The following is a 57,671-nucleotide window of genomic DNA, read 5'->3' on the forward strand; positions in this document are numbered from 1 at the left end:
GAAGACCAGGGCCTTTATGGGCTCCGGGCCCACTCACGAACCGCCAGTGATTTACCGGGGAAGTGCCAACGATCACAATGCCGTGCGATCGCTGTCGTGGCAAGAGGCAAAGGCTTTCCTAGCTTCCATGTCGTTCGAGGGCAACCGATTTGAGGAGTTGCGGCGCATCATCGACGCTGAGGGCGGCGCGATCGGCAACCCTTCTGTTGAGTGACAAGACCGAACGCTGCCAGCTTGTGCCATGCGCGACCTGCAGGCTTCGGAGTAGCCTAGCCATCATGAAGGCCAACGAAATCACAGCCCTGGTTGTTGAGAATGCATCGCGGTTTGGCGATCGCAACCCACAGCAAGTGAAGTACTTGACCTCTCGGTTCAGAGACGTCGAAGAAACAGCGGTCGCCCACGGCCTGCTGCGCGTGTTCACCGAAGGGGCTGGCCCGCCGGAAGGTTCCGCAGCGCAAGAGCTTGCGGGTCAACTGCTCGAGGCGCTGTGCCCGAAGTCGTCACTTGAGCTCAGCGAAATCCTGTCAGCCGCCCTCAGTCGCTACGAACTGAGCGTCGAACAGTTTCCGCTTTACCTGGCATTGACCTTTGGCAAGTGGCAGATGCTTGCCGAGCTCGACCGACTCGAAAACGCGATGCAGTTGGAGGCTGAGTATCGAGCCATACAAACTATGAAGTTCTGGCTGCGTGGGTGACAGCTTTGTACCTTCAGGTTTTTGAGTAGACGATTTCCGCTTGGGGATAGGACGGCCACCCGACGTCGCGCCGTTGACCGTGCATTCAATGTAGGCATCGAGAAACCGCCCCGGAGTACCGCCTTCGTGGTTAGGGGCCTCGCGTATTCACGGGATTCCAAGGATCGAAATCACTGCAGCCTGGTGAAGCTGGGTGCTCAAGCCGCCGCGATCCACTCGGCCACAACCTGGGGATCAAGCATGTAGTTTTGAATGCCGAGACGGGCGGCGGTGGCAAGCAATCGCGCGTGCAGATCCGCCGCCGCGCAGGCGGCCAACTGCGCCCGGGTGGCGATGCCGCTTTCGGCGAGCAGGTGCGCGTCGTCGCCGAGCACGCCGGGGACACGCAGCAGTCCTGCCTGTTGCACCCACCACTGCGCCTGGGCCGGAGGCTGCCCAACGAGCGCGGCGATCCTCGCGACGTCGGACTCGCTCCCAAGCGCCCTCAGCAACGCGCCGGTGTCGCGGATACCAGCCGCGTGCAGGGCGGTCTCCGCTGCGGCGTCCAGGGCCACGATTTCGCGCAGCGGATACGCAGAAGCGCGCAGCCGACCCTGCCAGGCGAGCAACGAAGTCGCGAAGATCGCATTGTTGAGACTGTGGCCGTCGAAAGCGTCCTGCGTGCGCTGCGAATACCAAGCCCGCATCCGCGCAGACTTGCCCAGGTCGCGTCCCGCATTGCGCCGATCGTCCGCGGCCTGGGCAGCGAACTCCAGGACGTCCTCAGGTGGCTCGAGCGCAGTATCGGCGGAGGATCTGACCAGGCCGGCCAGACTCGCCGCCATCCTTGCCCTCGGAGTCGGCGGTTCGCCAAGTCCAAACTGGTCGCAGAGCGTGCGGATGATCGAGGTGTGATCGACTCCCGTCACAAACACGCCGCACGGGCCCTCAACCTGTTTTCCGTCGGTTGGCCGGAAGACCGGGCCGGCCACACGCGGATTGATGAGAATGGCCGGCACGCGCACGCCGTAGCGGTCGTAGTTGAAATTGGATACCGGCGAAGTGAAGGGGCTGACCGCGGGCCCGGGCGGCATGTGGTCGTACGTGCCACCGTGCTCGTCGTAAGTGACGATCAGGAGCGTGCGGTCAAAGACGTCCGGGTACCGAGTGAGCGTCTTGTAGACGTCGGCGAGAAACTTTTCACCATCGCGCACGTCGATGGGTGGCTGGAAGTTCGGTCCATTGAGATCCAGCGGGTCGGGGAGCGAGCCGCCCGGGTGATTGCTATTGGCGGTGTACTCGACACTGGTATAGGCCGGTTCAATGAAACTGTAGGTGGGTAACAGCCCATTGCGAATGTCGTATTCGAAATTGGTTTCTTCGCTGAAATGCTCGTGGTAGCGGAACACGTTGCCGCCGTAACGGTGAAGCGGGCACCAGTGCTGATAGACGTAGTCGCACATCGCCGACAGCGGAGCATCGTGGTAGTACACCTTCCAATTGAGTTTCGGATCGCCACCGGAGAAATCGCTGCAGGGCCCTGATTTGCCGGCTGGGTTGGCGTCGTCGAGCAATTGGAAGATCGTGGTGTCCGTCACCGGAGCCACAAAATCCCCACGGACGATCGCGCTGAAACTCAATCCCGACGTGTAGTCGCCATTGTTGACCCTTGATGTCCTCAGCGCCGGGCGCGGCGACGACGATTTCGGTAGCAGTGAGGGAGTACCGGTATGGGTGAAGACTCGATTGCAAATCGTCTGCACTGGCGCGGCCGCATGCCAGACATCACACACCGCATAACGCGAGCCCAGCGCGAAGCTCACCGGCAAGGTCTGCCGGCTGAAGTACTGCATGATGTTGCGCGGCACCGGTGGCCCACTGGGGTAGCCGGGGAACTCGGGAGCGGCCGGCTGGCTGGCATAGCTGGTTGCGAAGCCAGACATGGTCGCTTTCTGACAAGGCAGTGGCGATTTGGTCCCAAACAGTTGCACATTCATGTCGGTGAACAACTCGCCTGGGTCCGGATTGGGAATGGCGCCGGTTCCGGGACCGCATTCGGCCTGCCACACCGTCCAGGTGCCTACGGGTAATGGGGCTGTGGTGCTGTTGGATTCTGTCCCGGTGAGTCCGAAGAAGTTCGGCCCGGCCGGATGCAATCCGCCAAACAGGTTGTCGAAGGAGCGGTTCTCGAGCATCAACACCACGACGTGGTCGATGTCTGGCAGCGGCTGGCTCATGGGCAATCCTCCGATCCCGCCGGGCGCGGGCAATGCATGGGCTGACCATGACTCTATCGCTGATCGCAGCAGACGGAACGCTCCGGATTCAATTGGATCCTCAGGGCTGAGTACGTGAGTCGTCAGCGCTTTCGCGGCCCGCCATCCTGTCCGCCGCCCTCAGTCGCTACGAACTGAGCGTAGAGCAGTTCCCGCTTTACCTGGCATCGACCTTTGGCAAGTGCCAGGTGCTTGCCGAGCTTGACCGACTCGAAGACACGATGCAGTTGGAGACTGAGTGTCGAGCCATAAGAAATATGAAGTTCTGGCTGCGTGGGTGACAGCGGAGCAAGGGACCGGTCACTCGCGCGGCTTTCGTGATGCCGTACGGGAAAGTCACCCAAGCGCTGCCTGTGGACGGCCGATTCCTGTGAAAGTGGTCGGCGTGGTCCAAGTCATAGAGCGGCAGGCGGCAGCCTCCGACATTGGCGCGTGAGCTTTGGACGTCAGCAATCAGCCTGAAACGCCCGCCTGCCGTAAACGGCGGCTACACAGCGGATGCGGGCATGTTTTGGCTCAAGCATGACAATATGAGCCCAACCCATTTCGCTTGATGTCATGGACTTGCCTGCAGCCGACGACCAGGAAGCAATCTTTCGCTTCGCAATGACGTTCAATGCCTACGAGATGTTCGGGTCGTTTGAAGCAGCAGCCGCAGTGGCGCGCGCAGCGAATCGTTCCACGCTCGAGGAGGCTCGAGCGGAGCTTTTCTTCAAGGCGCGTGCTGCCCGTCATTTGGGCTCGGACGGGCACGTTGTTGCCTATCAGGAACTGTTGCCGGTTCTGAAGGCCTACATGAGCGAGTCGCACTAGAGTAGGGCTGAGCCCCCGAGGAAAGGCCGCCAGCCTAAAGCGGCCGCCTGCCATGAACGGCGGCTCTGCAGCGGGAGCGGACATTAGGTTTTGCGACTCGTCGGGCAGGCGCCGCCGCTCACCAATGGCAGCTATACGGCGCGGTTCAACCAAGGCGATCCCGGCGTGTCCATAACTGGAGCCGCAAGGCAACACAGGGCTCACTTAGAACGTGCGGCTCGACTGCTCGACTTTTTGGCCACCTTCGTAGTACTCAAGCTGACAGATCCTCTTGAAGCGGTCAAGTTCAACGAACACACCTAAAACGTAGCCGCAGACATGCTCTGGAAGCGCCACGCCATCAGCGCTCCAGATGTCGTCATAGCTGCCCTTGGTCAAGGCGCGAAGTCGTTCTCGGTCTTTGTACTTGTCCGCAGGTGGCGTATCTCGCTTCTTCACCTCGATGGCGATTAGGTTGTCTTGCCTGATGATCTGGCCGCGGCTGTGAAGAAGGAGATCGCAATTGATGGCAATCACTCGCATGGCGCCGTCGAGAATTGTTTTGACCTTGCCATCCTGCTTTCGGTTGTACTCGGTGTCGGCGTAGTAATCGACAAGCCCGTGGGCATTTGCCGCATGCTGTAAGCAGATTGCCATGCGACCACAGTTGCTGCGTTCGTTGACGCCTTCCAGGACCTCCTGAACTTCATGCTCGAAGAACGTCTCAAGAGTCTGATCGAAGACCCGACGCACCAAGGTGGGAGTGATTGACATAAGAACCTCAAAAATCTTGATGACGTAGGTGGGGTATAGGGCTTAATGGCGCCGGCATCGTGCCAACCCGTGCCGAAAGCAAGCAGACTTCCTCCGAGAGTTTCGAGGACACCGACTCTCCGAGCCGAACTGAATTGTGCAAGGCCCCCACCTGCAGGCAGCCACTAACGACGGAAGTACTCCGGCCATTCTGTATAGCCGGCGATCCGCGCGATCCTGCATCCGGGAGATTGATCTCGGATGTTTACCTCTCGGGAAGACCCCATGCGAGCGTCACTGCGCCGACCCGCAGAATGCTCGAAAAACGGGAGGGTCGGATGGACGCATTTGAGGCGATAAACCAGCAACCGGCGGGCGCGACGTTCTTCAGGGCGGATCTGCATGTGCATTGCTATGGCGGCTCTCACGACGTAAAAGACATTTCTATGACGCCTGAGGCCGTCGTCGCAATGGCCATACAAGAGCACCTTGCGATCATTGCGATCGCAGACCACAACGAGATCTCAAGTGTCGAGCGAGCGCTCAAGGCATCAGAGGGCACCCCCGTCCTCGTCATCCCCGCGATTGAGCTGTCGACGGCCCAAGGTCATTTGCTTTGCTACCTCCCCTCGCTTAAGGCATTGCGCCAACTGCATGGTCAATTGTCCATTGTTGACAGTGGCCTTCCAACCTCCCGGTGTCAGCAGTCTATGTTGGAGTGTCTGAATCTGGTCGCTCGCCTCGGCGGATTCGGCATCCTTGCCCATGTCGACGGACCTTCCGGCTTTGACGTAGTAGTGCCGGGCGCTTCGCCTCATAAGGCCGACGTGATCTGTCACGGTGCTTTGCTTGGGATGGAGTTGAGATCCGCTGCATCGACGGTCTCGTTCGCCGCTGGAGATCCCGAATCCAGTAGATCGGAACTTGGCGAGGAACGCATCCGCCGACTCGGTCTCGCATCGAAACAATGCCTAGCGCGGGTCTTGAACTCGGATGCTCACAGCCTCACGGCGCTGGGACGAAACGCAGAGAACTTGCAGCGAGTAACCCGGTACAAGATGGACGAGCCGGGTTTCGATGCATTGCGGATCGCCCTGGAAGATGCGGACGCACGTGTGCGCATTGAGGATCTGGTTCCGGCGAGCATCCCCTACGTCGTCGGCCTAACAATTAATGGAGGATTTCTGGCGGGACAGTGCATCCAGTTCAGTCCGAACTTGAATTGCATCATCGGCGGTCGCGGCACTGGAAAGTCGACGACGTTCGAGGCCGTACGTTGTCTGATTGACGACGGCGAAGGGCGCAATGAGGTGGTCGACTCGGACGTATGGCCTGAGGAACTGCACCTGCTCTGGCGCGACAAGGCCGGGCAGGAGCAGATGCTTTTTCGATTGAAGGAGGGGGACATGGAGAACCTAAGTTCACCTGACACCGGTCCCACGAGCTTTGACGTCGATTGTTTCGGCCAAGGCGAGGCTGCCAAGATCAGCGCGCAAGCGAAGGCGAACCCATTAGCCCTGCTGCACTACCTGGATAGGTTCATCGAGATCGAAGAGGCTCTCGCCGATGAACTCGAGGTCAGGGAAGAACTCCTGACTTTGCAATCCAGCATCGAGGAGGCGGAACAAAAAGTTCAGCTCATCCCCCAGCACGAACGGCTGCTCGCCACGACCAAACAACAGCTGGTGGCATTGCAGAAGCCTGAGGTAAAGGAGCTGATCGAGCTCCAACGTCAACTGGCGACTGAGAAGGGGGTGCGCTCCCAGCTGACGGAGCTGCTTGCAACAGCCAAGAGAGAGTCAGCCACGCTGCCGTCCCGGGTTGCCGTGAAGGGAATCAGGGAACTGGCCGATCCACAGCAGCTTGCCGTCGGCGGCGATCAGTTTCGAGCGATCTTGGATGGCGTCTCCGTGCTCGAAGTCGCTGTTTCCAATGCGGAGAGCGGCATTAGCAAAGGCCTTCTGAAGTTTGAGCAGATAGTGGCCGGTGAGATGGCTCAATGGAAGGTTAAAGAGACTGAAGCGCAGCGGAGAATTGATGCCAAGCGGCGTGAGTTGGAGGCTCTGAAAGTAACCTTTGACATGTCTTATATCGCCAAGCTTGCCAAGGATGAAGCGACGCATGAGCAGTCCGTCAAAGCCCTCAAAACCTGGGTTCCTCATCTGGCTAGCCTGAAGAAAAAGCGTAAAGAGACTTTGTCCGAACGCTGGCAGGCCCGCACTCGTGTTTCGTCTCTTCGGGACGGCTTTGCCCGCTTGGCCACAAAGACCCTGAAGGAAGCGCTGTCAGACTTGAATGTGAGCCTCAAATACACATCAAGCGCGTATTCACCGGAAGCTGCGGACCTCATCATCGACGCCATGGGTTGGCGCACAAATCAGCAGCAGCGTGCGACCTGGTTGGTAAATACCTTAACCGTACCTGCGTTGCTGGCTGCAATCGCTAAAGGAGATACGAGTCCAATCACCTCCTTGAAGACAGACGAGGAGGTGCAGATCTTCAAACTAGATGAAGCGCAACTCATACTCGAGCGACTTGCGGTACCCAAGGTCTTGTTTGCGCTCGAACGCGTAGCCCTCCACGATCTTCCACGGCTTCAAGTGACCAAGCGCCTGATCAACGCAGATGGCGAAGAGCGATTCGCGCGCAAGGAATTTTCAAAACTGTCGCTCGGCCAACAACAGTCTGTCCTTCTCGCGCTAATGCTGTCCGCCGACACCGATCGCCCCCTCATCATTGACCAGCCCGAAGACAACCTCGACGGCGAATTCATCTACTCGACACTGGTTCCCGTCCTGAGGCGGGCGAAAGAACGCCGCCAAGTCATCATCGTGACCCACAACGCCAACGTGGCAGTGCTGGGCGATGCGGAGCAAATCGTTGTCATGAAAGCGGCCAACGAACGCGGGGAGATCGTAGCTCGTGGATCGATTGACGATGAGGCAACGCGTAAGGCTGCCTGTGCGATTTTGGAGGGAGCCCGAGAGGCGTTTCTGCGACGGGCCAAGATCTACGGGATCAAGGCGCATTGAGAGTCAACGCCGCCGCCCGCCCTACTCAAGGCAAACTTGCGGGAACCGCTGCAAATCGAGGCGCTCGAGACACAGGTCGGCATGAGTGCGTCCCGGTTCCATCACCATTTCCGGCGACTGACCTCGATGAGCCCACTCCAGTTCCAAAAGTGGCTGCGGCTCACGGAAGCGCGACGGCTGATGCTAATCCAGGGTCCCGATGCGTCGACAGCGGCCTGCGATGTCGGCAACGAAAGCCCGTCTCAATTCAGCTGGGAATATGCCGGCAGTTTGGTGCGTCACCGCGCCGTGACATGACGGGTCTGCTGCGGCAGGCTGCGGTGCCGGCGGGGTAGGGAACCGCCGATTTATCCGTGGCGGAAAATGTTGGGCCAACTCGCCGCCGGCTGTGATTCTGCAGGCCAGCTGCGACAGCCCGAGGTACGCGGGCAAGAAGGGCCTACCCAAGCCGCAAACGCAGGCACAGCGGTCCACCTGGCGCGGACAGTCAAATGTCTGGTGACCGCCACCGCGGTCGGTCAGGCTGCCCGCCGCGAATGACTCTGACCAGCCTGAAACGGCCGCGGAAGTGGACATCCTTCCACCTCGGTATGCTCTGCAGCCGAACGAGAGGAGGAAACCATGCAGAAGCGGCTTGTCGTGTTCGACCTTGACGAGACGCTCGTCCACGCGCGAGAAGAGCCGCTGGCTGTAAAGCCGTTGGCGCGAGTTGGGTTGTACTGGGTCTATCTGCGCCCTCACGCGCATCGCTTGCTGTCATTCGCGGCGAGCAACTTCGACGTCGGTTTCTGGTCGTCCTCCAGCGCCGCATACGTGGCCCAGGTTCTTGCGGCCCTGCTACCCGCCGATTTCGACGTGAAATTCGTTTGGGCAGCGGAGCGCTGTGTGCAACGCCCGAACCCAGCCTCGGGCGGATATGCCTATATCAAGGATCTTCGGAAGCTGCGGCGCTTCGGATATCTCGCGGACGAAATCATCATGGTTGACGACAGTCCAGAAAAGGTGGCCCGCCAACCGCGGTCCCATCTGCTGGTTGCGCCGTTCTTCGGTGACCCAAAAGACGTCGAACTACTTGCCGTCGAGAGGACACTGGCGTTCCTTTGCGGCAACGCCTCCGGCGACGGCTCACAAGAGGATGCGCTTTCAGCCTAAAGCCCCTTTTCGACCACAGCCCCAACGGCCATTCCGCTCGACGACGCCGTTGAGCGCATAGATTACCTCGGCGTCCTTCTCCTAAAGCGGCGGCACCTTGTAGTACGCCGCCCGCGACAAGCCTGCGGCCCTGCAGGCTCGCGTGATCGACAGGCGGTGCTCGGTCACCATGACCTCGACCACCTGCCTCTTCGCGGACGGCATCGAAGTTTTTTTCAGCACGTCCTTGATGGCCGCGTTTTCAAGCGGCAGGTCAGCGTACATGCGCTTGAGCCGCGCATTCTCTGCCTTCAGCGTAGGCGTTCCCGTAAGTCATATTGACGCCGGGGATGCGGGCTCAAATCTTGAAGTCCCGCACTCCGCCTTGGAAGACCCATCGAGGAGGCCATGTATTGATGGTGCCCTTGTCTCGAACCCATTCATACGTTTGATCGCCAACGAGGACTGTCTCGAGGTGCACTCTCGCAGCCATCCCATCGACGCGAGCCAAGAAGCTCTCGAACTTGGATAGCCACTCCGCCCACTCGAATTCGACTTCCTTATACGACGCCGCGAAGTGCATAAGCCGGTACATGTAGTCGATCGTAACCTGCTCGCTGCTGGTCATCGCAAACATGCTCCGCACCAGGAAAGGCCAACCGTCGTGCTCCGGTAGCTCTGCGAGCGCGGAACGATTGAGGTCATCGGAATTGATGTCGCCGCGTTGCCCCTTGAAGCAATCGATGACGCCGTATACGTTGCTCTGATGTCCCATGTTTTCCGTCCTCCCGTTCAGCTCTGCTGCTAGAAACCTTGTCCGCCGACTTTTTGGTCGGCATCAGTATGCCGGCATCGTCCTTTGACCTGCCCCCGTCCTGCCATGAACGGCGGCTCTGCAGCGGAAGGGGAAGTTAGGATGCTGGCGGCATTTGACGAGACATCTTTGTGGAAATCTTTCAGACGCTCATGACTGTCGACGAAGCGTTGCAGGTTTCGGGACGTGGCTGCCTTCTATTTCCAATGCTGCGCAACCCGGAGGGTTCGAACCTCCGTGTGGGCGCCGCCGTGGAGCTTTTGCGACCGGACGGAAGCATCTTTAGCTCCGTGATTCATGGGCTTGAAGCTGTCCACAACCGGCGAGAGGATGCACCAGAGATTCGGTTCTTGATTGCATTGCCCAGAACGGTCCATAAGTCCGACGTCCCCAAAGGAACGCTGGTTCGTGTTCTTCTTCAGAATGGCATCGACGGGCCCGTCGGTGCCGTTGATGGCTAGTCCATATGCGAGGACCGCTCCCAGCCTGAAGCCGAGGCGGCATCGCAGCGGAAGCGGCCGGTGTGAGGCCCAATTGCGCTGCAGCGGTCATCGAATATCCTGGCCACATGAAACTTGTCTGTCCAGAATGCCATGGAGCGCTTCAGTTCAACGATGCTGGAGGACTATTTGAAGCGCGCTGCACGAGCTGCGAATGGAAGGCCGAAGGGACGGCTAGTTACGCCTGGGGAGAGATGCCCCGAGCGGAACGGATGCCTGTCATGTCAGCCAAAGCCGCTGCGCCGGTGGCCGCCGCAACGTTGAAGTGCATGCGGGACTTGTTCATCGAAGCGCGGAACCTGCCCCTCAGCCAGCTTGCCGCCCAGCTATGTTCGGCGGAGGGCCTGCTCGTCGGACCTCTGGCCGTCTATCGGATGAATGAGGTCGAGGCGCGGTTGAAGCCGACGGGCGTCCGACTTGAACGCGTTCCGCATGAGGACGATGTCCCCTAACAGCCTTAATCGGAGGTGCGCTGCGACATCGCACTCTGAGCTTGCACATTGAGCGTCATGAAACCACCATCTTCCGTCCGCATAGGTCTGCTTATCGTGACGTTCTGTGTCGTCGTCTTTGCGATTTTCGGCGTGCTAGAAATCAGTTCAAGAGGCCTCGACGGCAACGACAACGGGAAGCTCATCGCCAGCTTTGCTTGTTTCGGACTCCTGTTCGGTGCGGTTCTCGCATTTGATCCATTGCCCGGGGAGAGGCATCCCGGCCGGCCGCTCTGGCGAATCGGATTGGGCGCACTTTCTGGAATTGGCCTCGGCCTTCTTTGGCAGTGGCCGGGCGAAGGCCTTGCGCTCACCAGCCTTGTAGGAGGTGCACTCGGCTATGCGGGTACGACGTGGGCCAAGCACATCTGACGCGCCACTCTTTGCCCTGACGTGCGCCGCATCATTTGGAAAGGACCTTCGCATGGACAAGGTGGATGATGTCATCCACGGTGCGAGTCCGTTCCGCCTCTTGTTTGGAGATTCTGATGTCGAAGCGCCTCTCTAGCCCTTCGACGATCGCGACATCGGTCTCCGGTTCGGCATCCAAGAGGAAGTTCAAGTTTCCCGAAAAGTCGTCTGTCGGTATCACGCGTGAGACGTCTTCATGAAGCGCCTCAGCCAGAACACCTCGCACACCTTTCACGATATCGATGGGAATGCCCGACCCTTGGTAGTAGGTTTCAAAAAACTCTTCATCGGAAAGATGCGCTCTTCCCTTGAATGCGATCTCGACCTTCCTGGCCACTCGGCGACTTTCCGAGTGCAGCCAGAGCACGACGACCAATACGATCATTGCAAGTCCGAGCGCTGTTTTCATGCCGTGGAACGTTTGTGCTCAGCGGGCAGCGAGGCCATCCGCATACGCTTCAAGTCCGCCAGTACGCGTTCGACATGCACGCACATCGCGTTTGAGCCCCAGTAGGGACTGATTGCCTGCAGAACGATGAGCCACTCCCGAAGGAATGTTTCGCTGGAACTCAGTGATGAGCGGCTTGTGTTCCATTGACGTTGAAAACTGCGGGCTCTCTCGCTGAGACCCTGAAACTCGCTTTGGCAGCGACCGCAGAAGCTCGGAATCCACCAAACGTACTTCTTCTCGACTTCGTAAGCGATCTTCTGCCGTTCGGGGGTGAGGACAAACGACGACTCGCACCTCCTGCACTTGCAGGCAATGCCTTCGTATTCGGTAGCGCCTTCGTCGTACTGTCCGCCAGAGCGCTGGCTAGGCAGAGACCACGCGGTTCGGTCAATTGGAACAGTCATGGATCGATGCGGCGTGGATGCCTTCGGTTTGACAGGAGAGTGGGCATAGGCACCGTAGTCTCGAGGCCACAACCGGGTCAACCGTTAGGGGCGGTCGTGCTACGCACGATGCCGCTGGTCGCGGCCAGGTTTCATTGGAACGATGGATCGGTCGCCACGCTGTTCGTCCTGGGCAGGATTCAAGCTCGAAGTTCATTGTCGCATCTCTCCTGTCGTGGCGGGAAGCTCTCAACAACGCCGATGCAACGCACCCCAAGCCCCAATGAAAAGGGGGAAGACCGCCGAAGCGTCTTCCCCCTCTATGAGCTGCCATCACGGGCAGCGTGTCGCGAACTCCGACCGTCTTACTTCGCCGCAGTGAACCGCAGCACCACCGACCGCACCTGCGTCACCTTGAACCCGGTCGCAGCCTTGAGCGCGCTCAGCGCGTAGGCGCTCAGCGTGTCACGGCTCATCCCGGCCAGGCTGTCCGGCACCAGGGCCACCAGCGTGCCGTCTTCCATCAGCGTCAGTTGCATGACGGCGCGCTCGCCGCCGTCCAGCGGCAGCACGGCTTGCGTACGGACGCTGACCGAGCCCTTGAGCGTCGGCTGTCCGGCTTGCTGACCGTCCTGGCGTTGCAGCGACAGGCTGCTGCCCTGGTCCACCACGCGGTACTGGCCCTCGAAGCTTAGGCTGGATTCACCCCCGGCCACGAAGATGGGCAGCACCGTTTCGCTGGCGGTGGAAGCGCCGCCGGTAGCGGCCTTGCCGTTGCCGTTGCCGTTGCCTCTGCTGTTGCTGCTCGTGCTCGAAGCGCTAGAGGAACTTCCAGCGCCATCGGCAGAGCCAGTGTTGCCGTTGCCAGCGCCACTGCTCGTGACTAGCTGGCAGACCTTGGTGGACTTAGCGTGGAGGCGAGAATATGACCTCCGTGGGAAACCCTCGAGCGGCAGCGATCACGCTATCGCGCATGTCGACGGGATTGCGCACCATGTGGGTCGGGTCGTAGATGAGGAAGATAAGTGACTCGCAATGTGAATGGCTAGGAAATTGCGCCAAGTCGAGCAAAAGCTGTTTGCCCAGCTCGCGGTCGGTCAAAGAGTCGCGCATCATTTTCGCCTCAACACCGGTCCGCTCGTTCACGAGCAGGAAGTCCACGCGTGAGGATGAACCGGCCAAGCTAGGCGTGGTCTCTTCCGGCCTGACGTTGTCGAAGTGAGTCCTCAGCAGGGCGCAAAGGGCTTGCTGAACATCGTATTCGTCGTTGATCGTCCAAGGGTTGTGACCGGCTCTCGGCTTTGCCTGGAGTTCGTTGGCGTAAACATGAAACCGTGCGAGCAAGTGCTTCAGCGCCCCTCGGGCCGCAGGCGTATCGGCGGTTTCAGTCTCTTCTGGGAAGAAGTAGCCGCGCAGGACTGCGGCCTCGTACTCCGTTTGGACGGGGTCCCGGCTCGACTTCACGCCCCAGATCAACAGCCCAATCAGAACGATTTCAACTCCGACGAAGGCGACCAGTGTTCCAATCGCAGGCTGTACACGGATACGCGTGCTATAGCGGTAACGCGGAATTCCGTCCGGCGACGCCTCATACTGCGGCTCAAGGGTGTAATCCACGTGAAGCACGATGCCGAATTGCGTTGGGTCTATTGCCACCAGGTTCGCATTGGGCCGTGGGTGTCTCAGTGGGGCTTCGTTGTAGGCCTGCAAGGTATCGAACTGCAGCGCCACGTTCTGCTTAAAACTATCAGACGACAAGAACTGGACGAAAGCCGGGTTCGTCATGTCGTCCTGCATAAAGGCAGGCGAGATTTTGTTGAAGTACAGAACCGCCAAGGAAACGATGTTTGCGAATAGCAGGAAGAGCGACACGCTCCGAAATCTGCGTGCCTTCAGGATCAGTTTTGCCAGTTCAGTGTTCTGCATTTGAGCGGTGTCTTCACGCGAGATGAGGGCATACGCCTAGGTGGCGTCCCTCTCGTAGGTGGTGGGGCGCAAAGGACGGGATCGAGAGTTATGAGCTCAGGTCAGACGATCGGTGCCGCCGTGTTCCCAGTCTTTCGCACTTGCGTACCCGCCCTGCCCCGTTTTTCTTGAATAAATGGCGTTGACTTTAAACGCCACTGGCAGAGATCTTCTCGCCTGTTCAAAATCGATGGTGGCGTAGCTGGTCGCAAGTGGCGGCTGCGCTGCACTCCTCGGCTGCGCGTAACACTGTTGCAGGACGGCGCCCGCATGCCCAATGAAACAAGGGGAAGACCGCCGAAGCGTCTTCCCCTGCTGATGAACTGCCCTCACGGGCAGCGTGTCGCGAAATCCAACCGTCTTACTTGGCCGGAGTGAACCGCAGCACCACCGACCGCACCTGCGTCACCTTGGACCCGGTCGCCGCCTTGAGCGCGCTCAGCGCGTAGGCGCTCAGCGTGTCACGGCTCATCCCGGCCAAGCTGTCCGGCACCAGGGCCACCAGCGTGCCGTCTTCCATCAACGTCAGCTGCATGACGGCGCGCTCGCCGCCGTCCAGCGGCAGCACGGCTTGCGTACGGACGCTCACCGAGCCCTTGAGCGTCGGCTGTCCGGCTTGCTGACCGTCCTGGCGTTGCAGGGACAGGCTGCTGCCCTGGTCCACCACGCGGTATTGGCCCTGGAAGCTCAGGCTGGATTCACCCTCGGCCACGAAGATGGGCAGCACCGTTTCGCTGGCGGTGGAACCGCCGCCGGTAGCGGCCTTGCCGTTGCCGCTGCCGTTGCCGTTGCTACTGGTGCTCGAAGCGCCAGAGGAACTTCCAGCGCCATCGGCAGAGCCAATGTTGCCGTTGCCAGCGCCACTGCTGCTACCGTTTCCAGCGCTATTGCCGTTGCCATTGCCAGCACCGTTGGCGCCGCCGCCATTGCCGGTGTTGCCGCCGTTGCCGCCATTAGCGCCACTACCGGCGCCATTGGACGCGTCCCCGGCGACCAAACCGCCACCATTGCCGCTCACGGTGCTCACACTCACGCCATCGGCGGTACGGAACTCGCCTTCGGTGCTCAGCTGAACCGTGGAGGCAGTCCCGACGCCACCTTGGCCAGCGCCGTCACCTTGACCCGCAGCGCTGCCGTCACCGTTGCCGGTGGTGCCGGACGACGTGTTGCCGGCGCCCTTGTTGGTGCCGCTGCCGTTGCTGCCGTTGCTGCCATTGCCGCCGTTGTCGCCGCTGCCGCTGCCGCTGGAAGAACCAGCCGAAGCATCGCCGCCAGTGCCAGTGCCCGCGCCGTTCCCAGCACCACTGCCACCACCCGTCCCCGATCCCGTACCACCTCCGGCGAACAGCTCATTCGTCCCCGCCGTCCCCGGCAGCAAAGTCGCACCGGTCCCACCCTGGCCACCGCCGCCGCCGTTACCGGTCGACCCGGTCCCGTCGCTGCCCTTGGTGCCATTGCTGGTATCCACCTTCGCCACCAGCCCGTCCAGCGCACCCGTGGCCGGGTTCGCATTGATCGCGCCCACCGACGACGTCTGCGTCTTGTCCAGCTGATAGTTGCCAGCGTCCGAGCCATTCAGGCCCAGGCCCACGGTGACCGTCTTGGACACGCCCACGGCCGCGTTGTCGTAACTGCCCTTCAGCACGGTCCCGACCTTGTCGCCCGCGACCACGCCCGACAGCTCACCGCCGCTGACCAGCGCCACGGTGCTGCCGTCATACAGCTTGGTCGTCACGGTGACCGGCCCGGCCGAGATCACCTTGGCGGTGACCGTGCCGGTGCTGGTGACAGCGCCCGACGGCAGCATGTAGTTGCCAGCGTCCGCGCCGCTCAGTTGCAGGTCCAGATTCACCGTCTTGCCGGTGCCGGCATTCTTGTTGGCGAAGCTGGCACTGCCGTTGGCGGCCAGTTCATCCCCGGCGACGACGTTGGACAGCGTCACCGAATTCAAGGTGGCTGCCGTGCTGCCGTCGTAGACCTTGGTGGCCACATCGGCCGACACCCCCACCGCGCGTGGCGTGATGCTGGCCGTCGCCGACGTGTCGAACGCATAGTTGCCGGCGTCGGTGCCGTTCAGCACGACCCCGTTGACCGTCACCGCCTTGCCGCTGCCGACGTTCTTGTCGGAGAAGCTGGCGCTGCCCACTGCCCCCACGCCCACGGTGTCCCCAGCCACCACACCGCTGAGGCTGATGGTGCCCACGGTGGCTTTGGTCGTGCCGTCGTAGACCTTGTCCTGCACGCTGCCCGCAGCCGCACTCACGCTCTTGGGCGTGATGGCCGCAGTGGCGGAGCCGTTGAACACGTAGTTGGCCGCGTCCGCACCGCCCAGGCTCATGCCGGTGATGACGGCCGCCTTGGCGCTGCCCGCGTTCTTGTCCACAAAGCTGGCGCTGCCGGTGCCGCCGACGCTTACGCTGTCGCCCGCCACCACACCGCTCAAGCTCACGGTGCCCAGCGTGGCAGCGGTCGTGCCGTCGTAGACCTTGCTGTTCACGCTGCCAGTCGCCGCACCAATCGCCTTGGGCGTGATGCTGGCGGTAGCGCTCGTGTCAAAGGCATAGTTCCCGGCGTCGGTGCCGCTCAGGCTCAGGCCGCTGATGGTCACGGCCTTGCCGGTGCCTGCGTTCTTGTCGGCGAACGTGGCGCTGCCAGATCCGCTGACGCCCACCACATCGCCCGCCAGGACGCCGCTCAGGCTGACCGTGCCCAGCGTGCCGGTGGTCGTGCCGTCGTAGACCTTGTCCTGCACGCTGCCGGTGGCGGCACTGATGCTGCGCGGCGTGATGGTGCCGATGTTGCCGGTGGCGGTGGTGCTGCCCAGCGTGTAGCCGTAGACCACGGTGCCGCCATTGCTGGCACCAGTCATGGACACACCGTCCACGCTGACCGACTTGGCCGTGCCCACATTCTTGTTGCCGTACACGCCAGCGCCGGCGACCGAATAGGTCACGGTGTCTCCGTCAATGACGCCGCTGATCGTGTAGTTGCCAGCGCCCAGGGTCGCGGCCGTCGTGCCGTCGTAGACCTTGCTGGTGGTGCCCACCAGGCTCACGGTCACGGTCGGCGCCACGGTGTAGAGCAGACCGTTGCCGGTGCCCAGCACAGTAGACGCGGTGGTGGCCTGGTACTGCTTGAAGTCCGGGCTCAGGCCACCGCGCACATCCGCCGTCGGCGTGGTGGAGTAGACCAGCCAGCGGCCGGCGTCCGACTGCAGCGCCGCAGCGCCGGCGTTGTTGGTGAAATTCCGGCCCGACGCAAGCAGGATGCCGGTCGTTTCATTGCCGCTGTTGGTCGCATGCACGGCCTGGGCCAACGTCAGGTCCGAGGTGGCGCCGCTCAGGCGCACATCGACGGTCTTGTCGACGGTGATGCCATTGACGCCGTCCGCCGTCCCCACCGTCAGGCTCTTGCCGTTGACCAGCGCCAGCGAGCCTGCCTGCGCAGCCAGCGTGCTCACCTGCTGCATGCCGCTCAGGCTCACGTCGCCGGTGCCCGCTTCGATGGCCAGCTTGCTGGCGGTCACGACCGCGCTGCCGTTGATGTCGCCACCCGCGGTCTGGAGGATCACCGTGTTGCCCGCAGTCAGCGGGGCGTTCAGCGACAGTCCGCCGTTGAGCACGTTCAGGCGCAGGCTGCCGGTGTTGGCCGTGATGGCGTAGGGCAGCGTCATCGTGTCGCCAACCAGGGTGAGCTCATGGCCCACGGTGGCGGCCAGCGCGCCTTCGGCGGACAGCGTCCTGCCGGCGCTGCCGATCACGATGTCCTGCGAGCCGTTGAACTTGCTCAGCGAGGTCTGGCTCAGCATGCTGGTGGCGCCGCCGACGGTCAGCGTCTGGGACGGGTTGACCGTGTCGAAACTGACCGTGGCCAGCGCCTGGCCGCTGACGGTGGCGGTGCCGGCATCAAAGCTCAGCGCCTTGAGGTTCAGCGTCGAATCACCGCCGCCCAGCTGGATGCCTGCGTTCAAGCCCATGCTGTTCTGCGCCACCAGGTTCACCGTCGTGGGCGTGGTGGTGGAGATCGTCAGGCCGTTCACGCCATCCACCGTGCCCAGGCCCCAGCTGCTGCTGCCGGTCTGCACCAGGGTGTTGCCGCCCACGTTCAGGGCCAGCGTGGTGAAGTCGAAGGTGCTGCTGGTCAGCGTGGCGCCGCCCGCGGCCGTCACCGCCAGGTTGGCGGCCGAGACACCGCCGTTGATGCCTTCGACCTTGCCGCCAGCAATGACGTGGACCGAGCTGGCGTTGGTGGTGATGTCACCATCGAAAATCACGTCCCCGCCATCTGCGCGGCCCACGATCAGGGTCGCGGCATTCACGGCGGAGGTGGAGCTGCTGGCCAGGGTCGTGCCCAGGTGCAGGTCGGTGCCAGCCCCTTCCTGACGCAGCGTCACGCTACCGGCGCCGCCGTTGGCGGTGACGGTGCGGGCGACGTTGATGTTGTCGCCGCTGAGGATGATGTTGCCAGCGGTGTTGGTCAGCGTGCCGGCGCTGATGTCGATGTTCTTGTTCACCAGCTCCAGGGCACCATTGGCGGCGAAGCTGAAGTTGTTGGCCAGGGTGATCGTGCCGGTGCCGTCTTCACGACCGATGGTCAGGTTCTTGATGCCCTGCAGCAGCGACAGCTGGCTGACCGATGCGAAACCCGTGTTGTCGCCCAGCACCATGCTGGTGTTGGCATTGGCCGGCTCCAGGCGGATCGACGCGGTGCTGAGGTTATTCAGCGTGGCGCCGGTGAAGTCGATGGCGCTGCCGCGCAGCGTCAGCACACCGGTGCCGGTGTTGAGGTTGACGATGCTGGACAGCGTGATGATGCCGTCGGTGAGGATGCTGGCGCCGGCGTTCATGGTGAACGGTGTGTCCACCGCCACGTCGCCGCTGGCGCTCAGCACGCCGCTCAGCACACGGACGCCGGTGGTGTAGCTGCCGTCAGCCTTGAAGAACAGGCGACCGGCGCCCAGCGTCATGCTGGAGTCCAGCACGATATCGCCCGTGCCCGCCGAGAGGTAGAGGTTGCCCCCGTTCGTGGTGACCGGCGCCGACAGGGTCAGACCACCGCCGCTGGCGTTGTCCGAGTCCGCCCAGATGCGCACATAACCGCCGTGCGTCGTGACCGAGCCGCCGACGGTCACGCCGTCCGCGCCATACAGCGTGACCGAGCCAGCGCCCGGCGTGCCGCTTCCCACCGCGGTGACCGAATGCGTCGGCAGCGTGCCCGGGTTGGTGCCCGTCCCCCACGCGATGAGGTTGGCGATGTTGGTCAGGTAACCGGTCCCGGTGGAGCCGGCCTGCAGATAGATGCTGCCGGTGCCAAACACTTCCACCGTGTTCTGGGCATTGGCGAAGGTGATCGAACCGTTGCCCGTCGTGCCCGCTTCCAGACGCAGGCTGACGTTGTTGGCCATGCTCAGGCGACCGTCGCCGCCGTTCAGGGCCAGGTTGGCAAAGTTGATGTTGCCGGTAGCCTGCAGCGTGACGTTGGCCAGCTGGGCTTCCAGGTCACTCACATACACGGTGCTGCCGGTGATGTCGCCGGTGCCAGCCCCTGCGGTGATGGTGACCGTGGCCGGATCGAGCAGCAGCTCGCCGGTGTTGCCCTTGTCGGCGCGGGCATCGGTGACGCCGCTGTAGCTCAGGGATTGCTTGCCGGAGACTTCCGCCTGGCCGCCGTCACCGCCATTGGCGCCGCCGCGCACGTCGATGCGGCCGGCAAAGCGGGTGGTGTCGTCGGACCAGAAGACGACCTGGCCGCCGTTGCCGGTGTCGGTCGCGCTGGCGCTGGCCTTGACGGAGCTGTCCGCCGTCACGGTCGTTGCGTTGTGCAGGCTGCTGTCCTTGCCCTGGTAGCCGCCGCCCACCAGCACGGTGCCGCCGCCGGTGGCACCGCTGGCATTGAGCGTGGCGCCGCCATCCAGCGTGATCTGCTGGCCGGTGACGGTGATGCGGCCGCCCTGGGCCGTCGCCGAGCTGGCGTCCAGCGAGCCGGCGACGTGCACCTCACCGGTGGCCCCCCCGTCCAGGACGATGCGGCCGCCGCTGGTGGAGAGGCCGGTGGCCTCGATGACGCCTTCGTTGTTCACCACCGTGGCCATGGCCGTGCTGGCACTGCGGGCGCTCAGGGTGACATTGCTGCCCTGCAGGCTGCCGGTGTTCTCGACCAGCGCATTGAGCGTGGACCGATCGACGGTGAAGCCCAGCAGGCCGTCGCCGCTGAAGTCGAGGGTGACCTGATCACCGGCGGCCAGGGCCACGCTGCTGCCCTGGATGCTGCCGCTGTTGCGCACCACCGGCGCCACCAGCGCCACCACGCCACCGGCTTGCAGCTGGCCCGCATTGGTGACCGCACCGGCCTGGCCGTTGCTGGTGAAGGTGTAGTGCCCGGACAGGAAGTCGCTGTCCGACAGGTTCAGCGAGCTGGCCACCAGGCCGCCCACATTGACCTGGGCCGTCTTGCCAAAGACGACGCCGGCGCTGTTGAGAATCCAGACATTTCCGTTGGCGGTCAGCGAGCCCTGCACCTGCGTCGGCACGCCACTGTTGATGCGGTTCAGCGCGATGGCATTGCTGCTGGGCTGGCTGAAGTGGACGCCGGCCGCAGAGCCGATGTCGAAGCTGTTCCAGTTGATGACCAGCTTCTGGGTCTGCTGGTTGACGTTGAGCGAGTTGCCGTTTTGCGTCAGCGTGGCCGCACCGGCCGCCACCGTGGCGCCAGTCGGCAAGGTGCCCGCATCGAGGGCGGAGGCGGCCTGGCCGGCCAGACCCAGCACCAGGGCGGCCGCAGCACAGCGGACGGCGCCGGAGGCGCGCTTGCCGCGGGCGCGGGTGGTTTCCGCGACGGCCACATAGGTGCCGGTCGCTTCATTCCAGACCAGACGGTAGGCGTGATTCAGAGAATTCTTCATGACGTGCGTGTTCTTCTGGTTGTGGGGGCTCAATAAGCGACGTTCAGCTGCACCCAGGCGCGCTGACGCTCGGCGCGACCGTCGGCCTCCAGGCCGTTGGCGCTGCGACCGCGGTTGTGACCCAGGGTGTGGGCCCAGGCACTGCGAACGCTCCAGCGCTCACCCGACACGTTCAAGCCCAGGCCGGCACCGGCCAGGCGGTAGTGATTGGTGGACGGATCCGCCAGGGCGCCCGTCCAGGGGTTCTGGTGCTGGGTGATGCCGCCCACATCCAGGAAGCCCAGGCCCTGCGCGCGCAGGCCGTAGAAGCGGAAGTCGCGACGCAGTTCCATGCTGGCCAGCCAGCCGCTGTCGCCAGAGGCCTCGCCCACGGCATAGGCCCGCACACCAGCGGGGCCGCCGAGGATGAACTTCTCGGAGGAGTCCAGGTTGTCGGTGGCCAGTTGGCCGTTGGCCGACACGAACAGCGTCCAGCTGCCCAGGCCCGGCAGGCTCTGGTTGCGGCCCACATGCCAGTTCAGCTTGGTGAAGCTGCCCTGGGTGGAGGCGCCCACCGCATCCGCACGGGCGTCATCCGGATTGCGGGCCAGGGACACCTGGCCGCTGGCCACGCCCAGACCCCAGTCGGTCTGGCCGCCGCCGAAGCGCTCGTCCCAGGCGTTGGCGCTGAAACCCACGTTCACCCGGTCCACGCGGCGACGGTGCAGCGACACGCCCAGCGCGTCGTCGTCCAGGCGGCGGTCTTCGGCGTCCAGGTTCAGCCAGACATTGCTTTCGCGGGCGCGCTGCAGCGGGAAGCTCAGGCCGGCGCCCAGGCTGCGGGCGGTGCCGCGCAGCTCCAGCGGTTCCAGTTCCAGGCCGACGCTGTAGCGCAGGTAGGAGGCGTTGACGTTGGCCCGCAGACCCTTGGGCGACAAAGCCCACGCGTAGGAGGCTGCGGCCTGGCTGGTGTCGCGGGTCTTGCTCAGCGAGACGAAGGCCTGGTCTTCCCGCTCCAGCGGACGATTCAGCACGCCGCGCACGGTGGCCCGCACATCGCCGGTGTAGCGGTTGGCGAAGTTGTCCACCGAGGCGGAGACGCCCCAGGCGCGCTGCTCTTCCACCTGGGCTTCGATGCGGCTGGTGCCAGGCTGATCGCCCTTGGCCAGCGCCGAACGCACGGTGATGCCCGGCACGTCGCGCATCAGCAGCAGCGCGCGCTCCAGGTCTTCCGCCTTGGGGGGGCCTTCGGGCAGGTTGGCATCGGCGATGACTCGCAGGCGGGCCTGCAGCGCGGCATTGCCGCCGGTCAGGCCCAGACGGCCCGGACCTTCCTGCAGCCGGCCCGGCACCACCGCAATCTGCAATTCACCACCGCTGAGGTCCTGGCGCGGCAGGTAGGCGCGGGCCAGCAGGTAGCCCTTGGCCTGCAGGCGCGCGGTCACGCGCGCGGCCAGGGCTTGCATCTGGGCATGGTTCAGCCGCTGACCGACACCGTCGGCCACCCAGGCCTGCAGTTCGGTCTCGGTGGCCAGGCCGTCGGCGCCGGTGAAGCGCACCTGCTGGACCAGGGCGGTCAGGCCCGGCTGGCCGGCCGCCTGCGACAGCGCATTGGCGTCGGCCTTGGGTTCGGTGCTGGGGCGGCTCGCGGGTTGTTCGACACGCTGACGCTCGTTGAGCAATTGGCCGGCGTCCGGCGTGGCGGCGATCGTTAACAAAGGCGACATGCTCAGCAGTGCTGCAGCCATGCGCAGATTCGTGATCTCGTGCACCTGGGTTCCCTTGGTCTTATGTGCTTGGGTCGCGTTTATCCGCGTCCCGAGGGGCCGGGGGTTTTGCGAAAACGCCTGCGCCCTTTGCCAAAAGGAATGCCGCCGTACATTGAATGCAACGTTGTGAAATTTTTACGTGGTACTTGTGCGCAGGGCGCGACGTCTTTCGCCCCGGGAGACAGACATCCACGGTGGGCGCGCCGGACAATCTGTTCCCTATGACGGAGACCGATACCGCCGTCCCTTCCGGGGCCACGGCGCCACTGATACTGCTGATCGACGACGTGCCCGAGGACCTTCGCTGGCTCAATGAGCTGCTGCGCAAGGAATACCGCATGGCCCTGGCCCACAGCGGCCAGCAGGGCCTGCAACGGGCGCAGGCCCTGCGGCCGCAACTGATCCTGCTGGATGTCGGCCTGCCGGACATGGACGGCTTTGCGCTGTGCCGCCTGCTCAAGACCGATCCCATCACCGCCGCCATCCCGGTGCTGTTCCTCAGCGCCCACAACCAGCCGGACGACCGGGTGAACGGCCTGGGGCTGGGGGCAGTGGACTTCATCAGCAAGCCGTTCTGGCCGGAGGAAGTGCTGGCCCGCGTGCGGGTGCATCTGGCCCTGGCCGCGCAGCTCCAGCACAAGGACGAAGAAGAACCTGCCGGGGCGCCAACCGGCGATCCGGCGTCCCGCAATCCGGACGGCCTGCTGGTGCAGGAGGCCGTGCGCTACATCCGCGCGCATCTGGCCGAGCTGCCCCCGGTGCCGGAACTGGCCCGCCGCATCGGCCTGCATGAAAAGCGTCTGCTGGCCCTGTTCCGGGACCATCTGGGACAGACGGTGTCGGGTTTCGTCAGCGAGGAACGGATGCGCCATGGCGCCCGGCTGCTGTCGGAGACCGGCATGGCGGTGCAGCAGGTGGCCCTGGCGGTGGGATTCAACAACCCCGGCAACTTCGCCACGGCCTTCCGAACCCGCTTCGGGCAGAGCCCGATGGCCTACCGAATGGCGGCGCGCGAAGGCAGCGTCCAGTGATCGGGACCCGGGCGCTGCACGCCTGGCCGATGCGGGCGGCGCTGCTGCTGGTCCTGTTCCTGATGCTGGCGTCGCCGGCCCGCGCACAAAGCGTGCTGGAACTTCAGGCCCAGCAGCCGGTGATCGACCTGACCCCTTATGTCTGGCTGCATGTGGACCCCAAGGCGGACGCGACCCTGGCCGACGTGCTGTCCTCCCGCGACTTTGCCGCCGCCCAGCGCCATGATCTGCAGCCCGGCTACACGCCCGCGGCCTACTGGCTGCGCATCCGGCTGCACAACGGCACGCAGGAGCCGATCCGCCGCCACCTGCGGGTGCCACCCGCGCGGCTGGAAGAGATCAGTCTGTATGCCCGCACCGAGGGCCTGGGCTGGCATCGGTCGGATGCGGGCCTGTCGGTGCCCTTCTCCCAGCGCGAGCTTCCCGTCCGGGTGAGTACGTTCTCCGTGCAGGTGGAACCGGGCCAGCAGGTGGAATTGCTGCTGCGGGTCGCCAGCCGCAGTTCCATCAACCTGCGGCCGCAGCTGTGGGAGACGGCGGCGCTCGCGCTGCGGCATCAGCGGGAGCTGCTGGCGGACGGCCTGATGCTGGGCATGATGAGCCTGCTGCTGCTGCTGGCGCTGGCGCTGGGCTTTCTGCTGCGGGAACGGGCCTACGTCTACACGGCGCTGTATGTGCTGAGCTACATGCTCTATGAATCGGGCATGCGGGGCACCAGCTTCATGCTGCTGTGGCCCGACGCGACCGACTGGGCCTTGCGGTCCCTCTCCACCTTCGCCATCCTCACCACCTTGCTACAGGTGCTGGCCCTGGTGCGCATGCTGGGCCTGGCCCGCACGCAGCCGCGCTTGCAGCGCGCGCTGCGGGTGGTGGCCCTGGCGAATTTCCTGGGCGTCGGTCTGTGCGTGTTCGGCAACTATCCGCTGGGCACCTTCATCACCGCACAGTTCAACACCGTGCTGCTGCTGGCCATGGTGGTGGGGGCGTGGCGAGCCTGGCAACAGCGCCACCCGCTGGCCAAGCCCTGGCTGGGCATGCTGGTGGCCGGCATGCTGGGCATGACGCCGCGGTATGCAGAACTGCTGGGGCTCATGCCTTACAGCGCGCTGAGCGACTATGCCCCGCCGATCGCCAGCCTGCTGGGCACTTTGCTGGTGCTGGGCGGGCTGCTGCGCCGCATGCAGCGGCAGAAGGCCCGGCAGGAACTGCGGCTGGAGATGGCGGTCCGGGAACGGACGATGGCGCTGGATGAAGCCCGAGAGCGGGCCGAACGCAGCGACAAGGCCAAGGGACGGCTGCTCGGCTATCTGGGCCATGACCTGCGGGCGCCGCTGGCGTCGGTGGTGCAGGTGGCGCGGCAACTGCGACCGGGCGAGGACTTCGAGGCCAGCCGCCATGCCATCGAGCACAGCAGCCTGCTGGCGCTGGAGATGATCGACGAGATGCAGCACTTCTCGCGGTCCCCGGAATCGGAGGCAAGGCTGGAGATCCTGCCCGCGCCGCTCTATCTGCATGGGCTGCTGCAGGAGATCGTCCACCAGAGCCAGGCCCTGGCCCGCGCGGGCGGCAACACGCTGACGCTGGTGATTGCCCATGAGCTGCCCTCGGTCGTGCAACTGGATGCGCGGCGCTTGCGGCAGGTGCTGGTCAACCTGCTGGCCAACGCGGCCAAGTTCACCCGGGGCGGGCGCATCGTGCTGCAGGCGGGCGTCACGCAGGATGGGGCGCTGGCGCTGGCGGTCAAGGACAACGGGCCCGGCATCGCGGCCGAAGACCTGGCGCGGGTGTTCGAGCCCTTCGTCCGGGCCCCGACCGAAGCGTTCCGGCCCGGCATCGGGCTGGGCCTGAGCATCGTGCAGCAACTGGTGCAGGCCATGGAAGGACAGATCGCCGTCCACAGCCGGCCCGGTCAGGGCGCTCGATTCGAGGTGCAGTTGCCCTGGGTGACGGCGCAGGAGGACGAAGTCTTCTGGCCGCCGGCACGGCCCTGGCTGGCGCAGCCGATCGGTGAAGGTCACACGGCCCTGCTGCTGGACCATTGCGCGGTGGTGCGCGAGGCGCTGCGGGAGCGGCTGGTACTGGCGGGATTTGAATGCCTGGAGGCATCGAGTCCGCAGGAGGCCGATGCGCTGATGCAGGCGTATCCAGTGCGGCTGCTGGTGGTGGAGCCGGAGCTCACTGACGACATGCCGGCGTGGCTGTCCACCTGGCGGCGCCGACCGCAGACGGCCCTGCTCTACTGCAGCCAATGGCATGCGGCGACGGCGGGCGGCCCGCCGAGGCTGCTCAAGCCAGCGCCGGAGAGCGACTGGTGGGTGACGTTGTCAGGCCTGATGCGGCGCGAGGAAGCCCTGCAGTGATCGAGGGCGGGCGCTCAGCCAGAGGCGAGCGGCGTCGAGGGGTTCTGGGGGCTCGAAGCCTTGCGCTTGAAGCAAGCGGGCGATGGGGGCTTCCTCCAGTGCAATGACGCTGAACGCATGCGTCCAGGTGTCGGCACCGATGCGGTAGCGCAGGGTCATGCGGACCTGAGTGCCCTCCGAGTTCGGGTCAGAGCCGGGGGCGGGGTTGGGGTCCGGGCTTCGCTCGACGGAGACGACTTCCATCGACCCGTCCTCGCTACGGCTGACGTCACCGACCTGTGCCGACAGCAGCCAGTGCGGGGGCTGGCGCTTGAGGATCAGTCGGCCCTCCGGGGCGACATGCCGCGCTGCAGCGGCCACGAAGGCGCGCCGCACGGCGCTGTCCGCATGGTTGATCATGCCGCTGGGCAGCAGCACCACATCGAAGCGTTGGTCGAGCTGAAGGGTTTCGATGTCCGCCTGCACGCGCTGCACCGCGTCGCTGACGTGGCGCAGCATGTCGGCCGAGTTGTCCACGCCGGTGACGCGGCAGCCGAACTCAAGCAGCCGATGCGTCAGCCGACCGGTGCCGCATCCCAGCTCCAGCACGGTGGTGCCGGGCGGCAGCCAGGGTTTCAGCAGCTCGATCTCACCGGCATAGGCCGATCGACGATACAGCTCCACCGAACACCCATCAGCGGACTGCGGGCCGGGGCCGGCGCCGCTGAAGTGGAGGGGGAGTGAGGCCGGTGAACGAGTCTCCATGGATGCGCGTGTTGAGGCCAGCAGGCTTGTTGAAACTCAGTGGTCCAAGCATAGCGCTCCACTTGAGCAACCTCAAAGATCGCAGAGTTGGCAAGCATGCAGTCATCACCGCGAGACAGCTGTTGCCAGCTGGCGGACACCCCGCGTTCAACGTCCCCCCACCGTCCGCGACGGATGCAGGGTATCCGTCCCCATCGCCTTGGCGCGCCGGGCCGCCTCCGGCATCAGACGTCCGCCGGCGCTGCGCCAGCCGCGCCACAGCTCCTCCAGATAGGGCAGGATCTCGAAGAACAGAATCACCAGCAGGATGGTGGCGAGATAGGCGGTTGGCAGCGGCGTGTCTTTCCACGCCAGCGAAAAGTCCGCGGCCTCCGGCCCGACCCCCACCAGTGCCATCGCCTGCGGCCAGTGCAAGGCCACCACCGCGATGATGGCCATGAGTGGAATCATCTCCAGGAAGCTGTGCACGTGCTGCTCCAGCACCGTCACCACCCGCGCCGTCGTGGCGTAGCTCACATCCCACAGCGCCGTCAGCTCATGGATGAAGAAGCACACCACCATCACCGCAATCACCAGCGCGTTGATGCGCAGGAACAGGCAGGCCAGCACCGGCAGGCCCACCTCCACAAACATCAGCAGGTGAATCAGCGACTCCTTCGCGCCGGTCGTCTGCTCGATGCGCGCAGCCCGATGACAGAACCAGTCCGCCACACCCGCCAGCAACCACAGCGGCAGGATGAAATAGAGCAGGATCAGCTCGGTCGGGTCGCCCGCCGCTGTGGCGAGCGTCGTGGCGGCCGGGACGGCCGTAAAGGCCATGGGCAAGGCAGTGGTGACGGACATGCGAAGGCTCCGTGGTGCGACAACAGGTGCGTCCCGTGAGCAAACAGGATGCCCAGCCTCCTGCGCCCTCCCCAGCCCTGCCCGCATCATCGTCCCCTCAATGAGCGGCAGGTGGCTACATGATGGCGTCCGCCGTGGCAATCACCGCATGGCCGGATAGCCGCGCAGCCCCATCTGAAATACAACAGCCGGCGAACCTGTCACCAACGCCGAGGGAGGCGTCATGAAAACCACAACCGCTGCGGCCCTGCTGGTCGCCGCATTGCTCGGGGGCTGCGCGTCGTCCACGCAGACCTTCACCAACACCAAGGCCTCGGACGCGGTCAAGGCCAAGAGCTTCAGCGCCTACAAGGAAGTCCTCTTCGTTCCCCCCAAGGAGGACCCGCGCCAGGTCGTGCCTCGTGTCGTCAAGGAAATCGAAAGCCTGGGCCTGAAGGTCACCACCCTGGACCCCAGCAAGCCCATCGAGGCCCCGCAGGGCACCGCCTTTGTCATCAGCCCCGACGGCTGGATGCTGACCTGTGCCCATGTGCTGAAGGACCAGAAGGAAGCCACCATTACGCTCAACGGCCAGCGCCTGCTGGCCGACGTCGTCAAGTCCGACACCAAGGTCGACCTCGCCCTGCTCAAGCTGCGTGACCCGCTGCCCAAGGACACCCCGGTGCTGGCCTTCCGTCAGGCCCGGCCGGCGGCCATGGGCGAGGATGTGTTCACCATCGGCTATCCGCTCAGCCGCCTGCTGGGCAACAACGCCCGCATGACCAAGGGCCTGCTGTCCGCCACCAGCGGCTTGCGGGACGATGTCAATGAACTGCAGGTGTCCGCCGAAATCCAGCCCGGCAACAGTGGCGGACCGCTGCTGGACCAGAGCGGCCAGATCCTCGGCATCATCCGTCAGACCCTCAACCCGGGCGCCGTGGCCCAGGCCACCGGCGGCGCCCTGCCCCAGAACGTGAACTTCGCGATCAAGGACGAGCCCGCCATCAAGTTCCTGCGCGAAGCCGATGCCGACGGCGCCAAGGCGCTGGTGTTCGACCGTGTCACCACGCTGGACACCGCCGCCAAGGCCGTGGCCAAGGTGCAGGCAGGCATCGTGGACGCAGACGGCACCCGCAGCGACAAGGTGTTGGTCAAGCTCGTCTACAGCAGCCACTGGGACATCTGGTGGCGCTTCCGCGTCTTCATCATCGCCGCCTATGACTACGAGACGCTGGAGCCCCTTTTCGCAACGGGTCAGGGTCGGGACAACATGATCAGCAACGAAGAGGTGGTGATCCACGACACGATGGAGAACTTCCGCAAGTCCCTGCGGGACAAGCGCTGACCTCCCCGCCGCCGGCCCCGGCCGGCGGTCCGCCCCTTACGGCTTCAGATGCCCCAGGGGCAAGGCGCCGCCGGCCTTCACTTCCCCCAGCGAGAAGCTGGTGTGGATGTCCTTCACATTCGGCAGGTTCAGCAGCGTGTCGATCGAGAAGCGGCTGAACGCATCCAGGTCGGTGGCCATCACCTGCAGCTCGAAGGTGCCGGCGCCGCTGATGTAGTGGCAGGCGATCACCTCGGGCAACGCCCGGATGGCCTGCTCCAGCTCCCGGGTGGCCGCACCGTTGTTGCGGTCGGCATCCACCCGCACAAAGGCCAGCACGCCCAGGCCCAGCTTGCGCCGGTCGATTTCCGCGCGGTAGCCGGTGATGAAGCCCTGCTCCTCCAGCCATCGCACGCGCCGCCAGGTCGGCGCCGCCGACAGGCCGATCCGGGACGCGAGTTCCGCGTTCGACAAGCGGGCCTCTTTTTGCAGCGCGGCCAGGATGGCGACGTGATAACGATCCAGGCCGCTGGCGGTGGTGCCGCCGGCCTCGTCGGCGTCAGCGCTCGCTGCCCCGCCCGCCAACCCGCCCGCCAACCCGCCCGCTTTTGCGCCCGCTGCCCCGCCTGAAGCCGCCGCTGCACCCGTCGCCGAGCCAGTCCCCCCACCGGTCGTTGAGGGGTCCGATCCCGTCAGGGTTTTCCCTTGACGCTGATTTCGCGATGCCAATCGTTCTCTCCGCCGTTGTCTCAAGCAAGATTCTTGCTCAAGTCTCTTGCGAACGGGCATAACAAGCAAGCACTCGCCGCGCCGTATTTCCTACACTGGGGTGCTGGTCCGCCTCCTGCCCCGACAGGACAAGTCACCCCTTGTCCCGGTCCTGAGCGGGGGAAGACCCAGCATGACAACATGGCGCTGAAGACCATCAGCGGTATCTGGCAGCACGGCCTCGCAGGCCCGCCACAAGCGGGACCCGACGGTGCCGGCCACCAACAGGAGACACCCCCTCATGAATGCCCCCCTGCCCGAACACATCCTGCGAGCACTGGAAACAGTCAGCCTGGACGACAAATACGCGTTGGACGAGGGCCGTGCCTTCATGAGCGGCATCCAGGCCCTGGTGCGCCTGCCGATGCTGCAGCGCACCAGGGACGCCATGGCCGGCCTCAACACCGCCGGCTTCATCTCCGGCTACCGCGGCTCGCCGCTGGGCGGCTACGACCAGGCCCTGATGGCGGCGCGCAAGCACCTGGCCAAGCAGCACATCGTCTTCCAGCCCGGCGTGAACGAGGAACTGGGCGCCACCGCCGTCTGGGGCACGCAGCAGCTGGACCTCTTCCCCGAGAAGAAGAAGTTCGACGGTGTTTTCGGCATGTGGTACGGCAAGGGTCCCGGCGTGGACCGCTGCATCGACGTGTTCAAGCATGCCAACATGGCCGGCACCTCCAGGCATGGCGGCGTGATCGCCATTGCCGGCGACGACCACATTGCCAAGAGCTCCACCGCCGCTCACCAGAGCGACCACGTCTTCAAGGCGGTCGGCTTCCCGGTGTTCTTCCCGTCCAGCGTGCAGGACATCCTGGACATGGGCCTGCATGCCTTCGCCATGAGCCGCTTCTCCGGCCTGTGGTCCGGTCTGAAGACCATCCAGGAGATCGTGGAATCGTCCAGCAGCGTCAGCGTGGACCCGGACCGGGTGCAGATCCTGCTGCCCGAGGACTTCCCGATGCCGGCCGGCGGCCTGCACATCCGCTGGCCCGATCCGCCGCTGGACCAGGAAGCGCGGATGATGGACCACAAGTGGTACGCCGCCCTGGCCTACGTGCGGGCCAACCGGCTCAACCACAACGTGGTGGCCACGCCCAACGACCGTTTCGGCATCATCGCCAGCGGCAAGGCCTGGAACGACACCCGCCAGGCGCTGCATGACCTGGGGCTGGACGACGACAGCTGCCGCCGCCTGGGCATCCGTCTGCACAAGGTCAATGTGGTGTGGCCGCTGGAAGCCACCATCACCCGCGACTTCGCCCAGGGCCTGCAGGAGATCCTGGTGGTCGAGGAAAAGCGCCAGATGATCGAATACCAGCTCAAGGAAGAGCTGTACAACTGGCGTCCGGACGTGCGCCCGAACGTGCTGGGCAAGTTCGACGAAGCCGAGAACGACCTGAGCGGCGGCGAATGGAGCCGTCCCAACCCCAGCAGCCATTGGCTGCTGCGTCCCCAGGCCGACCTGACGCCCGCCATCATCGCCCGCGCGATTTCCAAGCGCCTGCTCAAGCTGGGCGTGGATGCCGACACCGCCGAGCGCCTGCGCGCCCGCGTGGCGCTGATCGACGCCAAGGAGCAGTCGCTCAAGTCGGAAGAGAAGACCGCCGGCGGTGCCGACCGCACGCCCTGGTTCTGCTCCGGCTGCCCGCACAACACCAGCACCCGCGTGCCGGAAGGCTCGCGCGCCGTGGGCGGCATCGGCTGCCACTACATGGTCACCTGGATGCCGGGCCGCAACACCGCCACCTTCACCCAGATGGGCGGTGAAGGCGTGCCCTGGGTCGGCCAGGCCCCGTTCACCGACGAAAAGCACATCTTCAGCAACCTGGGCGACGGCACCTACTTCCACAGCGGCATCCTGGCCATCCGCCAGAGCATCGCCGCCGGGGTGAACATCACCTACAAGGTGCTCTACAACGACGCGGTCGCCATGACCGGCGGCCAGCAGGTGGGCGAGCGTCCGGAAGGCCACAGCGTCTTCCAGATCATGAACAGCCTGATCTCCGAGGGCGTGGCCAAGCTGGTCATCGTCACCGACGAGCCGCAGAAGTACGACGGCAAGCCCGTCGCCCCGGGCGTCACCGTGCATCACCGCGACGAGCTGGACGCGCTGCAGCGCCAGTTCCGCGAGATCCCCGGCACCACGGTCATCATCTACGACCAGACCTGCGCCACCGAAAAGCGCCGTCGCCGCAAGCGCGGCAAGCTGGTGGACCCGGCCAAGCGCACGGTGATCAACGAAGCGGTCTGCGAAGGCTGCGGCGACTGCTCGGTGCAGTCCAACTGCCTGTCGGTGGAACCGCTGGAGACCGAATTCGGTCGCAAGCGCCAGATCAACCAGAACACCTGCAACAAGGACTTCTCCTGCGTGAAGGGCTTTTGCCCCAGCTTCGTCACCATCGAGGGCGGCGAGCTGAAGAAGCCCAAGAAGGACAAGCGCCTGAACCCGCTCGACGCCAGCCTGCCGCCGGTGCCGCAGCCGCTGCTGCCCAATGCCGAAAAGGCCTGGGGCATCGTGGTGGCCGGCGTGGGCGGCACGGGGGTGATCACCATTGGCCAGCTGCTGGGCATGGCCGCGCATCTCGAAGGCAAGGGCGTGATCACGCAGGATGCGGCGGGTCTGGCCCAAAAGGGCGGCGCCACCTGGAGCCACATCCAGATCGCCAACAGCCCGTCGGCGATCTTCTGCACCAAGGTCGGCACGGCGGACGCCGACCTGGTCATCGCCTGCGACTCCATCGTGGCGGCCAACAAGAGCACCCTGGCGGTGATGCGTGAAGGCCGCAGCTACGTGGCGCTCAACACCCACGGCTCGCCCACCGCCACCCTGGTCAACAACCCGGACTGGAGCTTCCCGGGCGGCGCCTGCGAGGCCGCCATTGCCAAGGCCGTGGGCAACGAGCATCTGGGCATGTTCGATGCGGAAGAAGTGGCGGTGAAGCTGCTGGGCGACTCGCTCTACACCAACCCGCTGATGCTGGGCTATGCCTGGCAGAAGGGCCGCGTGCCGCTGAGCCATGCGGCGCTGATGCGCGCCATCGAGCTCAACGGCGTGCAGATCGACAACAACAAGGCGGCCTTTGAATGGGGCCGTCGCTGCGCCCACGACCTGGCTGCCGTGCGCTCGCTGTATGCCACGCAGCAGGTCATCCAGGTGATCAAGCGCCAGGGCGTGGACGAGCTGCTGGCGCGCCGCGTCGAGTTCCTCACCGACTACCAGAACGCCGCCTACGCCGCCGACTACCGTGCCTTCGTGGAACGGGTGCGCGCCATCGAGGCGCCGCTGGGCGGCACCCGCCTGACCGAGGCGGTGGCCCGTTATCTGTTCAAGCTGATGGCCTACAAGGACGAATACGAGGTCGCCCGTCTGCACACCGACCCCAAGTTCCTCCAGAAGATCCAGGCCCAGTTCGAAGGCGACTACAAGGTGGTGCACCACCTGGCCCCGCCGCTGTTTGCGAAGAAGGATGCACAGGGCCAGCCGGTCAAGTCGCCCTTCGGTGGCTGGGTGCGTCCGGCGATGAAGGTCCTGGCGCGGCTCAAGGGCCTGCGCGGCACGGCCTTCGATCCGTTCGGCCATACCGAGGAGCGTCGCACCGAGCGTCAGCTGATCCAGGACTACCGCGCCAGCATCGAGGCCATCCTGGCCAAGGGTCTGACGGCGGAGCGCCTGCCGCTGGCGCTGGACATCGCCCGTCTGCCGGAGGACATCCGCGGCTACGGACACGTCAAGGAACGGCATCTGGCCGCCGTGCGCACCCGCTGGACGCAGCTCAGCGCCCAGTGGGCGGCGCAATAAGCGGGTCGGCGTCCCTTCTCTTCCCTCCCCGCCCCGGTCCGGCGTGGCGTCCACGCCGCAACCTGTGACATAGGACCCCCGCGCCTTCCCCCTCAAGGGGGACGGTGCGGCAGTTCTCGCCAGTCGCGCGAGCCTGGCTGGCTAGACTCCCGCCCCACAGAAGATCCATTCGGGAGGGAATCCTATGAGCTCCAGCATCTGGGCCGGCATCGTCCGCGCCTGCGGCCGCCGCATGGCGTCCGCCTTCATCGCAGGCGCCAGCCTGTTCGTGCCGGCCGTCCAGGCCCAGACCCCACAGGCACAGGCGGAAGCCAAGGCTGCCTGGGATGACGCCAGCAAGGCGGCCGTCCACGGCCCGCACGACATCACGCTCGCCGGCCAGGCCACGCTGCATCTGGCCGATGGCAAGGTCTTCATTCCCCAGCCGCAAGCAGCCCGTCTGCTGCGCGCCATGGGCAACCCCGGCACCTATTCCAACCTGGAAGGCCTGGTGATGCCCAAGGGCGAGGAAGACTGGATGGCCATCGTGAAATTCGAGAAGTCCGGCTACATCAAGGACGACGATGCCAAGAACTGGGATGCCGCCGATTTGCTCAAGAGCTACCGGGAAGGCACCGACAACGCCAACAAGGAGCGGGAGAAGATGGGCGTGAGCGCCCTGGAGATCGTCGGCTGGGCCGAGCCCCCGCGCTACACCGCCGGCAATCACCAACTGGTGTGGGCGATGAGCACGAAGGAAAAGGGCGCGCCGGCCGATCAGCCGCAGGGCGTCAACTACAACACCTATGCGCTGGGCCGCGAAGGCTATGTGAGCCTGAACCTGGTCACCGGGCTCAAGGACCTGGCCAAGGACAAGCTGCAGGCGCAGGGCCTGCTCTCCGCACTGGCGTTCGACACCGGCAAGCGGTATGAGGACTTCAACCCCGACACCGACCATGTGGCCGAATACGGCCTGGCAGCGCTGGTGCTGGGCGTCGGCGCGAAGAAGCTGGGCCTGCTGGCCGTCATCGGCGCCTTCCTGGCGAAGTTTGCCAAGCTGATCCTGGTGGGTGCGCTGGGCCTGGGCGGCGCGTTCATGAAACTGTTCCGTCGGGACAAGTCGGGCGGCTGACGCGGCATCTCAGCGCTTCAGACGCTTGACCCGGCGCCGCATACGCGCCAGCGCGTCATTGCGCACCGGCAGCAGCCAGGCCAACTCGAACCCGGCACGGGCGGCTTCTTCCGCCTGGCCGGTCGCCAGCGCCCGCACCAGGGCGGCACGGGCGTGAACGAGGCCCGTCTCCAGATCGTTCAGGGCCCCCAGCGGCTTCTGAACGTCCTGCACCCGCGCCATCCACTTGACGACTTCACGAGGCATTGCCCGCGAGGGCGAGATCGATGGCGCCTGCTCGCGCAGCTCATGCGCCTTGTCACCGCTGACGGATCGGCCCGGCTTCGCGGCCCTCAGGCTTCCCGTCATCTCCAGGGCCATCTTCCATCGGCGCAAGCGACGACGCAGATGATGCCGCCCTTCCACATCCAGCTTGTCGAAGCGCCGCGCCAGGTGCAGGGCCTTGTCCCCGAGCTTCTCCACGTCCGGCACGACCGCCTCGATCGGCTCGTTCGCCGGCCAGCCGCGCACCAGCCAGGCCACGATGGAGAGCATCCAGCCCTGCCACAAGGGCTCGGCCAGCAGATCCGACGGGGCCGGTCCCTCCAGCGGCCGCTTGCGCAGCGCCACCTCAGTCGCTCCCCCGGCCACCGGCACGGCAACGGCTGCCTGCCGCCACGCCCGTTCCAGGTCCTGACGCCAGGCGGCCTGCGTCTGGGCATCGGCATCCCGCGCTTCCGCCAGCATCTGGCCCAGTTGCTTCGCCCCTTCGCCCAGACTGCGCAGGGCGATCAGGTCGGCGTCGGTCACTGACGGTGTGGCCGTTGCCAGCAGATCCACCCCCACCCGCAGCCGTCGCAGCGCCACCCGCAACTGATGCAGATGCTCCGGCTGTTGCAGCCCGGTGACGATCTGCGAGGCATTGCCCAGCACCGGCTCCACCACCGACTTCAGCAGCACGGTCAGCGCCTGCGCCTGGGTCTGCCCCGGCTGCCAGACGGCCGCCGTGCTGGCATGCGCCGGGGCAACGGCCTCGCGGCGCGCCAGCAGGTCTCCGCGAAGGGCCTTGGTGCGGAGTTCCAGCGTCAACGCGAAACGACCCAGCGCCCAGTCTCGGGCCACTTCCAGCACGGCACGCGGGTCGCCCTGCTTCAGCTCGATTTCCAGCTCGGCGACGGGCGTGCGGCGCTCGTCCGGCCCCTCGCCGGCGAGCAGCGCGCCGTGATCCAGGGCCAGCTCCACCTCGCCGAAGGGGGTGGACAAGGCCCGGCTCAGCCGTTCGATGTCGGTGTGGAACAGGGCCAGCAAGGCGGGTGAACCCAGCCGCTCCAGCAAGGCCTGCAGCCCCTGCCCGGCAGGATGATCGGCATGGCGCGCAAGATCCAGGGCGGGGAGGCCCCCGTCCAGCGGCGTTGCCACCGGCACGTTGTGCTCCAGCCGGGTCATGCCGTCCGGCGCGGCGCCCTTGAGGGTCTGCACCCAAGTCTGCCCTTCCAGCCGCAAGCGCAGCGCATAACCCGCCCGCGCCAGCTGACGATCGGGCGTGTCGAAGTAGCTGGCCTTGAGGCGTTCGTGATGGGCGCCGATGCCGGCGGGCTCATCGTCTCCGCTCACCCAGCGGTGGACCGCCTCCCATTGCGCAGGAGGGACCTGGAAGCGCAGTTCAATTTCTTTCATGGCGGCGGCAGTGTCGCATGGCGACCTGACAGCGCTATGGCCGCCTGTCCCGCCACCGACCGCCGGGGCCCCATCATTCCGACGAACGGTCAGGAGCCCCGCGTCACCGGCGCTGCGGGAAGCACTGTGCCGTCATTCCAGATCCAGCCGCGCACACGGCGCCGGCCGATCCGCGCCGGCCCCCAGGGCATGGAGCGGCCGCTCGGCCCTGTCGAACCACAGATGCAGCTGCGTCCCCACCACCGACAGCACCGCCACCCCGTCGCCCGGATGGTCGTGCCAGGCACTGACCTCGCAGCGCAGCCGCTGGCCATCGGGCCCGTCGAATTCGAACACCTCGGGCGCAGCCAGCTCCTCCTTCGCCGTCACGGCAAACGGCCAGGGTGCATACAGCGCCGAGCTGTGAATGGAGTGCACCCACACGCTGTCCTGCACGCTGTCCTGTGGAGCGTCTCCCACCGGGCTGATGCGCGCGCTGATCCAGCCGGACCGATGCTCGTCCCCGGACAGGAACACCAGCCCCCGGGCCCGGTGCCGCCAGATCTCGCTCAGCAGTTCATGCTGGCTGTGGGGATAACCGTCCCAGGCATCGGACCGCAGGCAACTCGCGGCATGCTCCGCCGTGGTCCGACGCCGCGGCAGCGGCAGCGAGCCGCACAGCATGAAGCGCGGACGCCCGTGACTGCGGGCCAGCCAGTCGCTGAACGCCTCCCGCTGCGCTTCGCTCCACAGCCGGGCCCGGGACCAGTTCGCGGCACGGCGGGCCTCCCGCTCGCAGCGGGCATCCGCCACGAAGAAGGCGCCGCCCTCCCACTCGAAGTCGTGCCAGAGGCAGCGCGGCCCGCCGGTGCGGGGACCGGCCTCCCAGCGGTGGTCCCAGGCCGCCTGCCGGGCCGCCTCGAACCAGGGACCGACATGGCCGCGTGCTTCCGGTTCCCAGTTGTCCACGATCTCATGGTCATCCACGCTGTGCACGATGCGGCGCACCGACGGCGGCAGATGTCGCACCGGACCTGCCTTGAACTCGCCGTAGGCCCGGCCGTAGCGCTCGATGCCACTGCGGGAGTCGGCCAGGCCGCCGCTGGCATCGGCATAGATCTGGTCTCCCGCCAGCAGCAGCAGGGACAGCGCACGTCCGTCCGGGTGATGGCGCGCCCAGTGCTGCAGGCGGGCCATGGCGGCAAAGGCGGGCGAGGCCTGGGCCGGGTCGTCATTGCAGCCTGGGCTCACGTCCAGCAGCCCGGGCGGGTACTGGCAGGCCGCCAGCGCCAGGGTCAGGCGCGGCGGGGCCTCGGCGCGGGGACTGAGCACAAAGCCCTGCCGCCATTGCGACGGCGGCAGGTCCAGCAGTTGCAGCAGTGCGCTCTCCATCTGGTCTCGCAGGGCCTGTCCGTCCAGACCGTGGAGGCAGCCGTGATGGAATCCTTCCAGCGCCATCACCCGCGGCTCCAGGTAGACGGCCAGGAGCAGCAGGCCCGGCGCCTGGTCCTGCGCTGTCGGCGCCGCCCCCGGAAACTGATCCACCGCCACGCTGAATCGCCACGGGTCGCCCGGACGCCCGCGGGACGGCGGCACCCAATCCTCGATCTGCAGCGCACCGGGCAGCCGCTCATACCCGTCGCCCCCATGCCAGGCCATTGGCACCCGCAGCAGCCAGCGCGGCCAGCCCAGCTCGGGCCGGAACGCGGTGAGCAGCGGCACACGGCCGGCCTGCGGCGGCCCCTGCTCCACCCGGTGCCACGGCGCCTCGACACTGATCAGGAGGTCGGCCATCGGCGTCTGCCGAACCGCGCCGTTCTGGCATGCGTCAAACGGCGCGTTCATGCGGCCTCCTCGGACAGCGGCTGGGTCACAGCGCCTTCGCGTACGGTCGGCGATGCGGCCGTCTCCGGTTCGGCCAGGAACTGCAGCACGGCGGGGAAGACCCGTGTCTGGATGTCGCGGCCGATCAGGCAGTCCTGGTGGCCGTGACCGGCAATGATGCGATAGCGGTAACGGTCCGGCATGGCCTGGTCGTAGTAGTCCTTCAGCAGTTCGGCGCTCTCCGCGCTGCACAGGCCGTTGTCCTCCCCGTGCAGTGACAGCACCGGGAAGGCGCTGAGCAGCGCCAGGCTCTTGGCCAGGCTGTCCAGGTAGAGGCTGGCGCCCTGCCAGTCGGTGATCTCGTGGCAGCGGGCGAAGTGAACCGCCTGGGCCACCGTGTCCATGTTGAGCGGTCCGAAGTGGTCGTCGATGAAATCCAGCACCGGCTGGTCCACATTGCCGATGGCGAAGTCGCGCCCATACAGCAGGTCCATCCGGTGGCGGGTGGCCGTCCACGGCGTGCGACGGATGCTGGGCGGCGGCGGATTCTCAAGATCGAACTCGTGCTCCGGATAGGGCAGGCTCGACAGCAGCCGGTCCATCACCTGGTCCATCAGGCTGGGCGGTCCCTCGGGCCGGAAGGAGAAGTCCTTCAGCGGCAGGTAGGGACGCAGGTACTGCATCAACACACCGCGCAGGCTGTTGGTGGGCGACATGACCATCAGCGGCGTCACCTGCGAGATCACCAGCCGGCTGATGCGCGCGGCGAGCTGGCGGCGCAGCGGATAGAAATGCTCCCACGGCTGCTCGCGCTCCTCCAGCAGGGCCATGTGCAGCATCACCGAGCCCATGCAGTGGGCAAACATGCAGAGCTTGGGCTGGCCGGTTTCCCGCAGCACCCGGTCCACCGCCAGGGGAATGTCGTTGAAGGCGGCCTCCTCGAAGGTCCAGGGCAGCCGGGCCGTGGGCAGGCCGGCGCTGGTGCGCATGTCCGCGATCCACACGTCGTAGCCGGCATCCCACAGGATCTTGGCGGGCCCCGGCTGCACCGAATGGTGGGCAAAGGTGCTGCCGCTGGCGCTGTAGCCGTGCAGCATCAGCACCGGCGTGCCGCCGGGCCGCGCATAACGCGTCAGGCGGACCAGCACCGGCCGGTCGTCGTCGGGCCCGGCCCGGTGGCGCAGATCCTCCCGCTGGCGGCCCGCATCGCCCCAGCGTCCGGCGGCCATCTCCAGCACCGCGGGCGTGGGCAGACCGGGCACGGCGCCCGGCAGGCGGTCGATGGCGCGGGGCGGCGCTTCATCCGGCTTGCGGAAGGTCCAGGCATGCAGCCCGATGGTCATGCGCGCCATGAAGGCCATCAGCGCACCCACGTCCCGGATGGCACTGGGCGAATCCTGCGCCTGCCGGATGCGCAGCAGCGGCATGCGCTCGCGGGCCAGGTAGTGCAGGTCCAGGTTGAGGACGATGTCGGACTGCCCGGGCGGCGGCTGCAGACCGGCGCCGGGCGCCAGCACCAGTCGGCTCAGCTGGGTCCATGGGTTGCCGCGACGGGTATAGCTGATGCGCTTGCGCCCCTGCAGTCGCGCACCGGCCAGGCGCGAGGCCCAGGCCGGCAGGGATGGGTCGCCATCGGCCACGGTGAGGTCGTAGCGCATCAGGCGTACTTCCCCCGCATGGCCGGACAGATGCCAGGCATTGACGATGCGCGCCCACACCCCGGCCTTCGGCTCGCCCGGGCGCTTGGGGGCGCTGCGGCTGGAGAGCCAGTCCAGGCTCCCCTGCACCGCATCGCGAAAGCCGCGATTCATGAACCAGGCCGCCAGGCCCCGCATATGGCGGCGCAGCGGGCTGGACGCCTCGCGCTGGAAGGGGGTGAGCGTGCCCGACGACAGTGGCATGCACAGCAGCGCATTGCGCTCGCCGCGTTCCTGATGCCACCACAGGCGCCCGTCCTGCGGACCGGGACCGACGATCTCATACTGGCCGGACGGTGTTTCGCGGGCCTCGTACAGGCGCAGGAAGCTGCCGGGCGCGACGGTCAGTTGCCGCGCGGGGCCGGGGCGCAGCAGCTCGGTCAGCACCTTGGGCTGGTACAGGAAGCCCAGCTCCAGGTATTTGACCGGCGAGCCCGGCGCCCCCGGCACCTGCACGAAACCGCCCAGGCGCTCGCGGACCTCCACCGTGGTGGGGATCTCCGGTTTGGGACTGCTCAGGTCCCGGAACCGCGGGCGGACCGGCTCCTGGCGGGTCGCGCCGGACGAAGCATCCAGGCCCCAGAGCGCGGACAGCCGGTCCAGCGCCCGCATCGCCAGGGCGGTGATGGTGAGCGCCGGATTGATGGCCAGGGAGCCGGGCACGATGGCACCGTCCAGCACCACCAGGTCGTCGAACACGCCCTCGCCGTCCGCATGGAAGACCTGGCCGATGTCGTTCACCACGCCGTCGCTGCCGCGGTCGCCCATGGGGCAGCCCCCGAGCGGATGCACGCTGATCATCGGTCCCTTGGCGTCATTGAGCAGGAAGGCCATTTCCGGGGGCAGCAGCTGCCACAGCGGATTGCGCAGCAGGCGAGCCTGCTCCCGCGCCAGTCGCCGCTCGACGAATTCATGGCGGCGGGCGATGTCCGGTTCCGACTTCAGGCCGGGCCAGACCACGCCCAGCACGCCGGGCTCTTCACTGGCCTTGGGCAGCTCCAGCCGGCCGGTGCCGCTGTCCCGGCCGATGATGGCCAAGGGCAGATAGCGCTCGGTGACGGTGGGTCGGACCGCAAACGGGTCGTCGAAGTCGGCCCGCTCCTCGTGGTCGCCCGGGTGGGCGCGTCCCAGCGCATCCAGCGTGGCGGCGAAGGCGAAGCTTTCCTCGAAGACCGGACGCAGCGGGCCGGGCACCGCGAGATCTTCCACCACGAAGTCCGCATCGCCCTGCAGGACGGCGGTGATGGTCGGGCCCACCTGCCGCTGCGCCGCAGGCTGCTGCTCGTCGGCCACCGCATTCAGCGGGGAGGGCCAGGACTGCCCGACCGCAATCACATCGCCATTGCCGGAGAAGCGTTGCCCCAGCAGCCGCGACACCTTCAGCCCGCGGCGATGGGACCGCATCAGGATCTCGGTCGATCCCAGGCTGCCCGCAGCCAGGATCACCCGGCGGGCGTGCACCACGAACGCATCGCCCTGCCGGCGGCGCAGCAACTCGTCGGTGTGCTGCACGAAGACCTGCCAGCCGCCGCCGCTCTGGTGCTCCAGATGCTCGACGCTCGCGCCGCAGACCATCTCGGCGCCGGCACGCCAGGCTTGCAGCAGCAGTCCGGTGTCCAGCGACTGCTTGGCCTCATGGTTGCACCCGGTGGCGCAGTCGCCGCAAGCGACGCAGGCCTGGTGACGCCATCCGGCCGCGCCGATCGGCCGGTCATCCATGGCCACCTGCACCCGCGCCGGGCGCGTGGCATCGCCGCCCAGCGTCTTGAGCGCTTCCAGGCGGCGGGCGGCATGGCCGTGCAGGCGGATGATGGTGTTGTCGCCAGCAGCATCCCGCACGCCCAGCAGGTGCTCGGCGCGGTCGAACCAGGGACTCAGGTCCTCCTGCAGGAAGGCCCGCGGCCAGCCGGGTTCGCGGAAGCGCTCCGGCGCAGGGCGTTCCATCACCCCCGCATTGATCAGAGACCCGCCGCCCAGGCCGTTGGCCAGGGCCACGCACACATCCGGTCCCAGTCGAAGATCAAACAGGCCCTCCCGGCGACCGGTGGGCTCGGTGGCGCCCGCCATGGCCATGCGCACATGGCCGGGCAGATCGGCGAAGCGGCTGGGAAAGGCACCGGGCAGGTATTCACGTCCGCGCTCCAGCACCACCACCGACAGCGGCCGGCCCTGGGCGTCCCGCCGACCGGCCAGGGCGTGGGCGGCGGCGGCACCGCCATACCCGCTGCCCACGATCAACACGTCCACGCGCGGCACGTCGCCGTGCTCGCCCGAGGTCACCCAGTCTTCGAGCGGACGGGATAACCAGCGGGTGCCAAAGGGGCGGGCGGCGGCCGCGCCGCCAGTGGGCGGGTTCGCCGGGTCCGGAGGGTGCGGGGACCTTGAGGAAGGTTCGGACGCACCGGCCGACAGGCCGTCGTGGGGGTCAGACGGGGCTGGCGGCACCTCCCCGAACAGGCTGGACATCGGAAACCTCCCTGCGCTGGCCCGCCAAGGCGGCCTGCATCGCGCTGATCAATTGTTCTTCGCTCACCGGCTTGTGCAGCAACGTCAGTCCCGCCTCATGGGCTTCCCTCAACCGCTCGGGGGCGGTGTCTCCGCTGACGATCAAGGCCGGCAGGCCCGGAAATGCACTGCGCAGCGAGCGTACGGCGGAGATTCCGTCTTCGCCACCCCTCAAACGGAAGTCCGTCAACAACAGATCCGGTGGTAGGCCCATGCTCTTGAGCAGTCCTTCCCGGGTCGAGCCCGCCACCTGCACCTGGCAGCCGTGCGCCGACAGCAGGGCCTGCATGGCCACCCGCACCGGCTCTTCGTCATCGATCACCAGCACCCGGATCGGCGGCAGGGAACTGCCGGTGCGGGGCGACTGGCCCGGCTGGATGTCGGCCGGGTCGGCCGCCGTCACATTGAGGGTGAAGCTGGAGCCCTGGCCCGGCACCGACCGCAAGGCCAGGTGCAGGTCCAGCAGGTCGACCAGACGGGTGACGATCGACAGGCCCAGGCCCAGGCCCTTGGCCCGGTCGCGCTCCGGGTTGCCCACCTGGTAGAACTCTTCAAAGATGCGGGCCTGTTCGTGCTCGGGGATGCCCATGCCGGTGTCGCGCACCGCCAGTCGCCACAGGCCTTCGTCCTGGCTCTGGCTGACCTCCACCGCCACTTCGCCTTTCTGGGTGTACTTGATGGCGTTGTCGATCAGGTTGCGCACCACCCGCTCCAGCAGCACCGGGTCGCTCTCGACACAGGCGTTGGGCGGGCAGTCCAGCCGCAGCACCAGTTGCTTGCGCTGCGCCGACGGCTGGAACTCACGTTGCAGTCGGGAGAGCCAGGGCTGCAGGGCAAACACCTGGTTGTTGACCGGCACCACCTGGGCGTCCAGCTTGGAGATGTCCAGCAGCGCATCCATCTGGGACGACAGCGACTGCAGCGCCAGGTTCATCTGGCTGACGATGAGGTTGCCTTCCTCGTCCATGGTGCGCTTGGCCAGGGCAGCGCCAAAGAGGGACAGCGTGTGCATCGGCTGGCGCAGGTCATGGCTGGCCGACGCCAGGAAGCGGGTCTTGGCCGCCATGGCCGATTCCGCCTGGGACAGCGCCTGGCGCAGTTGCTGGTTGCTCTTGATCTGCTGCTGGCGGATGAGCACCGATTCGGCAAAGACGCGGTAGGTGTCCTTGGCCAGGCTGACCAGGATCAGCGCGAAGAAGATGATCAGCGAGGCCAGCAGCACGTCCAGCCAGGCGTCTTCCCCGGACATGCCGCCCAGCCCCCAGGCCAGGGCATTGGCCAGGGTTACCGGCCAGAGAAAGGCCTGGAACACCACGCGGTGCCCGGCGGTGGTGGCCACCGCGCCGGCGCACAGGCCCAGCAGCACGATGGTCTGCACCGTCCGCTGGAAGTCGGTCAGCCAGGGCGCCACGCCCAGCGACGCCGCAAACACCGTCCCGTTGAGCAGGCTCAGCCCGATGGCCCAGCGGATGCGGTGGGTCAGCGGTTCCTCATGCATCTCGGGCAGCCGCCCCAGCATCCACCAGCGCAGCGCCAGGACCGCATAGACCGCCACCAGCCAGCCAAAGGCCAGGCCGACAGGCACGACGGAGGTGCTCATCAGCGCCAGCGCCAGTGCCGACAGTCCGACCGGATAGGGCACGCGCCGTCCCTGCTTGGCGATCAGGCGCAGCAGTTCCAGGTCGAGACTGGACTGCTCGGCGCTACGGTCGGCGGGCATCACGGGAGGAGGCAGCCCCTGGCGGCGGCCCTGCATGGAGTTTCATACCGACTGCAAGTGTTGGTAATGCTTGTCTAGGCCGGGCAATATATCGTGAGCTTGTGTTGGGCCCAAGGACATACCTGACGAATCCATGCAGACTCGCATCTTCCTCAGCCGTCCGTTCCCTCCTGAAGCAGATGGGCCAGGGCCTCGGGCGCCATGGGCTTGTGGAAGAGATAGCCCTGGGCCTGCATGTCGGCCAGGGACAACAGCCACTGCTGCTGATCAAGGGTTTCCACCCCCTCGGCGGTGATGTCCAGGTTCAAGCCGCTGGCCAGGGCCACGATGCTGCGCACCACCGCCTGCGACGAGCCCTGCTGCGCCTGCCCCTGAATGAAGCTGCGGTCGATCTTGAGCCGGTCCATCGGCAGCGCCGTCAACTGCGCCAGTGAGGAGAAGCCGGTGCCGAAGTCATCCAGCGCCAGGCGCACCCCCAGCTCCCGCAGCCGGCGCAGGGCCAGTTCGGTGGACACCTCCTGCGCAATCAGGGACTCGGTGAGCTCCAGTTCCAGCAACGCGGCCGGAAACCGGTGGCGCTCCAGGATGCGGGCGACCCGAGCCGGCATGTCGTCCTGGTCGAATTGGCGCACCGAGACATTGACGGCCACCCGCAGCTCCGCCAGCCCCTGCGCCCGCCATGCGGCGGCCTGCGCCACCGCCTGGTCCAGCACCCAGGCGCCGATGGGAACGATCAGGCCGGTGTCCTCGGCCACCGGGATGAAACGCGCCGGCGGCACCTCGCCCAGTTCCGGATGAGTCCAGCGCAGCAGCACCTCCGCGCCCACCAGGCGGCCGCTGCGCAGGTCCACCACCGGCTGCCAGGCCAGCCGGAACGCCTGCTGCTCCAGCGCCACCCGCAGGCCCTGCTCCAGTTTCAGGCGGTGGCTGGCGACGTCCGCCATGGCCGACTCGAACAGCACCGCCCGGCAGCGGCCCCGTGCCTTGGCCTGGTACATGGCCGCATCCGCCGCACGCAGCAGGGTGTGGGGACTGTCCACATGCGCCGGGTGCAGGGCCACGCCGATGCTGGCGGTGACCAGCACCGTCTGCTGCTGCGGTCCGGGCGCGCCCTCGCTCGCCGGGCCCACGCCGCCGCCGGTCTCCAGCAACACCGGACGTGCCACCGCCGACAGCAGCTTCTGCGCCACCTGCAGCGCGACCTCCTCCTGATCCATCCGCCGCAGCAGCACCACGAACTCGTCCCCGCCCAGCCGCACCGCCACGTCGTCCTTGCGCAGCAGGCCGCGAATGCGGCTGGCCACCTGCTTGAGCAGGTCGTCGCCGGCATCGTGGCCCAGGGTGTCGTTGATGGTCTTGAAACCGTCCAGGTCCATGAAGAACAGCGCCACCGGCCCCTCCGACGCCTGCAGCGCCTGCTGCAGCAGCACCCGGTTGCCCAGGCCGGTGAGCGCATCGTGCAGGGCCTGGTGGTGCAGCGCATGCTGCGCCTGGCGGATCTCGCTGATGTCCGCAAAGCTCAGCACATGGTGGCTGGCATGACCCTGGTCATCCATCACCGCCGCGAAATGCTGCAGGGCCGGGAAGCAACTGCCGTCGCGTCGCCGGCAGGTGACCTCGCCGTGCCACTGGCGCGCACCGGGTTCCTTGACCGCATCACCCTGGCGGCGGGCGAAGAGAAACTCATCGGGCTGGTGGCCGATGACATCCTGCATCGACCAGCCGGTGAGCTGGGCAAAGGCGCTGTTGCAGCTGAGCACCCGCTGCTCTCCGTCGAGGAACAAAATGGCCTCGTCGGTGGCGTCAAAGGCCACCGAAGCCTGGCGCAGCCGGTTCTCCCGCTCCACCCGCTCGCTGACATCCCGCACCATGCCGATGACCAGCCCCTCCGGCTCGAAGTGGCGGGCATGGATCTCCAGCCAGCGGCCGGGGGCATCCTCCGGTTGCCAGGCACAGGTCAGGTCGATGGGCGTGCCCAGTTGCAGCAGGGTCTGCAGGGCGGCCTGGCCGCGCGGCTCCAGGCCCCGGGTGAGCTGGGCCAGGGTCTCGGACTGGGTCAGCGACCGCAGCTCCGGCACCGACTCCTGCCCCACCCAGCGCAGGCGGTGGCCCGACGGCTCGGCATGCAGCTCCAGCACCGCCAGCCGGGCTGACTCCAGCGCCAGCCGCAGGCGACGCTCCGCTTCCTCCGTCTGCCGCTCCACCGCGCGGCGCACCATGGCCATGCGCACAGTGGCGTTGAGTTCACGCAGCTCGAAAGGCTTGAGCAGATAGCCGTAGGGCGCCGCCTCGGCGGCCCGCTGCAGGGTTTCGGGCTCGCCGTAGGCACTGAGGAAGATCACCGGCACCTGCAGCAGTTCGCGCAGCTGGCGGGCGGCCGAGATGCCATCGCTGCCGCGGTCCAGATGGATGTCCATCAGCACCAGGTCCGGCTCCGCATGGCGGGCCATCTTCAGCGCATCGGGCTCATTGGCGGCGATGCCCACCACCTCATAACCGAGTTGCTCCAGCCCGGCGCGCAGATCCAGCGCCACGATGCGCTCGTCCTCCACGATCTGAATGCGCACCGTGCGTCCGGACACCTGGGCCAGATCAGACATGGGACTCCCCTTGTGGTTCCACCGGCCAGCACAGCCGGGCGCAGGTGCCATGGGCCCGCTCCAGGGTCAGCCGGGCGCCGCACTGGTCTGCCAGCAAGGGCAGCAGCTGGAAACCGAGGCTGCGGGCCCCGGACAGGTCCAGATCCGCCGGCAGGCCCACGCCATCGTCGGCCACTTCCAGCCAGGGGCCGGGCGGCTGCGGCGTGGCGTCGCTGCCGTCCACCACGCCTTGGGTGCAGCCGCCCAGGCGGACGCTGATGGAGCCCTGCCGGCCGTCGGGAAACGCATGCTTGATGGCATTGGTCACCAGCTCGGTCACCACCAGGCCGCAGGGAATGGCGTGGGACAGGTCCATTCGCCAGGGGTGCGCCGACGGCACCTCCACCGCCAGCTGGATCTGCTCGCTGGCGCCCATGAAGGTGTGACGCAGCAGATGCACCAGCTGCCGCAGGTAGGGCCCCATGTCCAGGGCGCTGAAGTCGCCGCGCTCGTACAGCAGCTGATGCATGAGGGCCATCGAATGCACCCGGCTCTGGCTGTCGCGCAGCGCCTCCTGCACCTGGCCGTCGGCATGGCGGGCCTGCAGGCTGAGCAGGCTGCTCACCACCTGCAGGTTGTTCTTGACCCGGTGATGCACCTCGTTGAGCAGGGCGGTCTTGTCCTGCAGCGCCCGCTCGATCTGCTCCTGGGCGGCCCGCCGCTCGGTGACGTCATTGATGGTGATCAGCACCTGCTGGCCCTGGGAATCGGGCATGGGGTTCAGGCCGATCTCCACGGCGAACTGGCTGCCGTCGCGCCGCAGGGCAAAGAGCTCCTGGCGCTGGGCCATGTAGCGCAGCGTCGGCTGCCGCATGAAGTCGTGCAGACGCTGGTGGTGCGCTGAACGGTAGCCCGGGGGTACCAGTTCATGCACGGCCAGGCCGGTGAGCTCGTCCTGGGTGTAGCCGAACATGCGGGCCATGCTTTCATTGACCAGCACCAGGCGGCCCTGCGCGTCGACCAGGCCCATGCCGATGGACGCGCCTTCGAAGGCGCGGCGGAACCGGTCCTCGCTGCGGGCCAGGGCCCGTTCACTGTCGCGTCGGGCGCTGATGTCCATGCCGGACGCGATCAGGTGGGTGATGGTGCCCTGGTCATCGACCAGCGGCGCGAGCATGAAATCCACGTCCATGCGGCTGTCCCCCGCCATGCGGGCCACCACGTCGCGGCGGACGGTGTCGCCGGCGGCCACGCGGGCCACTGCATCGGCCATCCAGTGCACCAGCAGCGGGTCGTGGGTCCACCAGGGGGTTTGCCAGAAGGGCTGGCCGATGACATCGTCCTTGGTCAGGCCGCCGGCTTCCAGCGGCGCCCGGTTGGTTTCGATGACACGGCCGTCGGGCAGCAGCACGCCGACAAACACAAACAGGTTGTCCAGGACACGGCGCAGCGGTGAGCCGCCGTCCTGGCCTGGCCCCTGCCCGTGGCGATGCTCCAGGGCCAGCTCAAGCGCCGCCAATGACACCGCGGACGCGGGCCAGGCCGCGGGACTTGCTTCGCCAGACATCGGACCTCCCTGGAGGGCCGGTGGTGTTGCAATGCGGCGCGATTCATTGCAGCGTCATTGCATCGCCATTGCGGCCCCATTGCTGGGTCAGCCTTCATTGCAGGTCTGCGAGGCCGACATGCAGGCCTGCGCAAACGGGGCAGTGAAGCGATGCATGCTTTATAGCAAGGGTGGGAGGGGCTGTCATCGATCGGATGAACGACGCGCCGCACGAGCGCGGAGGCTGCCCCAAGACACTCGAAGATTGCGGTGGATGTCGGCAGCAATGCCCGGTCAATGAAGCAATGCGCAATGTGTGAATGCAATGCCGCTGCTTGATTCAGCAGGATCTCCCGACGCCACTGATAGAACCGGTGATAGAACCGATAAGCGCGAATGCGGACTGCAGATAAAACTATGCCGACCCCCTCGGCCCCAACGGGCTCCGGCAGGTCGGCATAGCACTCCTCCCCTTGATCACAACGCTGAGGTCCAGGCAGCGCGCGATCGGGGTTGAGTATGCGCAGGCGTGAAGGGCGCAACCATCCCCCTCAAGGGGGAAGATGGACGGCAGCATCCGCCAAGGCATCCACCATTCTGAGGAGCGGCGGCTCCATCGTCGGGGTCAGGCCGTGCCAGGGCCGAGCCGGGATACTGACCGGCCTCCCCTGCAGCCGATCGGAGGCGTTTTTTCGTTTCCGGTGCGGGTGGTCCTCCGGGTGGCTCTCCGTTTGGCCTTCCCGAAGGCTGCCCAGCATACAAATCGGGACAGCGCTATGCTTCGCGCCACTTCGGAGTTTCACCCGCCCCTCGACCGGCGGCCGCCAGTCCCTGCGCCCCCAGGTCGGCCCCGCCGACGGTGGGTGGCCCCCCCTTGAAGCCTGCGGTCGATGGCGAAGCTCTGAAGTCGGGGACAGCACGACATTCAAATCCACTGAACAATGGCCTCAGTTCCGGTGAACCGACAGAAGCGCTGCCAGCAGGACACTGCCATCCATGCACCCGAGAGGTCGGGCCGATGTCAATGACAAGCATCAACTTCTGCCCCCGTCTTTCCGTCCAAGCCCCACTGCCCTCCACGCCATGACCACCGCCCGCTCCACCTTCCAGCCCGCCAAGGTCTCCAAAACCCGGTACGACGGCTTCGCCATGCTGCTGCACTGGGTGCTGGCCGTGGCCATCATCGGCGCCTTCGGCGTCGGTCTGTACATGACCGACCTGCCGATCTCGCCCACCCGGCTCAAGCTGTACAACTGGCACAAATGGGCCGGTGTGACCATCCTGGCGGTCTCGGCCCTGCGACTGCTGTGGCGCCTGACCCACCGCCCGCCGGCCGACCTGCCGATGCCGGCCTGGCAAGCCCGTGCCGCGCACCTGGTGCACGGCCTGCTGTACCTGGCGTTTTTTGCGGTGCCGCTGAGCGGCTGGGCCTACAGCTCGGCCGCCGGTTTCCCGGTGGTGTGGTTCGGCGTGCTGCCGCTGCCCAACCTGGTGGCGCCGGACAAGGAACTGGCCCACACCCTGAAGGAAGCCCATGAGCTGCTGGCCTACGGCCTGGCCGCCCTGGTGCTGGCCCACCTGGGTGCGGTGGTCAAGCACATGGTGCTGGACCGGGACGGCCTGCTGCAACGCATGCTGCCCGGCCGCGGCTGACATCTCTCCTCCGACCCTTTTTCATCGAGGTCTTCCATGCAAGCACGTCTGACCCAAGGTCTGTCCTCCCGTCTGGCCACGTCCCTGTCCGTGACCGCCCTGGCCCTGGCCAGCGCCGCCCTGATGCTGTCGGCCGCGCCGGTCATGGCCCAGTCCAAGCCCGCGGTCAAGCCGGCCGCCAGCGCCCCCGCCGCAGCCCCTGCGGCAGCGCCCGCCGCCGCCAAGCTGGTGCCCGCCGGCAGCGACATCAGCTTCACCTTCAAGCAGATGGGCGTGCCGGTGGACGGCCACTTCAAGCGGTTTGACGCCCAGCTCGCCTTCGACCCGAAGAAGCCGGAAGCCGGCAAGGTGTCGCTGGCCATCGACCTCTCCGCCGCCACCCTGGGCGACCCGCAGTTCGACGCCGAACTGGTCAAGCCGGAATGGTTCAACTCGAAGAAGGTGCCGCAGGCCACCTTCCAGTCCACCAGCATCAAGGCGCTGGGCGGCGGCAAGTTCGAAGCGGCCGGCAAGCTGAGCATCAAGGGCCAGGTGCGCGATGTCGTTGTGCCGGTGACGCTGACCCAGGCCGCCGGCACCACCACCGCCGCCGGCGTGGTGGCCATCAAGCGCCTGGACTACAACATCGGCGACGGCGAATGGAAGGACACCTCCATGGTTGCCAACGATGTGCAGGTGAAGTTCAAGCTGGCCTTCACCGGCGTGGCGCCGCTCTGAGCGCCCGACTGATTTCCGTTTCTTCCACCCACCCTTCAACCAAGACCCCATCATGAAAAAAGCACTGATCCTTGCTTCCCTGCTGGCCCTGGGCGCTGCTGCGCAGGCCGAGACCGCCACCTACAAGATCGACCCGACGCACACCAACGCGACCTTCGAGATCCTGCACTTCGGCACCTCGACCAACCGCGCCCGCTTCGACAAGAAGGAAGGCACGGTGGAATTCGACCGCGCTGGCAAGTCCGGCAAGGTGGACATCACCTTCGACATGACCGGCATCAACAGCGGCACCCCCGCTTTCGACAAGCACCTGTCGGGCAAGGACTTCTTCGACGTGGCCACCTACCCCACGGTGAAGTTCGTCGGTGACAAGTTCAGCTTCAACGGCGACAAGGTCACGACCGTGGCCGGCGAGCTGACCATGAAGGGCAAGACCGCTCCGGTCACCCTGAAGGCCATCAACTTCAACTGCTACCAGAACCCGATGCTCAAGCGTGAAGTCTGCGGCGGCGACTTCGAAACCGTGATCGATCGCACGCAGTGGGGCATCGACTACGGTCTGGCCTATGGCTTCTCCAAGGAAGTCAAGATCGTGATCCAGGTCGAAGCCGTCAAGCAGTAAGGCGGGCAACGGGGGCACCACCCGGCCCCCGAGACCTTCCACGACGCCCCGGTCCTCCGGGGCGTTTGTATTTGGGGCCCGCGCGTTCCGCCCCTCCGCTTTGTCGCGGATCCGCGCAGTTCATGCCGCCTCCCTCACCGTGTGTCGCCCCCTGGGGCCGACCGCCGCAGGACTTGCGTACAGTGCGAAGGCATCAGACAGGTCCGCCCATGAACGCCCCAACGTCCGCCCCACTCACCCCCGCCCAGCGCTGGCAGCAGTTCTCTCGCAATGCCGAGCAGGGCTTCCACGCCTACGCCAGCTGGCTGGTCTCCATCACCTGGCGGCGGTTCTTCGTGATGTCGGTGCTGCTGGTCATCGGCGCCAACATCCTGCAGGGCATCCCCCCGTTTTCGTTCAGCTGGCGGGTGGCGGAAGAGGTCGAGCAGGCCCCCAAGCGTGCGCCCAAGCCGGCCAAGCCGGCCAAGCCCGCCAAGCCGGTGGAGCAAGCCCCGCCGGCCCCCACCGCGCCGGTGAATGGGTCCAGCGACGCCCAGTCCGCAGGCCACGACACCAGCCGGGATGCCAAGGGCGAGCCCAAGGGGGAAGAGGGCCTTCGCTATGAGGTCCAGATCGACAGCAAGGGTGTGCGCATCGTGCCCCGGGGCGCGGCGGCCGCCACCGAGAGCGCGTCCAGCGCCTCCGCAGCCGCCAGCGGCGCCCAGGCCAGCAGCAGCTCAGACCTGCCGGTGGTGGACATCCGCATCCCCAATGAAAAGCAGCGCGAAGCCGTGCGGGAGGCCGTGGAAGACGCCAAGCGCGCCCTGCAGGAAGCCGCCGAGGACGCCCGCCAGGCCCAGGCCGATGCGCAGGAAGCCCGCCGCGAGCTGGAAGCCGCCCGCGAAGGCAATGCCGACGAGTCCGGGCAGGACGCCATCGACGAGCCCAAGGTCCGCTATCGCCGGGTGCACCTGGGCGACTTCCTGGACAAGCTGGCGATGATCATCGTGCTGGCCTCGGCGGTGATCAAGGCCACCTACAAGGGCCGCATCCAGGCCGAAGCCAAGGCCGCCCAGGCAACCGAGACGGCGGAGGCGGAGTCCCTGCGCCGCCAGGTGGTGGAAGCCCGCATGGCCGCCATGCAGGCCCAGGTGGAGCCGCACTTCCTGTTCAACACCCTGGCCTCCATCGACCACCTGATCGAGACCGACCCGCCCCGCGCCTCGCAGATGCAGCGCAACCTGATCGCCCTGCTGCGGGCCTCCATGCCCACCATGCGCGAGGCCAATGCCAACGGCGGCGTGCGGGAACTGGGCCGGGAAATGGCGGTGATCCGCCCCTACCTGGACATCCTGCAGATGCGCATGGAAGAGCGGCTGCAGCCCGAGATCCTGGTGCCGGACGGCCTGCTGTCGGCGGAATTCCCGCCCATGATGATCCAGGGCCTGGTGGAGAACGCCATCAAGCACGGCCTGGAGCCCAAGGCCGAGGGCGGCAGCCTGAAGATCAAGGCGGAAGTGGTGCACGGCAAGCTGTCGGTCACCGTCGCCGACACCGGCCTGGGCTTCGGCCGGGCGGCCACCGCCGGCACCGGCGTGGGCCTGGCCAATATCCGGGAGCGGCTGTCCCTGCTCTACGGCAAGGCCGCCAGCCTGACCGTGGCCGAGAACCAGCCCAGCGGCACCATCGTCACCATCACGGTCCCCTACAAGACCGCCCACGTCCATCAGGAACAAGGAGTGCATGCATGAAAACCTTCTTCAAGCTGTTGCTGGCCCTCGGCCTGGTGATGGTGCTGACCTCGGTGGCCCTGGGCGTGGTGGCCTTCGGCGTGCTCAATGATGCCGATGGCGTGCACCTGGTGATCAACGGCCATGAATGGACCGGCGAAGCGCTGGACATGGCCGACGGCTTCACCGTCTTCCTGTCCCTGATCCTGTGCGGCCTGGTGCTGTGCGTGACCATTCCGCTGGTGCTGCTGCTGGGCCTGGGGCTGCCGCTGCTGCTGCTGGGGGGACTGGCGCTGCTGGCGGTGGCCGCGGTGCTGGGCGCCGGGGCCTTGCTGGGCTCACCGCTGCTGCTGGTGGTGCTGGTGGTCTGGTTGCTGATGCGGGACCGGTCTCCGAAAGCCGGTCGCCGGGCCCGCCGCGGCGACACGGCCGCGGTGCAGGAACCGACCCTGCCGGCCTGAGGCGCCCCCTGCCCAGCGGCGCGCTTCAGTAGTGGCCCGCTGTCCGCGTCCCCCACCCTTCTCTACCATTGCGCCATGAGTACACCCAACGCCCCCCGCGCCGTCCTGGCGGATGATGAACGGCTGATGCGCGAGCAACTGCGCAGCCGCATTGCCGAAGTCTGGCCCGAGCTGCAGATCGTCGGTGAAGCCAAGAACGGCCTGGAAGCCGTGGAGCTGACCCGCGAACTCAAGCCGGACCTGGTGTTCCTGGACATCCGCATGCCGGGTCTGACCGGTGTGGAAGCCGCCCGCCAGATTGCCCAGTTGCCCGACGATGACGACTGGGCGGTGCCCGAGATCGTCTTCATCACCGCCTACGACCAGTACGCCGTGGAGGCCTTCGAGCAGGGCGTGTGCGACTATGTGCTCAAGCCCGCCGAGCGCGAGCGCCTGGCGGTGACGGTGGAGCGTATCCGCAAGCGGCTGGCGCAGCGCAGCGGCGAAGCCGAGCCGGACGGCCCGTCCCAGGGCACGCTGCAGCAGCTGCTGCACAACCTGTCAGCCCGGGTGAATCCGCAGTCGGCCCCGCGTTACCTGCAATGGATCCAGGCCTCCGTCGGCCAGACCATCCAGATGATCCCGGTGGAGGACGTGCTGTTCTTCATCAGCGACGAAAAATACACCCGGGTGCAGACGCCGACGGTCGAGGCCCTGATCCGCAAGCCGATCAAGGAACTGGTGGACGAGCTGGACCCGGCCGTGTTCTGGCAGATCCACCGCTCCACCCTGGTCAACGTGAAGGCCATCAACGGCATCACCCGCGACTTCCGCGGCCGCCAGCTGGTGGGCGTGCGCGGGCTGGACGAGAAGCTGGAAGTCAGCCGCAGCTACACGCATCTGTTCAAGGGGATGTGAGGCGACTCAGCGTCCCGTCGAAGGCCCAAAGCGCGACGGCAGGTAGGAGCGGCGCGGCGGCGACGGGCGCCGGTCGTCATGCTCATGGTCGTCGCCCGCAAAGCGGGTTTCCAGCGCCTCTTCCTCGTCCGGCTGCTCACCCTTCTTGAGGCGCCGTGACGGCGTGCGCAGCCCCAGGGCCAGCGCCAGCATCGCGTAGAACAGGAAGCCGATGCGCGGGGCGTCGATCAAGCTGTCGAACAGCCCCACGATCATGAACGCGGCCAGTGCCCCTGCGGTGGCCGGTGCCAGCGGATGCCGCCGTGCGGCGCCCAGGGTGCAGCGCCACAGGGCGCTGGCCACCAGGCCCAGCCACAGCGCCAGGCCGATCACGCCCTGCGCGAACAGCACATGCAGCGGCAGGCTCTTCTCGTGGAAGGGCATGTGGACCCGGTCACTGGAGAAGAACCAGCGGGCCATGCCCTGACTGAAATCCCCATTGCGAAGCAGCGACCCGTGCTGGCTGTCGGCCAGTTCCACCGAGCGCAGCTCCACCAGCGAGCCGCGCCAGTTCAGCGCCACCGCAGCCGTCAGTTGACGCGGCATCCAGCGGCTGCCGCCGAAGTCGTCCGGGGCCTTGCCCAGCGGCAGCCGCACCACCTGCCATGCACCGCCCTGCGGCTCGATCTCCACCTGGCGGTCCAGGCAGCGCAGCGGATAGAGCAGATGCTTCTCGCAGACTTCCACCCGCAGCTGGGTGTGCTGACGGGTGCGCAGCACCACCGCGGCCGCCACGTCGCCGCCCACGGCGCTGACGCGCTGGCTGAGGCGGTACAGCTCGCCGCTGCCCATCGTGTGCAGGCCACTGGTGAGGGTGACGGTCGGTGTGGGGACGGCCGGGAAGCCGGCGCTGTCCAGCGCGCCCGGCACCGCGTCGGTGGCCGGCGGATTCCAGCGGTGGTCCCCGACGCGCGCCTCGAAGGGCCCCTGGTTGGCGAAGCTCGCCGCGAAGCGGCCGGTGCCCTGGCCCAGCAGCCAGGCATCCATGCCCTTGAGCAGGCTCATGCTCAGGCTCCAATGGTCCAGCCGGCCTTCCAGGTCCTGCTGTCCGGTGGACAGCCGGTGGCCGATATAGCCGCCGCCGCCCAGGGACGCCACCACGCCGCACACCAGCAGGCAGGCCGTCCACAACATGCCGCGGACCCGCCAGCTGGCCTCGCGCACCGCATCGGCCGGACGCACCGGCCATTGCACGGCCAGCCAGGCCAGGCCCAGCAGCAGCAGCACGGCGGCGGTGGCGATCAGGTCCTTGCCCTCGCTCCACTGGGCCGCCACCAGCCAGGTCGCCGCCAGCGACGACAGCCAGCCGGCCGCCAGCAGGAAGGATTGCCCGGCCCACACCACGCCGCGGCGCCACAGGCCACACAGCGTCAGCGTGAACAGCACCACCACCAGTTCCACCGCATAGGACAGCTTGGGCACCTGGTCGATCAGCAGGAAGCCGGCACCGGCCAGCGCCAGGGCCACCAACAAGGCACCGCCCAGCAAGGTCCGGTGCTGGCCCACCGGCCAGGTGCCGCGGCGCGGCGGCATGGCCACCCACAGGCCCACGCTGACGGCCAGCGCCACGAGCGCCCGGTAGCCCCCGGCGCCAAACAGCACCCAGGCGGCCAGGGCCACCCCGGTCAGCACGGCCAGCGACGACCGCAGCGGCAGTGCCGCATCCCCCGGCAACTGGCCCGGTGCGGCCGCGCCGTCCTCCGGCCGTCCGTGACGGCGCTGCACCGCCCACAGCAGCGCGCACAGCGCCAGGCCCACCGGCACCGCCAGATAGACGCCGCGGGAGAAGGTGGTGAGACAGGCATAAAACCCGAGCAGCAGGACGCCGAGCGCCGCGGCAAACCGCCACGGCCGACGCTCGCAGAGCATCCACAGCAGGGCCATCGGCATGCTCAGCGCCAGGCACCCGTCCAGCGCCGCGCCGCCCACATGCATTTCCCAGAACCAGGAAGTGGTGCGGTAGTCGGTGGAGAAATCCAGCAGCCCGGTGTAGATGAAGCGCTCCCACATCGCGCCGACCGAGGCAAAGACCAGCACCAGCACCCAGGCGCCGCGGCTGAGCCGCAGCACGGCGGCCGGCCGCAGGTCCGCCGCGCGCAGCCACAGCGGCAGCAGCAGCAGCACCAGGAACAGGCTCTTGCCCAGCCGCAGGCTGTTCATCGACTCCTGGTAGCCCTGGTAGTAGCCGAATTGCAGGCCGCCGGCATGTTCCACCCCGCGCCAGATGGAGATCAGCATCGACAGTGTGAAGACCGCCAGCAGCACCCCCACCGCCGATCGCCAGCGCAGCGCGCGGTAGCGCCAGGGGACCGGGCGACGGATGGGCTCGGTGATGGCCAGCGCCAGGTAGCCTCCGGTCGCCACGGCCAGCACCAGCAGGTCCAGCTCTTCAAAACTGATCCAGCCGGTCCAGGGGGCGAAGCCGATCAGCGGCACCGCCGCCGGCAGCAGCATCGGCAGCACCTGCCAGGCCAGGAAGCTCAGCGCCGCCAGCGCCGCCCACAGGGTCAGCATCAACGGGGGATCGACGGGATAGTGATGCACCAGGGCCACGCCGGCCGTGCCGCAGGCCATCGACGCCAGCAGCGCCAGGAGGGCCGACGGCCGCAAGGGAATCATGAAGTTCATGCAGCGCTCAATTCAGCTGGCCTGCCCAGGCTCTGGGCCATGCACCACTGCGCCGGCCAGTAGCTCGCCAGCACCCACAGGCTGGCTTGCGACACCGGTCCGGCAAAGCGGTCGATGGCCAGCATGGCATCGGAAAACACAAAGAGGGTCCCGCCCCACGCCGCCCAGCGGGCGCGCAGTTCCTGCGGATCACGGACGCTGTGGCGCCACCAGGCCCAGGCCTGGGAAGCCATCAGGGTCAGGGCAACCACGTAGACCAGCACCGCCCCCTGCAGGTCGGCCGGCACGAAGGCCCAGAGCCGACCCAGCACCATGGCGGCCACCAGGCCGAAGAGCAGGAAGGGCCAGCGCACGGCGCCAAAGCGGACCCGGCTGCAGAAGCCCAGGATGTAACAGACGTGGGCGATGAGGAAGCCGATCAGGCCCGGGACAAAGCCCGAGACCGGGAACAGCAGGGCAATGTCGCCCACGAGGGAGAACATCAGTCCCGCCAGCAGCCAGCGGGCCAGGCCCGGCGCGGCACCGCCCCGGCGCCAGGCGTGCCAGACGATCAGCAGGGTGGTCAGCGGCTTGAAGACGAAGCCCCAGGCCGCCGGCAGCTGCGGCGGCTGTGAAAGCGCCATGATGGCCAGGGAGGCACTGATCAGGGTCAGCAGGGGCAGGCTGATGGAGGTCCGTGGGACGGCGGCGGTCATGGCCGGCATTTTGCCGTCCGGCAAGCACAATCACCTCGGTGACAGTGCCGGTCCTGAAAACTCTTACATCCCCGCCGGCCCGATGAGCGCGTCCGGGGGTCAGGACTTGGCATTGGCGGCGGCCGCCGCCGCTGCCGACGCCGCCGCCTTGGCCGCCAACTGCTCCCGCATGCGCTTGAGCTTTTCGCGCGGGTCTTCCTTGATGCCGCTTTCGTGCAGTTTCATCTCCGCGATGAAGCGGCTCGGAACGCCGATGACCGTCTCGCGGTTCTTCTTGCGGCGCCGCAGCGTCGATACCGCCAGGGTGCGCCGGGCGCGGGTGATGCCCACATACATCAGGCGCCGCTCTTCCTCCACCCGGGCCGGTGTCATGTCCTCATCTTCGGACTTGAACGGCAGCAGGCCCTCGTTGACGCCCGCCAGGATCACATGCGGCCACTCCAGGCCCTTGGAGGCGTGC

The 57,671-nt window shown here is 66.5% G+C and carries 42 protein-coding genes (2 of these 42 cut by a window edge); 20 read left to right on the plus strand and 22 right to left on the minus strand.

The annotated features are described in order from the left end of the window. A protein-coding gene (locus tag DES44_RS17315; RefSeq protein WP_147307119.1) for a hypothetical protein crosses the window boundary here: on the plus strand, positions 1–214 show its 3' portion. 101 nt of this gene lie to the left of the window's left edge; only the last 214 of its 315 coding nucleotides appear in the window; its start codon lies beyond the left edge, outside the window; it ends in the stop codon at positions 212–214. Positions 215–278: 64 nt separating this feature from the next. Then, the gene (locus DES44_RS17320) at positions 279–698 is read left to right on the plus strand and encodes a hypothetical protein (protein WP_058933542.1); all 420 of its coding nucleotides are present in this window, start codon (positions 279–281) and stop codon (positions 696–698) included. 197 nt (positions 699–895) lie between these two features. On the opposite strand, the gene DES44_RS17325 is transcribed toward DES44_RS17320, so the two are convergent. Beyond that, positions 896–2,914: a DUF4332 domain-containing protein gene (locus DES44_RS17325; protein WP_058933541.1), complete on the minus strand. Its 2,019-nt coding sequence runs from the start codon at positions 2,912–2,914 to the stop codon at positions 896–898. 597 nt (positions 2,915–3,511) lie between these two features. On the opposite strand from DES44_RS17325, the gene DES44_RS17330 reads away from it, so the two are divergent. Next, a complete protein-coding gene (locus tag DES44_RS17330; protein WP_058933540.1) occupies positions 3,512–3,766 on the plus strand; it encodes a hypothetical protein in 255 nt (84 codons plus the stop codon). A gap of 204 nt (positions 3,767–3,970) precedes the next feature. On the opposite strand, the gene DES44_RS17335 is transcribed toward DES44_RS17330, so the two are convergent. After that, entirely contained in the window at positions 3,971–4,519 is a 549-nt protein-coding gene (locus DES44_RS17335) for a hypothetical protein (RefSeq protein ID WP_058933539.1), read from the minus strand. 317 nt (positions 4,520–4,836) lie between these two features. Between DES44_RS17335 and DES44_RS17340 the strand changes: the two genes are divergently transcribed. The 3 genes from DES44_RS17340 (at position 4,837) to DES44_RS17350 (ending at position 8,682) form a co-directional block, all read left to right on the plus strand. Beyond that, positions 4,837–7,530, plus strand: a complete 2,694-nt coding sequence (locus tag DES44_RS17340) for a TrlF family AAA-like ATPase (RefSeq protein WP_116001744.1) — start codon at positions 4,837–4,839, stop codon at positions 7,528–7,530. 126 nt (positions 7,531–7,656) lie between these two features. Then, complete coding sequence (locus DES44_RS26070; protein WP_375137546.1) at positions 7,657–7,827, plus strand: helix-turn-helix domain-containing protein; 171 nt, start codon at positions 7,657–7,659, stop codon at positions 7,825–7,827. Between the two features lie 324 nt (positions 7,828–8,151). After that, complete coding sequence (locus DES44_RS17350; RefSeq protein ID WP_058933536.1) at positions 8,152–8,682, plus strand: HAD family hydrolase; 531 nt, start codon at positions 8,152–8,154, stop codon at positions 8,680–8,682. Between the two features lie 81 nt (positions 8,683–8,763). Here the strand turns inward: DES44_RS17350 and DES44_RS17355 are convergent, their stop codons facing one another. After that, positions 8,764–8,946 carry a hypothetical protein gene (locus DES44_RS17355; RefSeq protein WP_058933535.1) on the minus strand — a complete coding sequence of 61 codons (183 nt, stop codon included), beginning with the start codon at positions 8,944–8,946 and terminating at the stop codon, positions 8,764–8,766. A gap of 73 nt (positions 8,947–9,019) precedes the next feature. Continuing rightward, complete coding sequence (locus DES44_RS17360; protein ID WP_058933534.1) at positions 9,020–9,436, minus strand: hypothetical protein; 417 nt, start codon at positions 9,434–9,436, stop codon at positions 9,020–9,022. 191 nt (positions 9,437–9,627) lie between these two features. On the opposite strand from DES44_RS17360, the gene DES44_RS25330 reads away from it, so the two are divergent. The 3 genes from DES44_RS25330 to DES44_RS24725 all read left to right on the plus strand — a co-directional run bounded on the left by DES44_RS25330 (position 9,628) and on the right by DES44_RS24725 (position 10,838). After that, positions 9,628–9,936, plus strand: coding sequence for a hypothetical protein (locus DES44_RS25330; RefSeq protein WP_157592928.1), 309 nt, complete (start codon positions 9,628–9,630; stop codon positions 9,934–9,936). Positions 9,937–10,196: 260 nt separating this feature from the next. After that, on the plus strand, positions 10,197–10,427 hold the full coding sequence (locus DES44_RS17365) for a hypothetical protein (RefSeq protein ID WP_147307120.1): 231 nt from the start codon (positions 10,197–10,199) through the stop codon (positions 10,425–10,427). 57 nt (positions 10,428–10,484) lie between these two features. After that, the gene (locus DES44_RS24725; protein WP_147307121.1) at positions 10,485–10,838 is read left to right on the plus strand and encodes a hypothetical protein; all 354 of its coding nucleotides are present in this window, start codon (positions 10,485–10,487) and stop codon (positions 10,836–10,838) included. 31 nt (positions 10,839–10,869) lie between these two features. Here DES44_RS24725 and DES44_RS17370 read toward each other — a convergent pair whose 3' ends face one another. The 6 genes from DES44_RS17370 to DES44_RS17390 all read right to left on the minus strand — a co-directional run bounded on the left by DES44_RS17370 (position 10,870) and on the right by DES44_RS17390 (position 22,304). After that, the gene (locus DES44_RS17370; protein WP_058933532.1) at positions 10,870–11,286 is read right to left on the minus strand and encodes an acyl carrier protein; all 417 of its coding nucleotides are present in this window, start codon (positions 11,284–11,286) and stop codon (positions 10,870–10,872) included. Then, a complete protein-coding gene (locus tag DES44_RS24730) occupies positions 11,283–11,732 on the minus strand; it encodes a hypothetical protein (protein ID WP_147307122.1) in 450 nt (149 codons plus the stop codon). Before DES44_RS24730 ends, DES44_RS17370 begins: the two co-directional genes overlap by 4 nt. A gap of 344 nt (positions 11,733–12,076) precedes the next feature. Further along, positions 12,077–12,442 (minus strand): hypothetical protein, encoded by a 366-nt coding sequence (locus DES44_RS17375; RefSeq protein ID WP_058933531.1) that lies wholly within the window; start codon positions 12,440–12,442, stop codon positions 12,077–12,079. Between the two features lie 175 nt (positions 12,443–12,617). Continuing rightward, on the minus strand, positions 12,618–13,637 hold the full coding sequence (locus DES44_RS17380; protein WP_058933530.1) for a PD-(D/E)XK nuclease domain-containing protein: 1,020 nt from the start codon (positions 13,635–13,637) through the stop codon (positions 12,618–12,620). Between the two features lie 400 nt (positions 13,638–14,037). Next, complete coding sequence (locus tag DES44_RS17385) at positions 14,038–20,577, minus strand: YDG domain-containing protein (RefSeq protein WP_058933529.1); 6,540 nt, start codon at positions 20,575–20,577, stop codon at positions 14,038–14,040. A gap of 29 nt (positions 20,578–20,606) precedes the next feature. Then, positions 20,607–22,304, minus strand: coding sequence for a ShlB/FhaC/HecB family hemolysin secretion/activation protein (locus DES44_RS17390; RefSeq protein WP_198164881.1), 1,698 nt, complete (start codon positions 22,302–22,304; stop codon positions 20,607–20,609). Positions 22,305–22,546: 242 nt separating this feature from the next. Here DES44_RS17390 and DES44_RS17395 point away from each other — a divergent pair, with 242 nt between their 5' ends. Continuing rightward, positions 22,547–23,356, plus strand: coding sequence for a response regulator transcription factor (locus tag DES44_RS17395; RefSeq protein ID WP_058933528.1), 810 nt, complete (start codon positions 22,547–22,549; stop codon positions 23,354–23,356). Continuing rightward, positions 23,353–25,716 carry a sensor histidine kinase gene (locus DES44_RS17400; RefSeq protein ID WP_058933527.1) on the plus strand — a complete coding sequence of 788 codons (2,364 nt, stop codon included), beginning with the start codon at positions 23,353–23,355 and terminating at the stop codon, positions 25,714–25,716. Before DES44_RS17395 ends, DES44_RS17400 begins: the two co-directional genes overlap by 4 nt. Here the strand turns inward: DES44_RS17400 and DES44_RS17405 are convergent. After that, positions 25,681–26,460 (minus strand): class I SAM-dependent methyltransferase, encoded by a 780-nt coding sequence (locus DES44_RS17405; protein WP_083525261.1) that lies wholly within the window; start codon positions 26,458–26,460, stop codon positions 25,681–25,683. The two genes, DES44_RS17400 and DES44_RS17405, sit on opposite strands and share 36 nt — an antisense overlap. A gap of 147 nt (positions 26,461–26,607) precedes the next feature. Continuing rightward, entirely contained in the window at positions 26,608–27,303 is a 696-nt protein-coding gene (locus DES44_RS17410) for a diguanylate cyclase (protein ID WP_198164880.1), read from the minus strand. A gap of 223 nt (positions 27,304–27,526) precedes the next feature. Here DES44_RS17410 and DES44_RS17415 point away from each other — a divergent pair, with 223 nt between their 5' ends. Then, positions 27,527–28,627 carry a S1C family serine protease gene (locus DES44_RS17415; RefSeq protein WP_083525260.1) on the plus strand — a complete coding sequence of 367 codons (1,101 nt, stop codon included), beginning with the start codon at positions 27,527–27,529 and terminating at the stop codon, positions 28,625–28,627. A gap of 36 nt (positions 28,628–28,663) precedes the next feature. Here DES44_RS17415 and DES44_RS17420 read toward each other — a convergent pair whose 3' ends face one another. Beyond that, positions 28,664–29,191: an Lrp/AsnC family transcriptional regulator gene (locus DES44_RS17420; protein ID WP_058937135.1), complete on the minus strand. Its 528-nt coding sequence runs from the start codon at positions 29,189–29,191 to the stop codon at positions 28,664–28,666. 424 nt (positions 29,192–29,615) lie between these two features. Here DES44_RS17420 and DES44_RS17425 point away from each other — a divergent pair, with 424 nt between their 5' ends. Together DES44_RS17425 and DES44_RS17430 are read left to right on the plus strand one after the other, a co-directional pair. Further along, entirely contained in the window at positions 29,616–33,173 is a 3,558-nt protein-coding gene (locus tag DES44_RS17425) for an indolepyruvate ferredoxin oxidoreductase family protein (RefSeq protein WP_058933524.1), read from the plus strand. A gap of 184 nt (positions 33,174–33,357) precedes the next feature. Beyond that, positions 33,358–34,284: a DUF2167 domain-containing protein gene (locus DES44_RS17430; RefSeq protein ID WP_058933523.1), complete on the plus strand. Its 927-nt coding sequence runs from the start codon at positions 33,358–33,360 to the stop codon at positions 34,282–34,284. Positions 34,285–34,293: 9 nt separating this feature from the next. On the opposite strand, the gene DES44_RS17435 is transcribed toward DES44_RS17430, so the two are convergent. The 6 genes from DES44_RS17435 to DES44_RS17460 form a co-directional block, all read right to left on the minus strand. Then, entirely contained in the window at positions 34,294–35,940 is a 1,647-nt protein-coding gene (locus DES44_RS17435; RefSeq protein ID WP_058933522.1) for a CYTH and CHAD domain-containing protein, read from the minus strand. 132 nt (positions 35,941–36,072) lie between these two features. Further along, complete coding sequence (locus tag DES44_RS17440) at positions 36,073–37,764, minus strand: alkaline phosphatase D family protein (RefSeq protein ID WP_058933521.1); 1,692 nt, start codon at positions 37,762–37,764, stop codon at positions 36,073–36,075. Beyond that, the gene (locus DES44_RS17445; RefSeq protein WP_083525258.1) at positions 37,761–41,906 is read right to left on the minus strand and encodes an alpha/beta fold hydrolase; all 4,146 of its coding nucleotides are present in this window, start codon (positions 41,904–41,906) and stop codon (positions 37,761–37,763) included. The genes DES44_RS17440 and DES44_RS17445 overlap by 4 nt, the downstream gene beginning before the upstream one ends. Beyond that, complete coding sequence (locus DES44_RS17450; protein WP_116001686.1) at positions 41,866–43,701, minus strand: ATP-binding response regulator; 1,836 nt, start codon at positions 43,699–43,701, stop codon at positions 41,866–41,868. The genes DES44_RS17445 and DES44_RS17450 overlap by 41 nt, the downstream gene beginning before the upstream one ends. A 116-nt stretch (positions 43,702–43,817) precedes the next feature. Continuing rightward, positions 43,818–46,265, minus strand: coding sequence for a two-component system response regulator (locus DES44_RS17455; RefSeq protein ID WP_058933517.1), 2,448 nt, complete (start codon positions 46,263–46,265; stop codon positions 43,818–43,820). Further along, a complete protein-coding gene (locus tag DES44_RS17460) occupies positions 46,258–47,811 on the minus strand; it encodes a sensor histidine kinase (protein ID WP_083525256.1) in 1,554 nt (517 codons plus the stop codon). Before DES44_RS17460 ends, DES44_RS17455 begins: the two co-directional genes overlap by 8 nt. A 1,062-nt stretch (positions 47,812–48,873) precedes the next feature. Here DES44_RS17460 and DES44_RS17465 point away from each other — a divergent pair. The 6 genes from DES44_RS17465 (at position 48,874) to DES44_RS17490 (ending at position 53,849) form a co-directional block, all read left to right on the plus strand. Beyond that, positions 48,874–49,443, plus strand: a complete 570-nt coding sequence (locus DES44_RS17465) for a cytochrome b (RefSeq protein WP_058933515.1) — start codon at positions 48,874–48,876, stop codon at positions 49,441–49,443. 144 nt (positions 49,444–49,587) lie between these two features. Beyond that, the gene (locus DES44_RS17470) at positions 49,588–50,160 is read left to right on the plus strand and encodes a YceI family protein (RefSeq protein WP_058937134.1); all 573 of its coding nucleotides are present in this window, start codon (positions 49,588–49,590) and stop codon (positions 50,158–50,160) included. Between the two features lie 52 nt (positions 50,161–50,212). After that, entirely contained in the window at positions 50,213–50,782 is a 570-nt protein-coding gene (locus DES44_RS17475; RefSeq protein ID WP_058933514.1) for a YceI family protein, read from the plus strand. Positions 50,783–50,991: 209 nt separating this feature from the next. Further along, positions 50,992–52,512 (plus strand): histidine kinase, encoded by a 1,521-nt coding sequence (locus DES44_RS17480; RefSeq protein ID WP_058933513.1) that lies wholly within the window; start codon positions 50,992–50,994, stop codon positions 52,510–52,512. After that, complete coding sequence (locus DES44_RS17485) at positions 52,509–52,952, plus strand: hypothetical protein (RefSeq protein ID WP_058933512.1); 444 nt, start codon at positions 52,509–52,511, stop codon at positions 52,950–52,952. The genes DES44_RS17480 and DES44_RS17485 overlap by 4 nt, the downstream gene beginning before the upstream one ends. A 75-nt stretch (positions 52,953–53,027) precedes the next feature. Continuing rightward, entirely contained in the window at positions 53,028–53,849 is an 822-nt protein-coding gene (locus tag DES44_RS17490) for a LytR/AlgR family response regulator transcription factor (RefSeq protein WP_083525254.1), read from the plus strand. 6 nt (positions 53,850–53,855) lie between these two features. Here DES44_RS17490 and DES44_RS17495 read toward each other — a convergent pair whose 3' ends face one another. The 3 genes from DES44_RS17495 to DES44_RS17505 form a co-directional block, all read right to left on the minus strand. Then, the gene (locus DES44_RS17495) at positions 53,856–56,516 is read right to left on the minus strand and encodes a hypothetical protein (protein ID WP_058933510.1); all 2,661 of its coding nucleotides are present in this window, start codon (positions 56,514–56,516) and stop codon (positions 53,856–53,858) included. Beyond that, complete coding sequence (locus DES44_RS17500; RefSeq protein WP_170156692.1) at positions 56,513–57,211, minus strand: lysoplasmalogenase; 699 nt, start codon at positions 57,209–57,211, stop codon at positions 56,513–56,515. The genes DES44_RS17495 and DES44_RS17500 overlap by 4 nt, the downstream gene beginning before the upstream one ends. A gap of 99 nt (positions 57,212–57,310) precedes the next feature. Next, on the minus strand, positions 57,311–57,671 hold the end of the coding sequence (locus DES44_RS17505; protein WP_058933508.1) for an ATP-dependent helicase. Its footprint extends 1,703 nt past the window's final position; 361 of the gene's 2,064 nt are visible here — the last part of the coding sequence; its start codon lies off the right edge, out of view — the gene reads right to left on this strand; the stop codon is at positions 57,311–57,313.

The sequence above is a fragment of the Roseateles depolymerans genome, from assembly GCF_003387155.1.
GTDB classification, from domain to species: domain Bacteria; phylum Pseudomonadota; class Gammaproteobacteria; order Burkholderiales; family Burkholderiaceae_C; genus Roseateles; species Roseateles depolymerans.

Excerpts from the sequence above, each read along its gene's own strand:
- DES44_RS17320 (WP_058933542.1), top strand. The coding sequence starts at position 279 with ATGAAGGCCAACGAAATCACAGCCCTGGTTGTTGAGAATGCATCGCGG.
- DES44_RS17325 (WP_058933541.1), bottom strand. The coding sequence starts at position 2,914 with ATGAGCCAGCCGCTGCCAGACATCGACCACGTCGTGGTGTTGATGCTC.
- DES44_RS17330 (WP_058933540.1), top strand. The coding sequence starts at position 3,512 with ATGGACTTGCCTGCAGCCGACGACCAGGAAGCAATCTTTCGCTTCGCA.
- DES44_RS17335 (WP_058933539.1), bottom strand. The coding sequence starts at position 4,519 with ATGTCAATCACTCCCACCTTGGTGCGTCGGGTCTTCGATCAGACTCTT.
- DES44_RS17340 (WP_116001744.1), top strand. The coding sequence starts at position 4,837 with ATGGACGCATTTGAGGCGATAAACCAGCAACCGGCGGGCGCGACGTTC.
- DES44_RS26070 (WP_375137546.1), top strand. The coding sequence starts at position 7,657 with ATGAGCCCACTCCAGTTCCAAAAGTGGCTGCGGCTCACGGAAGCGCGA.
- DES44_RS17350 (WP_058933536.1), top strand. The coding sequence starts at position 8,152 with ATGCAGAAGCGGCTTGTCGTGTTCGACCTTGACGAGACGCTCGTCCAC.
- DES44_RS17355 (WP_058933535.1), bottom strand. The coding sequence starts at position 8,946 with ATGTACGCTGACCTGCCGCTTGAAAACGCGGCCATCAAGGACGTGCTG.
- DES44_RS17360 (WP_058933534.1), bottom strand. The coding sequence starts at position 9,436 with ATGGGACATCAGAGCAACGTATACGGCGTCATCGATTGCTTCAAGGGG.
- DES44_RS25330 (WP_157592928.1), top strand. The coding sequence starts at position 9,628 with ATGACTGTCGACGAAGCGTTGCAGGTTTCGGGACGTGGCTGCCTTCTA.
- DES44_RS17365 (WP_147307120.1), top strand. The coding sequence starts at position 10,197 with ATGTCAGCCAAAGCCGCTGCGCCGGTGGCCGCCGCAACGTTGAAGTGC.
- DES44_RS24725 (WP_147307121.1), top strand. The coding sequence starts at position 10,485 with ATGAAACCACCATCTTCCGTCCGCATAGGTCTGCTTATCGTGACGTTC.
- DES44_RS17370 (WP_058933532.1), bottom strand. The coding sequence starts at position 11,286 with ATGAAAACAGCGCTCGGACTTGCAATGATCGTATTGGTCGTCGTGCTC.
- DES44_RS24730 (WP_147307122.1), bottom strand. The coding sequence starts at position 11,732 with ATGACTGTTCCAATTGACCGAACCGCGTGGTCTCTGCCTAGCCAGCGC.
- DES44_RS17380 (WP_058933530.1), bottom strand. The coding sequence starts at position 13,637 with ATGCAGAACACTGAACTGGCAAAACTGATCCTGAAGGCACGCAGATTT.
- DES44_RS17385 (WP_058933529.1), bottom strand. The coding sequence starts at position 20,577 with ATGAAGAATTCTCTGAATCACGCCTACCGTCTGGTCTGGAATGAAGCG.
- DES44_RS17390 (WP_198164881.1), bottom strand. The coding sequence starts at position 22,304 with ATGGCTGCAGCACTGCTGAGCATGTCGCCTTTGTTAACGATCGCCGCC.
- DES44_RS17395 (WP_058933528.1), top strand. The coding sequence starts at position 22,547 with ATGACGGAGACCGATACCGCCGTCCCTTCCGGGGCCACGGCGCCACTG.
- DES44_RS17405 (WP_083525261.1), bottom strand. The coding sequence starts at position 26,460 with ATGGAGACTCGTTCACCGGCCTCACTCCCCCTCCACTTCAGCGGCGCC.
- DES44_RS17410 (WP_198164880.1), bottom strand. The coding sequence starts at position 27,303 with ATGTCCGTCACCACTGCCTTGCCCATGGCCTTTACGGCCGTCCCGGCC.
- DES44_RS17415 (WP_083525260.1), top strand. The coding sequence starts at position 27,527 with ATGAAAACCACAACCGCTGCGGCCCTGCTGGTCGCCGCATTGCTCGGG.
- DES44_RS17425 (WP_058933524.1), top strand. The coding sequence starts at position 29,616 with ATGAATGCCCCCCTGCCCGAACACATCCTGCGAGCACTGGAAACAGTC.
- DES44_RS17430 (WP_058933523.1), top strand. The coding sequence starts at position 33,358 with ATGAGCTCCAGCATCTGGGCCGGCATCGTCCGCGCCTGCGGCCGCCGC.
- DES44_RS17435 (WP_058933522.1), bottom strand. The coding sequence starts at position 35,940 with ATGAAAGAAATTGAACTGCGCTTCCAGGTCCCTCCTGCGCAATGGGAG.
- DES44_RS17440 (WP_058933521.1), bottom strand. The coding sequence starts at position 37,764 with ATGAACGCGCCGTTTGACGCATGCCAGAACGGCGCGGTTCGGCAGACG.
- DES44_RS17445 (WP_083525258.1), bottom strand. The coding sequence starts at position 41,906 with ATGTCCAGCCTGTTCGGGGAGGTGCCGCCAGCCCCGTCTGACCCCCAC.
- DES44_RS17450 (WP_116001686.1), bottom strand. The coding sequence starts at position 43,701 with ATGCAGGGCCGCCGCCAGGGGCTGCCTCCTCCCGTGATGCCCGCCGAC.
- DES44_RS17455 (WP_058933517.1), bottom strand. The coding sequence starts at position 46,265 with ATGTCTGATCTGGCCCAGGTGTCCGGACGCACGGTGCGCATTCAGATC.
- DES44_RS17460 (WP_083525256.1), bottom strand. The coding sequence starts at position 47,811 with ATGTCTGGCGAAGCAAGTCCCGCGGCCTGGCCCGCGTCCGCGGTGTCA.
- DES44_RS17465 (WP_058933515.1), top strand. The coding sequence starts at position 48,874 with ATGACCACCGCCCGCTCCACCTTCCAGCCCGCCAAGGTCTCCAAAACC.
- DES44_RS17470 (WP_058937134.1), top strand. The coding sequence starts at position 49,588 with ATGGCCCAGTCCAAGCCCGCGGTCAAGCCGGCCGCCAGCGCCCCCGCC.
- DES44_RS17475 (WP_058933514.1), top strand. The coding sequence starts at position 50,213 with ATGAAAAAAGCACTGATCCTTGCTTCCCTGCTGGCCCTGGGCGCTGCT.
- DES44_RS17480 (WP_058933513.1), top strand. The coding sequence starts at position 50,992 with ATGAACGCCCCAACGTCCGCCCCACTCACCCCCGCCCAGCGCTGGCAG.
- DES44_RS17485 (WP_058933512.1), top strand. The coding sequence starts at position 52,509 with ATGAAAACCTTCTTCAAGCTGTTGCTGGCCCTCGGCCTGGTGATGGTG.
- DES44_RS17490 (WP_083525254.1), top strand. The coding sequence starts at position 53,028 with ATGAGTACACCCAACGCCCCCCGCGCCGTCCTGGCGGATGATGAACGG.
- DES44_RS17495 (WP_058933510.1), bottom strand. The coding sequence starts at position 56,516 with ATGAACTTCATGATTCCCTTGCGGCCGTCGGCCCTCCTGGCGCTGCTG.
- DES44_RS17500 (WP_170156692.1), bottom strand. The coding sequence starts at position 57,211 with ATGACCGCCGCCGTCCCACGGACCTCCATCAGCCTGCCCCTGCTGACC.